At 42.2% G+C, this 57,671-nt stretch carries 47 protein-coding genes, 1 rRNA gene and 1 pseudogene (1 of these 49 running past the window's edge); 26 read left to right on the forward strand and 23 right to left on the reverse strand.

Features of this window, described 5'->3' with window-relative positions:
* A 5S ribosomal RNA gene (gene rrf / locus MHN30_RS06115) occupies positions 1-103 on the forward strand; the annotation flags it as partial.
* Between the two features lie 405 nt (positions 104-508).
* On the opposite strand, the gene rlmF is transcribed toward rrf, so the two are convergent.
* The gene (gene rlmF / locus MHN30_RS06120; protein WP_239358931.1) at positions 509-1,366 is read right to left on the reverse strand and encodes a 23S rRNA (adenine(1618)-N(6))-methyltransferase RlmF; all 858 of its coding nucleotides are present in this window, start codon (positions 1,364-1,366) and stop codon (positions 509-511) included.
* Positions 1,367-1,541: 175 nt separating this feature from the next.
* Here rlmF and MHN30_RS06125 point away from each other — a divergent pair, with 175 nt between their 5' ends.
* Positions 1,542-2,462, forward strand: coding sequence for an alpha/beta fold hydrolase (locus tag MHN30_RS06125; RefSeq protein WP_239358932.1), 921 nt, complete (start codon positions 1,542-1,544; stop codon positions 2,460-2,462).
* Here MHN30_RS06125 and MHN30_RS06130 read toward each other — a convergent pair.
* Positions 2,404-3,870, reverse strand: coding sequence for a sulfotransferase (locus tag MHN30_RS06130; protein ID WP_130165350.1), 1,467 nt, complete (start codon positions 3,868-3,870; stop codon positions 2,404-2,406). The two genes, MHN30_RS06125 and MHN30_RS06130, sit on opposite strands and share 59 nt — an antisense overlap.
* Positions 3,871-3,968: 98 nt before the next feature.
* Entirely contained in the window at positions 3,969-6,626 is a 2,658-nt protein-coding gene (locus MHN30_RS06135; RefSeq protein ID WP_239358933.1) for a TonB-dependent receptor, read from the reverse strand.
* Positions 6,627-7,158: 532 nt separating this feature from the next.
* On the opposite strand from MHN30_RS06135, the gene MHN30_RS06140 reads away from it, so the two are divergent.
* The 3 genes from MHN30_RS06140 to MHN30_RS23880 all read left to right on the forward strand — a co-directional run bounded on the left by MHN30_RS06140 (position 7,159) and on the right by MHN30_RS23880 (position 9,393).
* Positions 7,159-7,533 carry a hypothetical protein gene (locus MHN30_RS06140; protein ID WP_010379229.1) on the forward strand — a complete coding sequence of 125 codons (375 nt, stop codon included), beginning with the start codon at positions 7,159-7,161 and terminating at the stop codon, positions 7,531-7,533.
* A 55-nt stretch (positions 7,534-7,588) separates the two neighbouring features.
* Positions 7,589-8,950 carry a leucyl aminopeptidase family protein gene (locus MHN30_RS06145; protein WP_130165352.1) on the forward strand — a complete coding sequence of 454 codons (1,362 nt, stop codon included), beginning with the start codon at positions 7,589-7,591 and terminating at the stop codon, positions 8,948-8,950.
* Positions 8,951-9,162: 212 nt separating this feature from the next.
* Positions 9,163-9,393, forward strand: a complete 231-nt coding sequence (locus MHN30_RS23880) for a hypothetical protein (protein ID WP_343224331.1) — start codon at positions 9,163-9,165, stop codon at positions 9,391-9,393.
* 85 nt (positions 9,394-9,478) lie between these two features.
* On the opposite strand, the gene MHN30_RS06150 is transcribed toward MHN30_RS23880, so the two are convergent.
* Together MHN30_RS06150 and MHN30_RS06155 are read right to left on the reverse strand one after the other, a co-directional pair.
* A complete protein-coding gene (locus MHN30_RS06150; RefSeq protein ID WP_130165354.1) occupies positions 9,479-10,951 on the reverse strand; it encodes an aminoacyl-histidine dipeptidase in 1,473 nt (490 codons plus the stop codon).
* Between the two features lie 97 nt (positions 10,952-11,048).
* Complete coding sequence (locus tag MHN30_RS06155) at positions 11,049-12,119, reverse strand: ketoacyl-ACP synthase III (protein WP_130165355.1); 1,071 nt, start codon at positions 12,117-12,119, stop codon at positions 11,049-11,051.
* A 237-nt stretch (positions 12,120-12,356) separates the two neighbouring features.
* Between MHN30_RS06155 and MHN30_RS06160 the strand changes: the two genes are divergently transcribed.
* The 6 genes from MHN30_RS06160 to MHN30_RS06185 all read left to right on the forward strand — a co-directional run bounded on the left by MHN30_RS06160 (position 12,357) and on the right by MHN30_RS06185 (position 17,335).
* Positions 12,357-13,541: an ATP-binding protein gene (locus tag MHN30_RS06160; protein WP_239358935.1), complete on the forward strand. Its 1,185-nt coding sequence runs from the start codon at positions 12,357-12,359 to the stop codon at positions 13,539-13,541.
* The gene (locus MHN30_RS06165) at positions 13,522-14,037 is read left to right on the forward strand and encodes a response regulator (protein WP_130165357.1); all 516 of its coding nucleotides are present in this window, start codon (positions 13,522-13,524) and stop codon (positions 14,035-14,037) included. The genes MHN30_RS06160 and MHN30_RS06165 overlap by 20 nt, the downstream gene beginning before the upstream one ends.
* Before the next feature lie 51 nt (positions 14,038-14,088).
* Positions 14,089-14,499: a DUF1761 domain-containing protein gene (locus tag MHN30_RS06170; RefSeq protein ID WP_045987898.1), complete on the forward strand. Its 411-nt coding sequence runs from the start codon at positions 14,089-14,091 to the stop codon at positions 14,497-14,499.
* A gap of 6 nt (positions 14,500-14,505) precedes the next feature.
* Entirely contained in the window at positions 14,506-14,757 is a 252-nt protein-coding gene (locus tag MHN30_RS06175; RefSeq protein ID WP_130165358.1) for a hypothetical protein, read from the forward strand.
* Between the two features lie 171 nt (positions 14,758-14,928).
* On the forward strand, positions 14,929-15,189 hold the full coding sequence (locus tag MHN30_RS06180) for a hypothetical protein (RefSeq protein ID WP_010379248.1): 261 nt from the start codon (positions 14,929-14,931) through the stop codon (positions 15,187-15,189).
* Between the two features lie 136 nt (positions 15,190-15,325).
* Positions 15,326-17,335, forward strand: a complete 2,010-nt coding sequence (locus MHN30_RS06185; protein WP_239358936.1) for a TonB-dependent receptor — start codon at positions 15,326-15,328, stop codon at positions 17,333-17,335.
* A 239-nt stretch (positions 17,336-17,574) separates the two neighbouring features.
* Here MHN30_RS06185 and MHN30_RS06190 read toward each other — a convergent pair whose 3' ends face one another.
* A complete protein-coding gene (locus tag MHN30_RS06190) occupies positions 17,575-18,156 on the reverse strand; it encodes a hypothetical protein (RefSeq protein WP_239358937.1) in 582 nt (193 codons plus the stop codon).
* Positions 18,157-18,393: 237 nt separating this feature from the next.
* Between MHN30_RS06190 and MHN30_RS06195 the strand changes: the two genes are divergently transcribed.
* Complete coding sequence (locus MHN30_RS06195) at positions 18,394-19,194, forward strand: kinase (protein WP_239358938.1); 801 nt, start codon at positions 18,394-18,396, stop codon at positions 19,192-19,194.
* Between the two features lie 35 nt (positions 19,195-19,229).
* Here the strand turns inward: MHN30_RS06195 and MHN30_RS06200 are convergent, their stop codons facing one another.
* The 9 genes from MHN30_RS06200 to MHN30_RS06240 form a co-directional block, all read right to left on the reverse strand.
* Positions 19,230-20,078 carry a Tim44-like domain-containing protein gene (locus MHN30_RS06200; protein ID WP_045987894.1) on the reverse strand — a complete coding sequence of 283 codons (849 nt, stop codon included), beginning with the start codon at positions 20,076-20,078 and terminating at the stop codon, positions 19,230-19,232.
* A 144-nt stretch (positions 20,079-20,222) separates the two neighbouring features.
* Positions 20,223-20,942 carry a DUF3379 family protein gene (locus MHN30_RS06205; protein WP_130165361.1) on the reverse strand — a complete coding sequence of 240 codons (720 nt, stop codon included), beginning with the start codon at positions 20,940-20,942 and terminating at the stop codon, positions 20,223-20,225.
* Positions 20,942-21,457, reverse strand: a complete 516-nt coding sequence (locus tag MHN30_RS06210) for a sigma-70 family RNA polymerase sigma factor (RefSeq protein ID WP_010605216.1) — start codon at positions 21,455-21,457, stop codon at positions 20,942-20,944. The genes MHN30_RS06205 and MHN30_RS06210 overlap by 1 nt, the downstream gene beginning before the upstream one ends.
* Positions 21,458-21,613: 156 nt before the next feature.
* Entirely contained in the window at positions 21,614-23,245 is a 1,632-nt protein-coding gene (locus MHN30_RS06215) for a BatD family protein (protein WP_130165362.1), read from the reverse strand.
* Complete coding sequence (locus MHN30_RS06220; RefSeq protein WP_239358939.1) at positions 23,239-25,275, reverse strand: VWA domain-containing protein; 2,037 nt, start codon at positions 25,273-25,275, stop codon at positions 23,239-23,241. Before MHN30_RS06220 ends, MHN30_RS06215 begins: the two co-directional genes overlap by 7 nt.
* A gap of 4 nt (positions 25,276-25,279) precedes the next feature.
* Entirely contained in the window at positions 25,280-26,263 is a 984-nt protein-coding gene (locus tag MHN30_RS06225; protein WP_239358940.1) for a VWA domain-containing protein, read from the reverse strand.
* A complete protein-coding gene (locus MHN30_RS06230; RefSeq protein ID WP_099028509.1) occupies positions 26,256-26,687 on the reverse strand; it encodes a DUF4381 domain-containing protein in 432 nt (143 codons plus the stop codon). Before MHN30_RS06230 ends, MHN30_RS06225 begins: the two co-directional genes overlap by 8 nt.
* A complete protein-coding gene (locus MHN30_RS06235) occupies positions 26,688-27,641 on the reverse strand; it encodes a DUF58 domain-containing protein (protein ID WP_130165366.1) in 954 nt (317 codons plus the stop codon).
* Positions 27,642-27,645: 4 nt separating this feature from the next.
* Entirely contained in the window at positions 27,646-28,602 is a 957-nt protein-coding gene (locus tag MHN30_RS06240) for a MoxR family ATPase (protein ID WP_010377722.1), read from the reverse strand.
* Between the two features lie 268 nt (positions 28,603-28,870).
* Between MHN30_RS06240 and fadI the strand changes: the two genes are divergently transcribed.
* A complete protein-coding gene (gene fadI / locus MHN30_RS06245; RefSeq protein WP_010605222.1) occupies positions 28,871-30,181 on the forward strand; it encodes an acetyl-CoA C-acyltransferase FadI in 1,311 nt (436 codons plus the stop codon).
* Complete coding sequence (fadJ, locus tag MHN30_RS06250; RefSeq protein WP_239358941.1) at positions 30,181-32,283, forward strand: fatty acid oxidation complex subunit alpha FadJ; 2,103 nt, start codon at positions 30,181-30,183, stop codon at positions 32,281-32,283. The genes fadI and fadJ overlap by 1 nt, the downstream gene beginning before the upstream one ends.
* Here the strand turns inward: fadJ and MHN30_RS23885 are convergent.
* Positions 32,242-32,451 (reverse strand): hypothetical protein, encoded by a 210-nt coding sequence (locus MHN30_RS23885; RefSeq protein WP_130165368.1) that lies wholly within the window; start codon positions 32,449-32,451, stop codon positions 32,242-32,244. The two genes, fadJ and MHN30_RS23885, sit on opposite strands and share 42 nt — an antisense overlap.
* 357 nt (positions 32,452-32,808) lie before the next feature.
* On the opposite strand from MHN30_RS23885, the gene MHN30_RS06255 reads away from it, so the two are divergent.
* From MHN30_RS06255 to MHN30_RS06270, 4 genes are all read left to right on the forward strand, one after another.
* Positions 32,809-34,341 (forward strand): sensor domain-containing diguanylate cyclase, encoded by a 1,533-nt coding sequence (locus tag MHN30_RS06255; protein ID WP_130165369.1) that lies wholly within the window; start codon positions 32,809-32,811, stop codon positions 34,339-34,341.
* A 76-nt stretch (positions 34,342-34,417) separates the two neighbouring features.
* On the forward strand, positions 34,418-34,984 hold the full coding sequence (locus MHN30_RS06260) for an elongation factor P hydroxylase (RefSeq protein ID WP_239358942.1): 567 nt from the start codon (positions 34,418-34,420) through the stop codon (positions 34,982-34,984).
* Positions 34,974-36,095, forward strand: coding sequence for an ATP-NAD kinase family protein (locus tag MHN30_RS06265; protein ID WP_130165371.1), 1,122 nt, complete (start codon positions 34,974-34,976; stop codon positions 36,093-36,095). The genes MHN30_RS06260 and MHN30_RS06265 overlap by 11 nt, the downstream gene beginning before the upstream one ends.
* Before the next feature lie 13 nt (positions 36,096-36,108).
* A complete protein-coding gene (locus MHN30_RS06270; protein ID WP_010377735.1) occupies positions 36,109-36,384 on the forward strand; it encodes a YfcL family protein in 276 nt (91 codons plus the stop codon).
* A gap of 329 nt (positions 36,385-36,713) precedes the next feature.
* Here the strand turns inward: MHN30_RS06270 and MHN30_RS06275 are convergent, their stop codons facing one another.
* Together MHN30_RS06275 and MHN30_RS06280 are read right to left on the reverse strand one after the other, a co-directional pair.
* Positions 36,714-37,946: a divalent metal cation transporter gene (locus MHN30_RS06275; protein ID WP_193522476.1), complete on the reverse strand. Its 1,233-nt coding sequence runs from the start codon at positions 37,944-37,946 to the stop codon at positions 36,714-36,716.
* A gap of 124 nt (positions 37,947-38,070) precedes the next feature.
* On the reverse strand, positions 38,071-38,925 hold the full coding sequence (locus MHN30_RS06280) for an HDOD domain-containing protein (RefSeq protein WP_039494886.1): 855 nt from the start codon (positions 38,923-38,925) through the stop codon (positions 38,071-38,073).
* Positions 38,926-39,111: 186 nt separating this feature from the next.
* On the opposite strand from MHN30_RS06280, the gene MHN30_RS06285 reads away from it, so the two are divergent.
* Positions 39,112-40,668, forward strand: coding sequence for an AbgT family transporter (locus MHN30_RS06285; protein WP_017216614.1), 1,557 nt, complete (start codon positions 39,112-39,114; stop codon positions 40,666-40,668).
* A gap of 129 nt (positions 40,669-40,797) precedes the next feature.
* Here MHN30_RS06285 and MHN30_RS06290 read toward each other — a convergent pair whose 3' ends face one another.
* Positions 40,798-41,508 (reverse strand): DUF4336 domain-containing protein, encoded by a 711-nt coding sequence (locus MHN30_RS06290; RefSeq protein ID WP_130165373.1) that lies wholly within the window; start codon positions 41,506-41,508, stop codon positions 40,798-40,800.
* A 120-nt stretch (positions 41,509-41,628) separates the two neighbouring features.
* Positions 41,629-42,240: a TetR/AcrR family transcriptional regulator gene (locus MHN30_RS06295; RefSeq protein WP_010377743.1), complete on the reverse strand. Its 612-nt coding sequence runs from the start codon at positions 42,238-42,240 to the stop codon at positions 41,629-41,631.
* A gap of 197 nt (positions 42,241-42,437) precedes the next feature.
* Between MHN30_RS06295 and MHN30_RS06300 the strand changes: the two genes are divergently transcribed.
* The 6 genes and pseudogenes from MHN30_RS06300 to MHN30_RS06325 all read left to right on the forward strand — a co-directional run.
* Positions 42,438-43,472, forward strand: a complete 1,035-nt coding sequence (locus tag MHN30_RS06300) for an MBL fold metallo-hydrolase (RefSeq protein ID WP_130165374.1) — start codon at positions 42,438-42,440, stop codon at positions 43,470-43,472.
* A 394-nt stretch (positions 43,473-43,866) separates the two neighbouring features.
* The gene (locus MHN30_RS06305) at positions 43,867-46,467 is read left to right on the forward strand and encodes a hypothetical protein (protein ID WP_239358944.1); all 2,601 of its coding nucleotides are present in this window, start codon (positions 43,867-43,869) and stop codon (positions 46,465-46,467) included.
* 130 nt (positions 46,468-46,597) lie between these two features.
* Complete coding sequence (locus tag MHN30_RS06310) at positions 46,598-51,070, forward strand: RHS repeat-associated core domain-containing protein (protein ID WP_130165376.1); 4,473 nt, start codon at positions 46,598-46,600, stop codon at positions 51,068-51,070.
* Positions 51,071-51,091: 21 nt separating this feature from the next.
* On the forward strand, positions 51,092-51,337 hold the full coding sequence (locus MHN30_RS06315; protein ID WP_130165377.1) for a MafI family immunity protein: 246 nt from the start codon (positions 51,092-51,094) through the stop codon (positions 51,335-51,337).
* Between the two features lie 721 nt (positions 51,338-52,058).
* Positions 52,059-53,030 carry a transposase gene (locus tag MHN30_RS06320; protein WP_239358945.1) on the forward strand — a complete coding sequence of 324 codons (972 nt, stop codon included), beginning with the start codon at positions 52,059-52,061 and terminating at the stop codon, positions 53,028-53,030.
* A 403-nt stretch (positions 53,031-53,433) separates the two neighbouring features.
* Positions 53,434-53,629 (forward strand): annotated as a pseudogene (locus tag MHN30_RS06325) (IS3 family transposase); the annotation flags it as partial.
* A 102-nt stretch (positions 53,630-53,731) separates the two neighbouring features.
* Here MHN30_RS06325 and MHN30_RS06330 read toward each other — a convergent pair.
* The 3 genes from MHN30_RS06330 to MHN30_RS06340 form a co-directional block, all read right to left on the reverse strand.
* Positions 53,732-55,201, reverse strand: coding sequence for a fibronectin type III domain-containing protein (locus MHN30_RS06330; RefSeq protein ID WP_239358946.1), 1,470 nt, complete (start codon positions 55,199-55,201; stop codon positions 53,732-53,734).
* A 211-nt stretch (positions 55,202-55,412) separates the two neighbouring features.
* Positions 55,413-56,279 carry a fibronectin type III domain-containing protein gene (locus tag MHN30_RS06335; RefSeq protein ID WP_239358947.1) on the reverse strand — a complete coding sequence of 289 codons (867 nt, stop codon included), beginning with the start codon at positions 56,277-56,279 and terminating at the stop codon, positions 55,413-55,415.
* Positions 56,280-56,448: 169 nt separating this feature from the next.
* A complete protein-coding gene (locus tag MHN30_RS06340; RefSeq protein ID WP_239358948.1) occupies positions 56,449-57,078 on the reverse strand; it encodes a LysE family transporter in 630 nt (209 codons plus the stop codon).
* Between the two features lie 116 nt (positions 57,079-57,194).
* Between MHN30_RS06340 and MHN30_RS06345 the strand changes: the two genes are divergently transcribed.
* On the forward strand, positions 57,195-57,671 hold the 5' portion of the coding sequence (locus tag MHN30_RS06345) for a LysR family transcriptional regulator (protein WP_130165383.1). Its footprint extends 441 nt past the window's final position; only the first 477 of its 918 coding nucleotides appear in the window; its start codon is at positions 57,195-57,197; the stop codon falls past the right edge of the window.

Genomic DNA, 57,671 nt, shown 5'->3' on the forward strand with positions numbered 1-57,671 from the left:
TAGCGTTTTGGACCCACCTGACCCCATGCCGAACTCAGAAGTGAAACAAAACAGCGTCGATGATAGTGTGGATTACCCATGTGAAAGTAGAACATCGCCAGGGCCAAATAAGAGAAACCCGTTGCAGTAATGCGACGGGTTTTTTGCTGTTTGGGGTAAAGTACTTCCATGTAGCATCTCCCTCTTCGCGCGTCCTTGCGCTCACTTCCTCGAACTGCGAAGCGGTGCTTCGGTTTCTCGTCACCCAAACTCAGAAGTGAAACAAAACAGCCGAAGGGTCGGCCCCGGTCAATGATAGTGTGGATTATTACCCATGTGAAAGTAGAACAGTATAAGCACTGTGCAACATGGTAGAAGGCGGTTTATCCGCCGATGGCTTGATTTCCTTTTGATGACAGTGAAGAACGTACATGTACATCAAAACCCGTTGCAGCAATGCGACGCTTTTTAGCTGTTTGGAGTATAGAACGTCTTGCAAGGTGAACTCGCGTCCACCATATACACATTGCTAAGGTTTGAAAAAACTCCAGGCGATAAAACGGCTTGTCTTATTACCTTGTTCCATCTCGATCACTTTCACTTGCTCGGCAGCGACCTGTTTAAGTTGTTGTTTAAGTGGTTTTACGTTGTCTTTATTCGAGATAAGGGAAGTAAACCAGTAAACTTGCTCTTTGAAAGTGACACTCTCAGTGATCATATCCAGTACAAAGCGCTTTTCTCCACCTTCACACCATAACTCTTGAGCTTGGCCGCCAAAGTTTAGCGAGGCTTGTGGTGCTCGGTTAAGGTTTTTCCACTTTCTTTGCGTGCCCTTGTTTGCATCTGCTTCACTGGCATGGAAGGGCGGGTTACACATTGAAAAATGATAAAACTGGTTTGCTTTTATTATCGTTTTAAAAAAGTGATTAGGCTGCTTTTGTTGCATCACTTTTACCGGCAACTTATTTAGTTCTGCAATGGTTTTGGCACACTTCACAGCAAGAGGATTGATATCAGAGGCCACAAAGCGCCAGTTATACTCTCTTGATCCTAAGATGGGATAGATCAAATTGGCACCAGTACCAATATCTACGCCTTGCACCTTATCGGGCAAGTTACTTTCATCTAACAGATCTTTCAGCGCATGGATATAATCTGCTCTGCCTGGAACCGGGGGGCATAAAAATTGTGCGGGGATATCCCAAACTTGTATATCGTAGTCTGACTTAAGCAGTGCTTTATTCAACAGTTTTACGGCATCTGGATTGGTGAAGTCGATGCTTTTTATGCCATCAGCTCGGTTGTAAGTAAAATTCTTTAAAGCGGGTTCAATCGCTATAAGCTTGTCTAGATCATAGCCTGAATTATGCTTGTTTCTTGGGTGCACAGGATTCTTCGAATAAATAAAAAGGATTATAACACTTTTAATCGAACGCTTAAGTCTTGAATACTGGCTTTATCTTAAAAGCATATCAACCCTTTATTTGCCCAGTTTAAAAGTTTACTTATCAATCAGTCAACTGGTACGATGAGGCTAGTGTTCAAAGAATAAAAACAAAGAAATGATAGCGCAAAAATCACTATTAGTAGATATAGCAGATGGACATAAACTCCACCTCAGATATATAGCGAAACCGGATAGTAGCGGCCCCGTTGTGTTTTTTATGCATGGTGCGGTTGAAAATGGCAAAATTTTTTATACTGAAAGCAATAAAGGGCTAGCGCCTTTTTTAGCTGAGCACGGCTATCGCTGTTTTGTTGGCGATCTTCGTGGGCGAGGAGAGAGTATACCTAAAATCGACGCTGAAGCGGATTATGGTCAAACTGAATCAATCTTGCACGAAATCCCTGAAATGCTGAATTCTATCGAACGATATACCGGATCTAGAGCACAATATTGGATTGCGCATTCTTGGGGAGGTGTATTGATGAATAGTGTTTTTGCACGCTTTCCTGAAGAAATCCAGCATGTTAATGCATGTGTCTATTTTGGTTCTAAGCGTAGTTTACATAACAATCACCCGAGCAAATTACTTAAAGCAAACCTAATATGGTTTAACGTTGCGCACTATTATTCGAAAAAGCATGGATACTTACCTGCAAAAAGACTTGGTTGGGGGAGTGATGATGAGTCTTTAAAATCACATGCTCAAAGCGCTGACTGGGTACAGAAGCATCCATGGGTTGACTCCGATGACGGTTTTAATTATGCCGCAGTATTAAAAGACATGACGTTACCTCCAATCTTGCACATTGCGGGTATTAAAGATAAAGCACTAGCACAACCTGTCGATATTCAAGCATTTATTCGTGAATCGGGAAAGGGGATACAAGAACTCAGAATTTATGGAAAAAAGCACGGCCATCGGCACAATTATGGGCACATAGACATGTTAACCCATAAACATGCACGTGATGATCAGTTTAAAGATTTGCTGGCGTGGTTTGATCGCTTTGCGGTTGAGCAATCATCTTCTCAATAAACGCTTCATAGCGCTGCCACTTTTCAAGTGGCTGCGTGCTGATTGGTTTTCTGACCTGCGCCTTACTTAAGGTATGCACCGGCTTTTTAGATTTGTGAAACTCCAAGCATTCTGGTTCGTATTTCTGATATAAAAAGCTCAAGCATTGTTTGAGGGACTTTTCAGGCTCTGCGATAAGTTGTTCGTAACTGAGCGTAAAAATATCTCTTTTCATAAATTGGTTAAAATGTGACATCAAGTCGCTTTGCGCTTGCGCATACAAGGCAAATTCACTTAAAGAGCAAAAGTAGGGCTCGCTTTCGGCGAAATGATTACTATAGACCGACCAGGCTGTAGCATTGAGGTTACGAGTTAAATGAATAATTCGTGCCTCAGGAAAGAGCTTGTGGATTAAGCCCAGATTTTGAAAATTAGCTGGAAGTTTATTGATCACCACTTCTTCCGGCACTCGATGCCGCTTGATCTCGTCGACATAGAGTATGCGGCAATGATCTAACATAGAGTTACTTAGTTGGTCTAAACAAGCAGGGAACTCTGCATTATTGCGCTTACTGAGGTAAGGGACAATTTTATCGCTGATCACGGTATTCTCGCCTAGTGTACCAACATGTGAATGTTGCACTAGCATTTGTTCTAGGAGAGTCGAACCAGTTCTTGGCAAACCAACAATAAAAACAGGCGTAAATGTTGTCTTAACCCTATCACTAGGTTTATCAAAAAACGTTTTGTCGCAATGCTGTTTGATTGATTCAAAAAATGGCAGCATGTCTACAGTACGAAACTCGCTCATCAGCAGCTGTGTATCATTCGCTAAAGCATAGTTATCTTGAGCTGCATTAAAGTTACCTAATTGTTCATGACACTTAGCAAGAGCATAGTGGACCACGGTTTTTAGTCTCGGTGCTTCAAACTCATTTTCCAACTTTTCTAAAATCGTTAAGTATGCAGGTAATTCTTTGGCTGAGGACAGCTGTACCAGTTCGTACAGCATAAAGGCAGTTACTGTACTATGAGGACAATCTAACCCCGCTTTAAAGACATTTTTAGCTTGTTCAATAAAGCCATAGTCCAGATAAAATTGACCAAGTTGGTAATGGGCTTGGGCATTATGTTTTGCCACGCTTAAGGTGTATTCAAGTACGGTTTTTGCGTCAACCGGTGAACCAACGGCTAAAAACGCATCGGCCAATGCGAAAAGCGGCTCGAGCATTTTTGGTAAATGTTCGCAGGCTCTTTTTAAATAGTAGATTGCGTTATCATACTGCTCTAAACGCATGCAAATGCGGCCTAAACCAAATAGAGCAGGACCGTTGTTAGGTGACTGTTTAAGTACAGACTTGTACATAAACTCAGCTTCTCTAAGCTTATTTTCGGCCAATAATTCGTTGGCTCGCTTTAATAACAGCATTTTTTTATTCAGAGTTAACTACTTTGCTATATAGGATAAAAATAAAAAGGCGAAATAGCTAATGCTAGTTCGCCTTTGTTTCTGGGTTACAGTAAAAGTTAGAACGTATAGGTTGCTTTCACATAGTAGAAACCACCATTAATACCATATGGTGAAGTTTCATAGTATTTGCCACCCCAGTTGTTATTTGGGATACCTGTAGCGTCAAAGAAGTCTAGTTCTTCAGCATCTTGGTCAAAGATATTATTTGCACCAACAGATAGACTGATTGAATCTGTTGCAAAGTAGGTAAGCTCTGCATCAAATGTGATTGTCGAGTCCGCTGTTTTTGCCGTTGCATCATAATCTACGTGAACGCCTTGGTATTCGCCAAAGTAGTTCATACGAACAAAACCTGAGAAGTTATCCCATTGCTGAGCCCAAGTTAACGTGCCTCTGTGTTTCGGTAAGTCGTTTTCTAAACGAGATACCTTGAAGTCACCTGTGATAGCAGAGAAGCGGTCTACTTCGGTTTCATTCCAGTTGTATGCTGCACTGAATGTTGCATAGCCACCCAGCATATCCATAGAATAGTTACCAACTAAGTCGATACCTTGAGTCGTGGTATCGAAGTCGTTAGTGAAGAAGCTCACCTGCGCTAAGTTATCAACGTTAGGAACACCCGCCGCTTTAAGGGCTTCTTTGTCATCTTGGTCCAACTCTATCTTTTCTGACTGACTTAAGCGATCTGTTACCTCAATATTGTAGTAATCAAGGGTGATGAACAAATCACCAGAGCGATAAACTGCGCCTAATGTGTAACTTTCGGATTCCTCTGGCTGAAGCTCAGAGCCACCTAGTTGTAATGAAATTGGGTTTGTTGGTGGGAGTAGCGCAGAGTCTACCAATACACCACTACTTAGGTTTGTTTGTACGTTAGATACGTTAGCTTGACCTACCGTTGGCGCGCGGAAACCGGTACTGATTGAACCACGTACCGAGAAGTCTTCAGTTACATGATATTGACCGGTGATCTTAAAGTTTGTAGTCGAGCCAAAAGTATCGTAATCTTCGAAACGAAGGGCCCAGCCCATCATAAAGTCTTCAGTAAACGGCGTTTCAATATCAACATAGGCAGCATAGTTACGTCGAGTGTATTCTCCTGCTGCAGAGGGTTTAAATCCAGGGAAACCGTTTGAACCAATACCGAAGTCCTGTTCTGTAAGTGGGCCTGCAATGAATGATGCCTCGTCACCAGCAAGAACTTCGAATGTTTCTTCATGCCACTCAAGACCTGCAGCAACATTTACATCATACGCTAAATCAAAATCATAGCCCTTTGATACATCAAAGTTAAAGTTCTTTTCTAGCTGAATATATTTACCTGGACTGAAGTCCATTGGAGTATCTGGGCCTAACGATGCATTCACGGTATTAGTAATAAAATATCTAGATTCGTTGCGACCAACAGAGCCACTCAAATCCCAATAGGCTCCCTCTAATAAGCCATCTTTAAATTCACCTCTCACACCCATGGTTAACGACGTATCCGTTATATTACCACCGAAGTTTGGTGTAAACCCTGCTGGGAGTATTTGGTTGAAGGCAAAGCAGTTGGCTGCATCTAACTGACCCAATGCTGCTTCATCTGGCAATCCATTCGCTTGAAGTTCAACTACAGGACAGTCTAATTGTGCATCGCGGCCACCATCCAACGCACCTACCAACACCGTTGGAGTTGCTGCATCCCACAATTTTTGCTGTGCCTCGTCTGTTGGACTTCTTCTCATCGGCACGCCATTAACGAGCCTGATTGTACCGCCATAAACACCTGGGCGAGTGGTTGGGTTACGATAATAAAACCCACCTTTTACATCTCGTTCTGAGTAGTTACCAAACATGTAAAAGTGGGCATTATCTGTAACGTCTACACCAACATTACCAAAAATACTGATATCGTCTTTGATTTCGGGTGCACCCCAAATTTGTGCTGGATCTGCAACACCTTCTAAGCCAGCCCCTGCAAATGCTGCTGCGTCAGGACGTTGAACACTGCGGCTGGTCGCATCCGCTTCTTTGTACTGAAAGCTTAGGTTAGCAAATCCATCGTCCGTAAATGGCAGACCTACGTTACCTTCGATCACCGTCGTATCACCGTCACCTTCGTAATATTCACCTTGACGAATAGAGAAAGATCCCCCTTCGCTTGCGTCTTTGAGCACAAAGTTCATTACACCAGCGATTGCATCTGAACCGTACTGTGCTGCTGCACCATCACGAAGTACTTCAACTTGTTTCAGTGCGATACTAGGGATCACTGAAATATCAGGACCTTGAGCACCATCGTTAATACCACCACCTAAAAAGGCAATAACCGATGAACGATGGCGACGCTTACCATTTAACAAAATCAGCGTACTGTCAGCAGGTAATCCGCGTAAGTTAGCTGGCCTTACTAAAGTCGCTGCATCGCTGATAGGGTTTGCGTGTACGTTCAAAGACGGTACTGATCCTTTCAGTAACTCGAGCATGTCAGAACCTGCCGCCTTTGACATATCTTCTGCACCGATGATGTCGATAGGTACCGGTGACTCGCCCACAGAGCGAGGCGCCGCCCGAGAACCTACAACGGCGATTTTTTCGACTTTCTCATCTGCTTTAGCTTTTGTTTGACTGGCTTCTTCAGCCATTACGGTAGTGGTAAGAAGTGAAGTAGTTGCTGCTGAAGCGAGCGCGAAGCGAATTGCACGGCGCAGCGTGTTACTTTTTAGTTTCATCCTGTTTCCCCAGTTGATTGTTGTTGTCATACCAATAAAAAAGGTCATTTATAATATTTTTACCTTTAATACACATATAATTTAATTTGCTATGTGTTGGCAAGCGCTTTTTTAAAATTAGCAGTGATTTCTGAAACTGCAACTTTCTTAATAACTTTTTGTTTAGGCTAAGAAGAATTACAAAATCCGCATGGTAAGTTATTGTTGAAAATGAACTTTTGAGTACTTTAGCTGCTTTTCTAGATAAACACCCAGCAGCTTAAAATTTGTTGTTACAAAATTTGACGAGTTTACTGAAATTTCATTATTCAGTTTTTGTAGATTAATTGAACAGTGCTAAACGCTAGTCTTTGTGTGAGTGATTATTGTACAGTTTTGTGTGGTAATTGAGGTTGATTTTGTTCTAGTTCGTTGTTTTGCACACTTTACGTATAACTTTACTCGCTAGAATAGGTAATTTGTACCAATGGCTAATAGCTAAAGTGCTAAAAATTTTGATAGACTCTGGACAACACTATCTTTGAGTTTATTAATGAAACTGATCAAAGTTGTCCATAAAGCACCGATGCGCGTTGCTCGGATCAGTAAACGCAGACAGCAAATAAGATTGCGCAGAGCAATGATTGCGCTCAAATGCGCACTAGAACAAGAGAAACAAGAAACGAAAGAAATGCTTGAGATATACAAGCGATATACTTTGGGGCGAGCGCATAAGGCTGAACTAAAAACAGCAAACGCCCAACTTGTAGATATTCTCAAAGGGTTAGGACTGGGTGTGTTTGCCGTTTTACCTTTTGCCCCCATTACCATTCCGATAATCGTAAAGGTTGGTCAATTAGTGGGCGTGGATGTTTTGCCTAGTTCATTCAATTTGAAAAAAAAGCCAACAAAAACCAAGGAACAGTGAATTTTCTTTTTAGCCTTGGTAATCTAAGTACGAACATAATAAATTTGAGGCCTACATGAACAACCTACTCGTTCACTCTGCTATGGGTACACCCATTTCTATCTTCTCCGCTGCAGAATTAGCGTCATGGCAAGCGCAGCAGTCAAGTACGACACAGCTTTTCGTAAAAACCGCACAACTTCAGTTGCAAAAAACCATTCTTATTCCGAATGCTGATTCTGGAGAAGTGGAGCGAGTTATTGTTATTGCTGAAGACAATGATTTTTGGCTATTGGGCGATCTTGCAAAGCAGTTACCAAAAGGCACTTACTTTATTGATATCGCTTCTGAGCAAGTTGAGAGTCATGCTATTGCGTTTTTACTGGGGGCGTATCAATTTTCTGCTTATAAAGAATTGCCTGCGATTGTCGCAAAGCTTGCTATCGAAGATGCCAATATACATGCCAAAGTAAAAGCGGCTGTCGAGTCTATTTATCTTGCAAGAGATCTTGTAAACACACCAGCGGCCGACATGATGCCTCAGCACATGGCTGAAGTAATGGAAGAACTCGCCGAGCAATATGGTGCATCATTTGAACAAATCATTGGTGATGAGTTGTTAGAGCAAAACTACCCAACGATCCACATGGTGGGCCGTGCGAGTGATAATGCTCCGCGTTTGCTTGATTTACGTTGGGGTGATGAAGACCATGCAAAACTTACTTTAGTTGGTAAAGGCGTATGTTTTGACTCCGGTGGTCTGGACTTAAAACCAGCGTCTGGAATGCGTAATATGAAAAAAGACATGGGCGGAGCGGCTCATGTTATCGCGTTGGCCAATATGATTATGGCGGCAAAACTGCCTGTTAGATTACGCGTACTTATCCCTGCGGTAGAAAATGCAGTGTCTCGCAACGCCTTTAGGCCAGGTGATGTGATCAAAACACGTAAAGGTATTACGGTTGAAATTGATAATACCGATGCCGAAGGACGCTTGGTTTTATGTGACGCATTGGCTGAAGCGCAAACAGAAGCGCCAGCGCTATTGATAGATTTTGCCACCTTGACTGGTGCGTGTCGCATCGCTCTTGGCACTGAACTGCCTGGTTTTTATTCTACAGATCAAGCGATTGCTTCTGAGCTAATGGAAATTGGTCTGGGTAATGCGGATCCTATCTGGCAACTGCCTTTGTTTGATCAATATAAGGCGCTGTTCAAGAGTGATATTGCAGACATTGCTAACTGTGGTTCGACACCGTTTGGTGGTTCAATTACAGCTGCACTGTATCTAAAAGAATTTGTTGAGCCAGCCACGACACCTTGGCTACATTTTGATGTGATGGCATGGAACGTAAGAGCGTTGCCGGGTAGACCTGTTGGTGGTGAAGCATTGGGTCTTAGAACTATGTTTAGTTATCTTGAGAAAAAGTTTAGCTAATAGTAGAGATTTGAAATCTACAAAAAGCCCAGCTATGTCAGCTGGGCTTTTTGTTTAATTAAAACAACATGATTTCAGGGTAATCATACCAATTTACTTAGGGCCTGTTGATCTTTCAAGTTTGTTTTTGCAGCAGTTTGATTGGTATTTATACAAGGCAGAGCCAGCGTAGCATAGTCATTCTATGTAAGTCTGGCGATAACACAGTAGAAATGCTAATCAAGCGCTGCCCTTTGGGTTCATCTGAGTGCGCTTTGTTCATTGTTGCTCAACTTTTGCCTAGATTACTAGGCGGCAAGTCGAGCGTCGCGACCAAAACACACTCAGAAGAACAAAAATCAAACAGCAAAGGTCAACAGGCCCTAGTTAAGTGGTTTATTTTGAGGCAAGAAAATCTTGTCGATAGCCCGGCAAAAATTTTGCTATTTAGTTGTTCTAAATGATAAATTTTTAACACAGCTAGCGTCAGATTTACTCCCTCAAATTGAGCAAGTATTAAGTCAAATTGGTATTAGTTTTGGATTAATTTTACTGTTTTTCAGGAATGTTTTCTAAAATCCCTTTCATTTGCTGCCAATATAGACCAACGCTTGAAATTTCTACCTTTTCCTCAGGAGAGTGTGGAAATTTGATGGTTGGACCAAAAGAAATCATATCCATGTTCGGGTAAGGCTCTTTGAACAAACCACATTCAAGACCAGCATGAATAACCATTATATGTGGCTTTTCACCGTAGATTGATTCATACATATCACGGAAAATAGCTAATACTTCTGAGCTTGGATCAGGTTTCCAGCCTGGGTAAGCACCACTAAATTCAATATCAGCTTGTGTCAGCTCAGCCAGTGAACGCAACATACCCTCGACATCACTGCGACCAGAATCAATTAATGAACGGATCAAACATAGGACTTCTAGACTGTTATCTGTAGTAGAAATTACGCCCATATTAAGTGAGGTTTCAACAACACCTGGAATATCGTCGCTCATGCGTATAACACCATTAGGGCAAGCATTGAGAAGCGCTAGTACTTTGCTTTTAGAAGCTTCGCTCATTGGCAATGAGTTACTCGTTGAAGTGCTGAGCGCAAATGTGATCCCGGTTTCTATGGCACATAATTCTTGCTTAATGATGGTTTCATAAGCTTCAATCAGCGCTTGGAACTCGCTTATTTTCGCTTCATCAAAACTAATGACAGCGTATGCTTCGCGCGGAATTGCATTGCGTAGGGAGCCACCTCTGACTTCGATAAGTCTTAGGTCAAAGTCTGCGATATGATGCTTTAAGAATCTTGCAAGCAATTTATTGGCGTTGGCACGGCCGGTGTGAATGTCGACACCAGAGTGTCCGCCGCGTAAGCCTTTTAGAGACAGCTCAAAGATTTGATGGTGTTTAGGTAACGCTTCTCGCGCGAGTTGTAGAGTTAAGGATGCATCTACACCACCTGCGCAACCCATGTAGATTTCACCTTCCTGCTCTGAATCGGTGTTAAGTAGGATTTCACCTTCTAACCAGCCAGATTGCAAACCAAACGCGCCGCTCATGCCAGCTTCTTCATCAACGGTTAGTAAGACTTCAAGTGGGCCATGTTTGATATCGTCAGCGTCTAATACGGCTAAACATGAGGCCATACCGATACCATTGTCTGCACCTAGCGTCGTGCCAGTTGCAGTTACCCAGCCATTATCAACATATGGCTTGATTGGATCGGTAACGAAGTCGTGTGCTGTATCGTCATTTTTTTGTGGCACCATATCAATGTGCGCTTGCAATACAACAGGCTTACGATTTTCCATGCCACTTGTCGCAGGCTTTTTGATGAATACATTACCAGTTTCATCACGACGTACGTCTAAATTTTTGCTTTGAGCCCAGTCAACAATAAAGCTTGCTAGTGCTTCTTCGTGTTTTGAAGGATGGGGAATGGCACAAATTTGGTCAAAAAACTTCCAAATTGCTTGTGGTTCTAATTGACTGATCTCGGTATGCGCTTTGAGCACAGTAAACTCCTTGGATGAGAGGTAATAATATTTCAATATTACCACCCACCCAAGGGCAAGATCGAGCAATTAACCCTAACTCGGGAGAATAGGTTAGTTATTGAGCTTGACTTGCGGCTACTGCTGGTGCGATCAATTCAAGGCCTGTTTTATCGCAATCAGGTAAACGTGCATCCGACAACGCAATTGGGGTCGTTCTTTCTCCCCATTTCAAATAGCTAGCAGCCCAGGTTAATCCTGCGCCAAATGCCGCAGACATAATATTAGCCTGTGGTTTAATAAGGCCATTTTCCACGGCTTCACACAGTGCAATTGCAATTGTTGCAGCTGAGGTATTACCATACTTGTCGATATTAACCATGACTTTATCATCTGCAATTTCCAAGCGATTTTGGATAGCTTGAATGATACGAAGGTTAGCTTGATGCGGGATAAGCACATCTATATCGTCTAATGAGAGTTGTGCTTGGTTGAGTACATCGTCACATGCTTCACTCATACCTTTTACAGCCCGCTTGAAGATTTCACGTCCCTCAAAAGAGAGATCAGAAGGTCCGGTGCCTGCACAGCGATCCATATCCGTACCATAGTTTGGAATGTGTAATATACTTCTATCTGTGCTATCACAGCCAGTCTTGGTGCCTAATAGCCCGGTTGGTTCGTCACTTGCTTCAAGCACGACAGCACCTGCACCGTCGCCAAATAATACTGCGCTGTCACGCTTTGCCCAGTTTACATACCAAGTCATACGCTCAGCTGCAACAACGACTGCTCTTTTAATCATACCGGCTTGGATCTGTGCGGTGGCATTTTGTAATGCATACAAAAAGCCCGAACAGGCAGCATTGGTATCACATGCTGCAGCACCAACAGCGCCAATATTTTTTTGTACTAAAGAAGCTGTATTTGCCACCATAGTTGACGGTGTGCAGGTAGCAAGTAGCACAAGATCGATATCTTTACCTTCAAGCCCTGCACATGCCAAAGCGTGTTGACTGGCCACCGTTGCAAGTTCAGCAGTGCTAACATGGCTAACGCGTCTGGATTTGATACCTGTTCTCGTACTTATCCATTCATCATTGGTGTCAACGATAGTGCTAATTTCATCATTACTGATGCTAGCTGGTGGAATACACTTTCCCCAGCCCGTGATTTTTGCATAAACCATAGTGTCTCTTAATCTAATCCGACCAGTTGGCCAATTTTTTATTTATACCAAATCCTTCACGGTATTGCCATAAAAGCGTCGCAGAGGTTCGTATTAGCGCGATATAACTGACCTCGATCACACCTATTTTTGTTAGATTAGGTATAATTCTTTTATCTTAGCTTAGCTTCTTACATTTTCATGAAAATTGCGTTTTCGCCCAACTCTGCATTGGGCCAACTGTTGCTGTTGCGGTCAGTGGCAATCGTTATCCAAATTGTGATGCTAGCGATAGCGGCTGTCGTTTTTGGTAAACAATTTGATTTTGTTTCTGTGGCTGCGGTGGTGGCTGCGGAGTCGGTATTTCAGCTATTAAGTATTTACGCCTACCGTAACACAAAAGAAGCAGCGCCCATTGGCATGACAATGCAATTGTTGGCGGATATCTTGTTTCTTACTATTTTGTTGGATCTGACCGGCGGAGCAACCAATGCATTCGTGTCCTTGTTGGTACTGCCAACGGTTATTGCAGCAGTAACGATCCCAACTATCAATATGTTGATGGTGTCGGCTGGGGCGATTGGTGCTTATCTCTATCTTTATATAAAAATGTCTCATGAACATGTCCACCATATGGATATGAGCACTCACTTGCTTGGGATGTTAGTTAACTTTACTTTCACTATCATAGTCGTTGTTACCGTGGTGAGCATATTGGTAAAGCAAAATCGAAAAAAAGAGCGGGCTATTGCTTTGTTACGGGAGCAGCAGCTACAGCAAGAGCAATTAATCGCATTAGGTAGTGCGGCCGCACAAGCGACCCATCAACTCGCCACGCCAATCGCACATTTGGCGCTATTACACGAAGAGCTGGAGGAGTCGTATCCAAAAGAGGCATGTGTTCAAGAAATGTCAGAACCTCTTGGGAAATGTAAGGAGCAGCTTAATGTCTTTAGAGAATTCACTGAGTATTTAAAGTCAGCGTCTAAACAAATGATAACTGTAGAGCATCTTGCTGAGCAGTTAAAAGAATTAACGAATTTACAATATCCACAGCAGCATTTTCGATTCGATATCACTAATGTTCAGGGGACACTGTGCGATGATCCTATGTTGATGCCTTCGATTTTAAATCTTATTAGTAACAGCGTGCGAGCAAATGAACAAGCAAAACAGACTGACATCGACGTGATATTTACCTCAGAGTCGACTGAACATGTGATCACCATACTTGATAGAGGTGAGGGAATTGCAGAAGAAAGGCTAGCGCAGTTAGGACACTATGTAGTGAATAGTGAATCAGGACTTGGCATGGCAGTACTACTTAGTCATGCGACAATTGAACGGCTTGGTGGACGTCTGCTGATTGAAAGCGACCTTACTTATGGCACAAAATGTACAGTTAAACTACCAAGGGTGAGTGATGAAGTTACTGCTTGTTGAAGATGATGTGCCTTATGCGCAGACATTAATACGGCGCTTGGAAAAACAAGGTTTTAGTGTTGAACATGTTACTTCCATTGAAGATATGCAGGTGGCTTGTAAACAAGAGGTTTTCGGCTACATATTATTGGATATGAAACTTGGTGAGGCCAACTCGATAAATTTCATAACACAAATAAAGCAGCTCAATGCAAATGCTCGCATTGTCTTACTAACGGGTTATGCCAGCATTGCGACAGCGGTTGAGGCGATAAAATTGGGCGCTGACGACTACTTAACTAAACCTGCAAGTACCAGCTTGATAGTACAAACGCTATTGGGAGAGAAAGGCCAAGAAATTGTGGAAGAAGTCATGTCTCCAGAACGACTAGAGTGGGAACATATTCAGCAAGTTTTAAAGGCAAATGAAGGTAATATCTCTGAAACTGCGCGGCAACTTAACATGCACAGAAGAACGCTGCAGAGGAAATTACAAAAGAAACCTGTTTATAAGTAGGTTTTCACTTATACTCATTATTAAATAAAATGAAATATGCTGAGTTAGTCGATGATACTCTCATTTGAAGCATTAAACCTTTGGGCAATTATTCTCGCCGCTTTGTCTTCCTTTATGTTAGGTGGTATTTGGTATTCGCCTATGCTGTTTCAAAAAGCTTGGATGGAGGGGTGTGGACTGACAGAGCTTGATTTACAAACGAGCGATCCCAAGATGACTTTTGGCGTCGCATTTTTGTTGTCTTTGTTATCTGCTGTGTTTATGGCAGTAATGCTTGATCTATCGCTCTCTTTGCTAGCGGCTACTGGAGTTGGGCTTGGTGTGGGAGTCTTTTTCGTCGCCTGTTCACTAGGAATAAGCTATATATTTGAGCAGCGCCCGATGAAACTGTTTTTAGTCAACGGTGGCTATCATGTGTTACAGTTTACGCTCATTGCATTTGTACTCAGGATTATGAGTTAATTCGGTATGGCAAAACCCAATAAAAAAGGCCCTGTTAGAACTGTCGATATTTATTGTGCTGGATGCCGTCAGCAGCTATTTAAGTATCGTAAGGGAGGCAAGGGCAGCCTAGTTAAATGTTTTAAAGAACGGATCACCCAAGATTTTACCGCCAACCAAATAAACTGCCCTCATTGTGAGCAAGAGTTTGCCCGCGATACATTAGTGAGAGGTGCGCCAGCACTGAAAATAATTGGTGGCAAGGTCACCTTCAAGTAGTCATTACTTCAATTTTCATTGCTCACTTTTTGTTGTTATCAGACAAATGTCCTGTCTTGAGTTTTCCAATTTGTTACTATCTCGCCGTTTGGCTTTGCTGTTTCAATGAATGAAAATGACCCTTCCCATGGAACTGGGCCAGCCTCTTGGGTCTTGCTAAATGGAAAAAACATGATCGATTTAATGTTCGATATCATCGGTATGACAGGCACTTTCTTGGTTGTTGGTGCATTCTTTATGCTACAGCTGGAAAAGGCATCTCCCGATAGTTTAACGTATAACTTAATGAATTTAAGTGGTGCGATCCTACTACTGATTAGTCTTTGTTATAACTTTAACCTTGCAAGCTTTGTGATTGAGCTATTTTGGATTGCAGCCTCTCTAATTGGTTTATTTAAATATTTCAAAGCGAGAAAGTTGGCATCTGCTTAGAGTCTAAAAGAAAAGGCTAATCAAAAACTTGCGTAGTGGCTAGGAGCAAGTATTATTAAGTTAATCATATGCTGCTACGTAGGTTAGAGTAATCTAACACTACGAGTGAAGTGTGGGAACATAGAGCTCGTATAATATGAAAAACTTAAGCGCTTTAATTAAAGTCACACCATTATTACTTCCTTTTGCGGTAGTCGCTGAACCAGAAGCTACGGACTCCGACCTTTATCAGCTTTCATTTGAAGAGCTGTTGAATGTAAATGTGTCTATCGCAACCAAAACCGACGAAACGAGAGCATCGGTTCCCTCTAGTATTACTGTTTTTAATTCAGAACAAATAAATAGCCTAGGTGTCGACAGTGTTTATGATTTGATGAACTTTGTACCTGGCTTTCAATCTACTCGAGGTGATTGGGTAGGGGCTGTGCCCAAAGAGCATACCCGCGGTGTGTACTTGGATACTGGACATGTGTTAGTGATGATTGACGGCCAAAGGCTCAATGAGTCCTCATTTGGTAAAGCATCAGTCTACACACCTTACATTCCGATTGAGATTATCAATAAAGTTGAATTTATCCGAGGTCCCGGTTCCGCCCTATATGGTAGTAACGCCTTTCTTGGCGTGATGAATATTATTACCAAAAAACGTAATAATCAGCTTTCTGTTGGTTATGGTGAACACGGCAGTGCGCAAGCAGCGTTGAATTTTTCGAGGCAAGTGTCGGATGAAACACGGCTCTATGCCAATTTAGCATTTAATAAACGCTCAGGGGATAGCTATTTTGGAGGTGCTGTAAAAGACCCGTTAGAATCACTTTTTGTTGTATTTGGAGGTAGCCATCAAGCGTTAACATGGCAAGTAAGGTTTAACCGTACTCAACTTGATGAGTTTTTAAATCTTTCCCGTTATTCCCCTGAAAACGAGCATAAAAGTGAGAACTATGCAGCAACATTTGAGTATCATTGGCAAGCTACTGAGCAACTTGAGTTAACGCATAAGCTGAGCTTTATTAAGCATAATATAGAAAGTGCAGGACTCATCGTTACAGCAGCAGAAATTGGTATCACGCAAGGAGGGGACTTCTTAGTTGGTCCAGCTTGGCAATCCAGAGACTTAACTTATAACCTAGATGGTGGTTATAAACAAAACGACCGGTTACAGTGGAATTTTGGCGTTGAGCTATCAAAAGAAGAACAAAGTAAAGCTGGCGTTAGAACCTCATATTACGATCAAAGTGCCGGTGATATCATCATCTATAACCACACTTATTTAGGTGGTATTCAAACCATATCTGATTACGCCCCTTTTTATCCGTTGCGACAAGACTTTGATTCATATGCTGGATACGTTCAAGCAAAGTATCGGTTTAGCGAGCAACTGAGTATGTTCGCGGGTGCACGATATGACGAAGTGAAAGACATAGATGATAAATTATCGCCTAGGCTCGCGTTCGTTTATGGTTACGATGAGGCAAACACTTTTAAGTTGCAATATGGTGAGTCTTTTCGTACCCCTGTGAGCAACGAACTTAATTCAAACGATGATGTTACATCAGGTAATTCGGAGTTAACTTCAGAATATGTAAAAACCACAGAGCTTGTTTGGCACTATCAAGATGAGTCTAAACAGTTTGATGTTGTGTTATTTGATAATGAGCTGGAGGATTTCATTAATCTAGTACCAATAGATGATGAACAAGCTGAGTTTACATTTGATAACGTCTTTGAGACGAGCATGCAGGGTATTGAAGTTAATGCTAATTTTAATCTGAGTGGCACAACTTGGATACAAGGTGCATACACCCAGTTATTTGACGAGCCATTAAATGGCAGTTTTAAAAAGTTTGCTGCACTTGCCTTTACTCATAAAAGAGAGGCGGTAGAAGTAACTTTAAATGCAATTTGGCGAGACACAACATTTATACCTGCTCCCCCTGAGTCAATTGTCGACGATTTCGAGCAGTCAAGTTACTACCTCATCGGCGGCACCGTTTCTTTCAATTTGGATAATAACGCTAAAATTCAGCTGAAAGCTGAAAATCTTTTTGATAAAAAATACACCGTATTTGATCCACGATTGATTGATGGCCATGTGCCACAACAGGGCAGAAATTTATTGATTCAGTATATTAAGATATTTAATTGAGAAGCTAGGCTATATAATTAAGACTTTTTTATAAACTCACTTGATATCACTAATGGAAATAGCCATTAACACTAGCTGTTTTGTATTTTAATCTTTTTTTGATTTTGAACAGCGAAGCCTTTTCTCAAAAACGAAGATATTTCAGCATTGAAAATTTTCTAATTAATGGGGGATTTTTGAATAGGCTTGTTTATTATTTGTATGAAAGGCTGATAGTTATTCAGCCTTTCAGCTGCAAATTAGTCACATATTGGACGTTTTGTGCCATCGTCGCAAGGTACAAATGGTTCAACTCGTATTACAGCAGAGCGCTCAGTGACATAGCCATCATCGTCTTTAACTCGCATTTTTAAGTTATGAATTTTTACTTCATAGCCACTGCGTAATGTTAGAGATCCAAATGTAACAGGTGCGCCATCCAGCCAAGCTTGTGTGCTGACTATGTGACCATCACGGTCTGATGCAGACATGTTAACGTAGGTTTCTCTACTTTGTTTGTCTACGTAAAGAGAAGCTTTTGGCGTATAATCACAAACTGTTTTTTGAACAGACTCATAATGACTAAACGGTACTTGTGCGTTGCAGGAGCGCCACAGCCCTCCAAGATACTCTGTGATTGTTGTTATTCCGAGGGTAGTTGGCAATATATATCTATCTAGTGTGTAACCATCCACGTTACAGCTTGCAATGCCAGAATATATTGCTTGTTTACCTACTGTTTCTGTTCTGCAGTTCACAGCTTCATCACCAGAAGCTGAAGCTGAAGCATAAAAAGGTCCAATGGATAAAGTGGAAAGGGCAAGTAATAATTTGATATTCATAATATTTCCTTTTATAATTTTTTATTGGAGATAACAAAGTAAGTTATTATTTTTAATTTGTAAATGTTTTTGTTGTTATGTTTTTCCTATTTCTTCTGTGGTGTAGAGAAAAATATTTTACCTTAGTAGTCTATCTCTGCGTCAGATTCTAAATAGACTATTTACGAGCGTCATCGAATGATTGAAAGTGAAATTACAGGATACGACAGTTTCTTACTTGAATAGTATATTGTTGAAATGAAAAAGAAGTGGTTATCTTTATTATTGAAATTAATGAATGGAGTGCCTAATCGCTTAGGTCTTCTGGGAGTTTCTGGCGTTCAGGGCTCTGGTAAATCAACACTAAGCTATTCTCTTTGTAAACAACTTAGAGAAGTTGGCATTACCTGTAAGTGTGTGTCGCTTGATGATTTTTATTTAGACCCAGAAGAGCGGGGAGTGCTTGCTTCAAAGTTTCATCCGCTGTTTCAACAAAGAGGCTTGCCTGGTACTCATGATCTGCAACTATTACAAGATGTTATAGACAGGTTTAAACGCGGCGAAGCATTAACTTTACCTGTATTTGATAAATCAATAGATAGGAAGTTGCCAAAATCAAAATGGCGAAAAGTTGATGCGGGTTTACAGGTACTTATTATCGAGGGATGGTGTATGGGAGTGGCGCCGCAGCCTAGCGATGCGTTAGCATCTCCCGTTAATCAATTTGAGCAAGAGTTTGATAAAGACGGTTCGTTTCGCTTACAAGTGAATCAAATTTTATGTGAAGAGTATCAAGCTATTTTTTCACAATTAGATAGTCTCATTTATTTAAATGGAATGAGCTTCGACAGAGTATATCAGTGGCGCCTGCAACAAGAGCATATGCTCAAAGCATCGACTGGAAAGGGGATGAGTGATGAGCAAGTTAGACAATTCATCCAGCCATTTCAACGCCTTTCGGTATGGGGGATGCAAAGCTTACCAAACATCGCAGATATTGAAGTGTGTTTGGGTGAGGATAGAGCAGTGCTGCAAATAAACACTCAACTTGGTGAATAAACAAGTTGAGTGTAATTTTTACTAAAGTTGATGAATTAGGCCGCTAGCTCTTCAACACCAACGATTAACCAAGGGGCATCCCCCGTCGTTTTACGCTCTAAGTGCCATATTTCGTGGATAGGTTCTTCTTGCATGTCGCCGAGGTCACGATATTTGCCAGTAAACTTAATGCTAACTTCCCAAACGTCAGGGCGTGTATCTGCACGGACTAACTCAGCATCAACAAACATCACTTCAGTGTTAACGTCGCCTTGCTGCTCTCGCTCACGTTTGAACTCTTCAACCAACTCTGGACTCAAGTATTCAGAAACCGTCGAAAAGTCGTTGTTATTCCAAGCGGTTTGAATGGTTTGATAATGCTGCCTTGCGCCTTGTAAAAAGCCGTTGATATCAAAATCTCTAGGCAGGTTCATAGGCACGCTACTTGCGCCAAAACCACCGCCAATTGGTCCTTGGTTTTGAAATTGTTGTGGTGGTGGCGTATTGTTGTAGCCACCCATATGCGGCGCACCGGCATAACTTGGCTGCTGTTTTTTTGCAAGCATGCCTTTAACCAATTTGAAGATTAAAAAGGCAGCAGCGGCAAGCAAAATCATTTCAAGGAATTGAAATCCTTCAAAATCATCGCCAAGCATTGCGGCAATTAGACCACCGGCTAGTAATCCGCCAAGTACACCGGCCATAATGCCTTTTTTACTCGACTTAGGTGTCGTAGTCGATTTTGCATTTAATGCTTGTGTATCAGTTTGCTGCTTTTGCTGGGTTGTTTGTGTTTGCTGGGTTTTTCCTGAGCTCTTACTACCAAACTTCTTTCTTGCTTCAGCATTAAAACTGGCTGTAAATAAAAAAGAAACAAGGGAAAGTAACACAATGAAATGTTTCATAAAGTTCCTATATACCAAAATAACTGCCGCCATTGTAAAGAACTAACATGGCTATTTAAATAGGTATGTACCTCAATTAAATTTGTATTTTGAGAGGTTTAGTAAGGATATTGAGACACCGCCCCAAAGAGTGGGGCGGTGGCGTTATAACCAGCGTAGTGAGCTTGTCACTTCTGATTGGAAGGTTTCAATCGGCGTACCTCGGTTTGCCACCAGTATGGTGTTGGCTTTACCATCATGAGCAATTAAGCCTTCAAAGCGGCTATCTCCAAAACTATCTTTGCCGTCAATCGTGCTTTGTTGACCAGCTGGCACGACAAAAACCGTGAGTGGACCAAACTCGGATTGCATAACCAAGTGAAGGCTTTTTTGGCCTTTAAAGTTACAAAATGTCGCGTAAACCACTTTACCCGGTAAGTTGTCGAACTTACCCCCAAACATCGCGAGCTTCTCGTTCACGGTTTGCAGTGACACTGTTTCTTGCTTTTGCAGTGCATTTTCTTCGTAATACACATGAGCAAGCGCATGTTCACCGGTATCGACAGGGTGTCCAAAACCGCCAAAGTAAAAGACCACGGCGGCAAAAAATACACTGGCGGCAATCGCAAATGGTGCAGTAGCGCGTCTAAACCAAGACATTTTCACTACTTTGTATTCTTCCGTTTCAAGCTCCTTTTGCTTTGCAATTATCTTATCAGCCAACCCCTCAGGCACATCAATATCGAGTGATTTTCCCAAGAAATCGTCGAAAGCTTGCATTTCTTCGACCAGTGCTTGCAACTCAGGTTGCTGTTCGGCCTGTTTCTTGACCTCTTCATCATGAGGATCAGCAACGAGGCGGCGTCGAAATTCGAGTTCATCCATCAGTTTGATGCCCCCTTTATTGGTTCATATTCAGTCGTTAAAGCGTCTTTTAGCTGGTTGCGAGCACGGTATAACCTTGTCATCACCGTGTTTTTATTCAGCTCAAGTATATCGGCGATTTCATCCCCAGAGCATCCCATCACCACTTGCAGTAGCAGTGGTTCACGATATTCTGGTGCTAAGTTGGCTATTTGTCGTTGCACAACGGTTTGCTCCATTGCATCATCCAAAGCCGAACTGGTATCGTCGACCAGCGTATCTTGTTCAACCTCCGCATAGTCAAATTGCTTGCGCTCAAAACGACGTGCATTCTCTCGTCTTAAAATAGTTAATAACCAAGGCTTTGCTGCATTTTCATCTTGTAATGAATCGAGTGCGCGCCAAGCCCGCAAAAAAGTTTCTTGTACTAAGTCTTCTGCTATTGTCGGATCGCCAGACAACCAATAAGCGAACTTATATAGCTCTTTGTGGTACATCCGAACCAGTGACTCGTAGTGATGTTGTTTACTGGCCATATCTATGAGACCTATCTTTTTGCAGGTTTATTTCAACAAAAACTTATTTTATTTTAGTTGATTTTGGGAGTGTATCTCACACCAAGCATAATGGATCTGTTAATTATTTACTAACAAATCTAGTTCGTCTTGCAATAAAAAAGCGCCCTGAGGCGCTTATTGATATAGATTGCCTAAATTCTGACTTTTATTTGTGTGAACCGTGCTTTTTACACTGGTTTTAATTTCATCATATAGTTGAGACAAGTCTACTTTTGCGCTATTGCCTCCATACAGCGAGCTTTGTAGCGTTTGTACTTGTGCTCGCAATGAGCTGGGCTGAAGTGCTAGCCATTGTGTCATGGTGATATTTTGTTGTTTGGTGTAGCGCAGTAGCGCTTGATAAAAGCCCGCTGGGTTATCTTGCTTAACCGCTTTTTCAAACGAAATAAAAGGTGCTGGATTTTCATCAGTGACCGTATTGACTAGTGGGTTTGAGGCAGGTTTTGCTCTTAGGCGCCATATTAGTAATGTTATTAGCCATAATACGTATCCGAAAGCGGCGAGTCCCCACATCCATAGCGGGATAACTTGCTCTGTGATCACGTTGGTTTGCGTAGCCGTTGATGGATTTACGTTTGGACTTGAAAGCGGCTGCGGGATTGGAGCAGCCTGTGGTAAGGCAGGCTGATTTGGGTCATGAATCACGCTGACAGACTTACTTGGCAATGTCGCAAACTCTTCACGTTTAGTGATGGTGTTAAACCAAGGTAGTTTTACTTCGGGCAGAGTAAAATCACCGGCAAGTTGCGGTAGGTAAGCAAAAGAAATGGTTAACTGTGAGATGACTTTTCCATCTCGGGTAATTTGCTTACGCTCTGACGCGTCGGGATAAATTCTAAACCCATTAACGTCTTCGAGCTGAATGTCAGGAAGCTGCTCTTTAGTAACACCCACTGCAGTGAGTGTTAGTGTTCGCGTGATAGGCGTCCCAACCATAAACTCGGTATCTTTGGGCTGCCATTCTTCAGAAAAATTCAAATATTCACTGGGTAGCCAGTTATCAGCAGCGTTAGTTGGGATTGGAGATACCGAAAAGTCAATGGTATTGCCAACCGCAGAAGTCGCCATTCTACGATAGCCATCTCTGATCTGGCCGTTGAAGATCGGCGGCTCTATGCTGAAATCACCACTTTTTTGTGGTTGGATCATATATTCGCGAGTGAGCACCATGTAGCGTCGGCCGTCAATAACTTCGTATTCTTCATTGGCTTTGCCCAATTGTGTGAAATTAGCGCCATCTGAGATTGGGGCACTCAGTTGACCATCTAGTAGTTCTTTTCCTACATAGAGCTTAACGGTATAAAGCGCAGCCTGTTGAACATAGAGATTTTTTGTCTTGAGTTCGGTTTTTACGAATATATCTTCACTTTGCTGCTCATCATCACGAGCGACAACTTTTATTTCGATCGGCTGGGTCGTTTCACCATCTACTTCTAACGCAGGAATGGTGTAAGTACCCGGAGTGCGAGCAACGAGCTGCATTTGCCAGGTAGTGGAGCTTGAAACGCTACCATTAATGATACTGGTTCTTGAACTGGTATTCACCGGGCTGGTGATAAAGTCGTTACTAAGCACAGAAACATCAGGAATGGTGCCTTTGACTTTGCCCTCAGCGATAATCGACAACGTGAAATATTCACCTGCGAGCACTGGGTTTTTGTCTACGCTGGCTGTGAGATTTTCCAATGCCAACGTGGCGTGGCTTAATATCAACAAAGACAGACAAAATAGAATGCGTTTTACCATGATTTTTCAGCTCCTCTTGGTAGACGTCTTTGTTTACGTTGTTGTGCTTCTAGTTGCATTTTATTTCTCAATAATATGGCCGGATCATCAGGTACTTTTCTAAGCAGTTGATTAAGCTGTTGCGCTTTCTCAATTTCTTCAGGGGTAAGTGGCCGACTATCTTGCATCATTGCAGCCTGTGCCTTTTCTTCATCCTGCGGTGACTGCTTGGGATCGGGCGTAGGTGCGGCTTGTGCTTGCTGTTGTTTTTGCTCTTGAGTTTGTTCGTCAGCTGCTTGCTGGTCTTGGCGGGCAGCATCTAGCTCTGGCTCGTTGTTGTTTTGTTCTGACTCACTTCCTGCTTGTGAATTCTGTTGGTCTTGCTGACCTTGTTGGTCTTGCTGACCTTGTTGGTCTTGCTGACTTTGTTGGTCCTGCTGACCTTGTTGGTCCTGCTGACCTTGTTGGTTCTGCTGACCTTGTTGGTCTTGCTGACCTTGTTGGTCCTGCTGACCTTGTTGCTCTTGCTGACCTTGTTGGTCCTGCTGACCTTGTTGGTCCTGCTGACCTTGTTGGTCTTGCTGACCTTGTTGGTCTTGCTGACCTTGCTGACCTTGTTGGTCTTGCTGACCTTGTTGGTCTTGCTGACCTTGTTGGTCTTGCTGACCTTGTTGGTCCTGCTGATTTTGCTGCTCTTGCTGATCCTTTAACGCTTCGACTAACGCTTTATTATCCTTCGCTTGCGTAAAATCAGGATCTAGGGATAAGGCTTTTTCGTAGGCAGAAATTGCGTCGTCTAATTTACCAAGCCGTGCTAGCGCATTGCCCAAATTGTATTGGCCTTCTACTGAGCTTGTTTGTTCGAGTGTTTTTACCGCTCCTTCGTAATCTCCAGCTTTATATAGGGCTGCACCTTTTAGTACCGGATTATCGGCAAGAGCAGCTTCATCGAACGCTTCATTTTGGTAGGCCTGCAGCGCGTTTTGGTCGCTATTTTTAAACCACTGTGTCCATTCATTCGCCAGCGCTTTTTGCTGTGGCAACATCGCAAAAACAACCAAAGCACTTAGCATAACTGCGTGATTTCGAACCAATAGCAGTGCGAGTGGAATAAGTACAATCAGCAGATATATTCCCGCATCTACTCGCCACTTAGCACTTTCTTGGTCGCGTTTAAGCACCGATGTATTTGCACCCAAATTTGGCTTAAATGTCTCTATGTCACTGCTGTCAGCAGTATAGCTGGCAAATTTTCCACCCTTAACTCTAGCCAGTTTTTCAAGTCGAGTCGGGAATAACTTTGGTACGACTATCTGACCATATTGGTCTTTTAAAAAGCCGCCTTCAGGTAATTTGATTGGTGCGCCTTGCGCCGTACCTAAGGCATAGATACTTAACTTAAATGGGCTGTCAGAAAGAAGCTTTTGTACATCTTCTGCGTCTTCTTGTTCAAGTCCATCGGTTACCAAAATAATGTCACCATAGGTTGCACTTGCACCTGTTAACAAGCTAACGGCTTCTTCGATACCTGCATATACGTTAGAGCCTTTTGAGGGCATGATCTCTGGACGAAGGCTCGGGATCAAGTTCTCAAGAGTAGTGACATCAGTTGTGAGTGGCGACACGGTAAAAGCATCGCCTGCATAGGCAACTAAACCTGTTTCGCCTTCTTTAAATTGCTTTAGCATGTCTAAAGTTTTAAATCTCGCTTGGGTTAAGCGGTTTGGCGCGAGATCGGTTGAGTACATAGAATAAGACATATCCAGCACTAACACTCTAGGTGCTTGAGTTTTAAAAACCGGTACTTCTTGTTTTTCAATACTTGGTCCCGCAACCGCAATAATGGCTAACAAAAAGAACACAATACCAAGCCAAGAGTTACTTTGTTTTTGGTGTTTTTGACCATCGGCTCCCATCACCACCTTCATCAGGTGCGGTGCGATAAGTTGCGCTGATTTTTGATTGGACTTTTTAGACCATTGCAACGCACTGTATATCACCCAAGGGATCAGAAGCCAAAGCAGATGTGGGCGAATAAATTCAAATTCCATATATTTACCCTCTTAATTTTGTTCTTAATACGAGATTTAGCTGAGCCACAAAAAGCAAGCCGAGTATCGCGAGGAGAGGAATATAAAACAGTGAAATCTTAGGACGGAAAGTCTGTGTTTCATCACTTATCGGCTCTAGCTCATCGAGCATAGCGTAGATCTGTTGTAGGCCTTCCACATCTTTTGCGCGAAAATATTGCCCACCAGTTTCTTTGGCGATATGTTGCAACGTTTTCTCGTCTATACTACTACCAGCCATAGAATTAAAACCAAATAAACCAAAACCGCGTCTACCATCTGAGCCAACACCAACGGTATAAATCTTTATGCCTTCTTCTCGGGCTAAGATCAGTGCTTCTTCAGGTTGAAGGTTGCCCGCGGTGTTTTGACCGTCGGTCAGCAAAATCAAGATTTTGTTACTTTGTTCACGTTCACCAAAACGCTTTACCGACAAACCAATAGCATCGCCAATCGCTGTGGCGCGTCCAACTAAACCAATTTGTGCCTCACTAAGCATTTGGCTAACCGTCGCTAAATCTCGGGTGAGTGGCGTTTGCAAAAACGCGGTGTCACCAAAAAGAATAAGTCCCAGACGATCTCCTTGGCGCGCTTCGATAAAGTCGCTAACAACGGCTTTGACGACAGACAATCTGTCCACTAAGCGACCTTGGTATTCCATATCTTGCTCTGTCATTGAAGCCGACAAGTCAACGGCAAGCATAATATCGCGTCCCTCGTTTGGCACAACGATTGGGTCGTCAAGCCAAGTCGGGTTAGCCGCTGCGGTTATCAGTAGTAGCCAGATGAGTGTTTCTACTAGGCTTACTTTTGCGCGTTTATTGAGTTGAGTTGTGCTCGCGAGTTGTAACTTTGCGGCACTTGGCATACGAATATTGATGTTGGTCTGCGCGATACTCGGTTTAAACTTCGCAATTAGCCAAGGCAGAGGTAACAATAAAAAGGCAAAGGGCCAACTAAACTCAAACATCGAGACGCTCCTTCACTTTGAAGGTATTAATCGCACGACATAGTTTATCGCTGAGTGCGGGGTCTTGAGTCGGAGCATATAACGAGTCGAGCTCTTGCTGAGTGAGTTCAACGCGTGTGAGTCTTGCTTGCAGCGTTAACCATTCTTGGCCCGATCTACTCGCAGCGGTATCACCGTAATAATGTTTTACTAAACGTTTGAGTATGGTGTGTAATGCTTGGGCATTATCCTGCGAATGACTCAGTTTTACGGCTTCCTTTTTTGCCTTTAAAAATTGCTGGCGACGATATAATAGCCAACACGTAGCCCCAAATATTGTGAGTAGAACACAAATGGCTCCCCACATTGGATAAGAAAGTGGCCACCAGCTCACGCTTTGAGGGATGACCACATCATTAAGCTGGTCGAGTGGATTGACTTGCATTTAACCCCTCATGATTTGTAATTCGATTGGTAATGACGCGTCGTACTTTTGTAACGACATACCAGAGCGCTTAAGTAGCGCTAATCTTCGATTGAAAAAGTCAGACGCATTTTGCGAGAATTTGTCTCTAAATTGCTTGTCCATCAAGGGCAATGTCCAGTTTTGTTCACCAGCTGAGACCTCAATCGCTTGACTGTATTCAGGCAGATGATGCTCAAAAGGATCACTCACCATACAACCAATGACTTCGTTATGGCGAGTGGCACGCTCTAGTAATTTAAAGCTTTCATCATTCAACTCCGTAAAGTCCGAAATGAGATAAATCAGGCTGCCGGGCTTAGCCAGATGCACAAGTCGTTTTAAATTCTCATTGAAACGATCCCCCGAGGGGTGAGTCTCTTTTTGAATTAATGCTTGTTCGTGTAGGGCACAAAACTGATGAGCTAGCGCAAGCACTCCACGGTCGCGAGCAATCGGTTTTAGCTCGTGGTGATTGCTGTCATTAAATACCACACCACCAACACGGTCGCCGCGTTGGCATGCAGCCCAAGACACCAAAATGCCTAAGTGCGCCGCAAGCACCGACTTAAGTAACAGCTTTGAACCAAATAGCATGCTTGAGGAAAAGTCACAAAATACAAAAACGGGGCGTTCCTTCTCTTCTTGAAAGAGTTTCGTGTGTGCTTCACCGGTACGCGCGGTAACTCGCCAGTCAATCGCACGAATATCATCACCATATTGGTATTGTCTGACTTCAGCGAACTCCATACCCCGACCTTTATGCGGTGCAAGGTATTGCCCTGATTGAGCACTTTTCACTTTTCCTCTCGGTTTGAGCGAAAGTAAATGCGCTTTGGACTTATAAAAAAGTAGCTCTTTCAGGCCGAGTTCGACACCATTACTGTGGCTTTCATTAAACCAGCTGGCTGAATTAAACTGCTTGATGTCGTTCATAGTATTATGGAACAGCAACCAATTCTAAAATCTTACTGATCACCTGATCTTTGGTGATCCCATCCGCCTGTGCTTCATAACTCAGCACGATACGGTGGCGTAGCACGTTATGTACCACAGCTTGAATATCTTCTGGGGTGACAAAGTCTCTGCCTTGTAGCCACGCATGAGCACGAGAACATTTATCAAGCGCAATTGTAGCTCGAGGGCTCGCACCATAATCAATCCAACTTGCAAGCGTTGCATCAAAGCGTTGTGGCTGTCTGGTCGCAATAATTAATTGCACAAGATATTGCTCCAGAGGCTCAGCAAGATGCATGCTTAGTACGGTTTTACGGGCCTCAAATAGGGTTGCTTGACTAATAGGTGTGAAGGTCGCTTGGTACTCCTCCAACGCCTCGCCACGAGTGAGGCGCAAAATATCTACCTCGGTTTCTGCATCCGGATAATCGATATTCAGATGGAGTAAAAAGCGGTCAAGCTGCGCTTCCGGTAGCGGGTATGTACCTTCTTGTTCAAGCGGGTTTTGCGTTGCCATTACCATAAATAGCTCAGGTAACGGATACGTTGTTTTGCCAACGGTTATTTGGCGCTCGGCCATTGCTTCTAGTAGCGCTGATTGCACTTTGGCTGGCGCTCGGTTGATTTCGTCAGCCAAAATCAAATGATGAAAAAGCGGGCCTTTCTCAAATACAAATTCATTGGTTTGTTGGCGATAGATATCTGTACCAGTTACATCAGAAGGCAATAAGTCAGGGGTAAATTGGACGCGTTGAAAGCTCCCTTCAATGCCTTTAGCCAGCGCATTTACGGCACGGGTCTTAGCTAGACCAGGGGGGCCTTCAACCAATAAATGACCATCTGCTAAAAGCGCGATAAGCAAGGATTCGGTCAGTGCACTTTGCCCTAAAATTTGGGTATCTAAATATTCTTTTAGTTGAGAAAACTCGTTTACTGCCATGAGACTGCCTTTTAAGCCGACAAAAATAAAAATAGTTATATGGACGCGGAATGAATAATCAAGTTGATTAGACCCATAATTTTAGAAAAGTTCATAAATTTTAAATAACAATTTCAAATACTTTGAGATTGCTTGAAAAAGCATCTAAAGTTGGTTTTCACGGTTTAAAAAGCAGTCATTTCGTGCTTTGCTATTGGCAACTTCGATTTGGTTGTTTAGAATCGGAGGAAATTAACAGGTCAGACCTGTCAGCGGGAGAGCAAAATTCATGTCTGAACAAAACATACTAAAAACATCAAAAGGCGACCGAATCGCTATCGTGAGCGGCCTGCGTACGCCATTCGCAAAGCAAGCTACCGCTTTTCACCACGTTCCAGCCCTAGATTTAGGTAAAATCGTCGTCAACGAAATGCTTGAGCGTTTGAACTTCGATCGTAAAGAAATCGACCAACTGGTATTCGGCCAAGTTGTACAAATGCCGGAAGCACCAAACATTGCGCGTGAAATTGTGCTTGGCACTGGCATGCCAGTTTCTGTTGATGCTTACTCTGTATCACGTGCATGCGCAACCAGTTTCCAAGCGATTGCTAACGTTGCAGAGAGCATTATTTCAGGCCAAGTGAGTGTGGGTGTTGCTGGTGGTGCGGATTCTTCATCAGTGTTACCGATTGGCGTGAGCAAAAAGCTTGCAGGTAGCCTTGTTGACTTGAACAAAGCACGTACGCTTAAGCAGCGTTTACAGATTTTCTCAAAGCTAAGACTCAAAGACTTACTGCCAGTGCCACCGGCAGTTGCAGAATATTCGACTGGCTTATCAATGGGGCAAACCGCTGAGCAAATGGCTAAGACTCACGGGATCAGCCGTGCAGATCAAGATGCGATGGCGCACCGCTCACATACCTTAGCTGCAAAAGCGTGGTCGGAAGGCTTATTAAACAATGAAGTGATGGCTGCCCATGTTGAGCCATACAAAAGCTTTATTGATAAAGATAATAACATCCGTGAAAACTCTTCATTGGAAAGCTACGCCAAGTTAAAGCCTGTATTTGACAGACAGCACGGCTCAGTAACTGCAGCAAATGCAACACCTCTAACCGATGGTGCGGCGGCAGTATTAATGATGAGCGAAAGTAAAGCCAAAGCGCTTGGTTATGACATTTTAGGTTATGTGCGTAGTTTCGCCTTCTCTGCAATCGGCGTACACGAAGATATGTTGATGGGTCCTGCGCATTCAACGCCTGTCGCACTTGACCGTGCGGGCATTACACTTGCTGATCTTGACCTGATAGAAATGCATGAAGCTTTCGCAGCGCAAGCGCTGTCCAATATGAAAATGTTTGGCTCAGACAAATTCGCGCAAGAAAAACTTGGTCGCAGTAAAGCAATTGGCGAAATCGACATGGATAAGTTTAACGTGCTTGGTGGTTCACTTGCATATGGTCACCCATTCGCAGCAACCGGCGCACGCTTGATCACGCAAAGCCTACATGAGCTTAAGCGCCGCGGCGGTGGTCTTGCATTGACAACAGCCTGTGCTGCAGGTGGTCTTGGAGCAGCATTCGTATTGGAGAGCGCATAATGTCAGTATTTTCTTATGAATTAAACGACCATAAAGTCGCCATCGTCACCATCGACGTACCGGGCGAAAAAATGAACACCCTACGTGATACATTTGCTGATGAATTATTAGAGATCATCGCAAAGAGTAAGCAAGACGACGTAACAGGTATGGTTTTTATCAGTGGTAAAGACGATAACTTTATCGCTGGTGCAGACATTAAAATGCTAGACAGCGCTAAAACCCGTGAAGATGCGCTCGCGATTTCGGAAATGTGTCATAAAACCTTCTTTAAATTGGCTGATTTACCATTCCCGACCGTTGCCGCGATCCACGGGGTAGCACTGGGTGGCGGCTTGGAGTTTGCGCTGGCGTGTGATTACCGTGTATGTACTGAAGACAGCAAGACTAAACTGGGCCTTCCAGAAGTACAGCTTGGTCTATTGCCAGGCGGTGGCGGTACACAGCGTCTACCGAAATTAGTTGGTATTCAAAAAGCACTTGAATGGATGCTAACTGGTAAACAAGTTCGACCTAAGCAAGCGAAAAAAGCGGGCCTAGTTGACGATTCCGTACCGCACAGTATTTTACTCGACGTAGCGGTGAAGCTTGCTAGAAAAGGTAAGCCTAAGCCTCGCAAACCGAATTTAGACAAAATTAGCCAATTGCTAGAGTCTAACCCGTTCGGACGCAATATCATTTTCAAAAAAGCACAAGAAAATGTTGAGAAGAAAACGGCTGGTCACTATCCCGCGCCGCTCGCTATCATCAAAGCGGTACGTGCATCTGTAGAGCTGGACAAGCTTAAAGGTTATAAAACCGAAGCCGAGGGGTTTGCTGATTTAGTGATGTCTGAAGTATCGCGCTCGCTACGTGGGATTTTCTTTGCGACAACGGAAATGAAAAAGGATTTCCAAGGTCAAGATCTTGCTCCTGTGAAGCGTGTTGCAGTGCTAGGTGGTGGCTTAATGGGCGCAGGTATTACCCATGTTAGTGCGGTTAAAGCAGGCACTCCGGTACGTATTAAAGATGTTGCGCATCAGGGCATTAGCAACGCATTAAATTACAGCTATAAGATCCTAACTCAACGCCAAAAGCGTCGTATTATTTCAAAGGCAGAGATGCAGTCAACTTTGAATATGATAACGGGGACAACAGATTACTCTGGTTTTAAACACACAGACATGGTGATTGAAGCCGTATTTGAAGACTTAGACCTTAAACAGTCGATGGTGGCGGATATTGAACGCGAATGTAGTGAGAGTACGATATTTGCAAGTAATACGTCATCATTACCAATCGGCCAAATCGCGGCAAAAGCGACGCGTCCTGAAAACGTAATTGGTTTGCATTATTTCTCACCAGTAGAAAAAATGCCGCTGGTGGAGATCATTCCGCACGAGACCACCAGTGATGAGGTTATTGCGCGCACTGTGGCTTTTGCTCGTAAGCAAGGGAAAACCCCAATCGTCGTAAAAGACAAAGCTGGTTTTTACGTAAACCGTATTCTGGCACCTTATGTCAACGAAGCGGCAAATCTTTTGCTTGCCGGTGAGCCGATAGAGAAAATCGATCAAGCCTTGGTTGAGTTTGGTTTCCCAGTTGGTCCTCTTGCGCTTCTTGATGAAGTAGGTGTAGACATTGGCTCTAAGATTGCGCCAATCCTAGAAAAAGAATTAGGTGCTCGCTTTAAGGCGCCGGATGCTTTTGCACGTATGATAGATAGCAAACGTCTAGGTCGCAAATCTGGTCGTGGTTTCTACATCTATGAAGGTAAAAAAGGCAAGCAAGTGGACGAGTCGGTTTATGAGTTACTCGGTGTCACGCCTTCTCCTAAGTTGAATAAACAAGAAATTGCGAACCGCTGCGTTGCGCAGATGCTCAATGAGGCTGCGCGCTGTCTTGACGAAGGTATTATTCGTAATGCGAGAGATGGTGATATCGGCGCTATTTTCGGTATTGGTTTCCCTCCATTCTTGGGCGGTCCATTCAGCTATATGGACAAAAAAGGCGCCAATAAGGTGTGTTCAGAGCTATCAACATACGCTGCTGATAACCCTGTATTTACACCTGCGGAGCCGCTACTCGCAATGGCCGAAGAAGGCAAAGCTTATTACGAGTAACGATACCAATTTATCTAGGGCCTGTTGACCTTCGCTGTTTGATTTTTGTTCTTCTGAGTGTGTTTTGGTAGCGACGCTCGACTTGCCGCCTAGTAATCTAGGCAAAAGTTGAGCAACAATGAACAAAGCGCACTCAGGTGAACCCAAAGGGCAGCGCTTGACTGGCATTTTCTCTGTGTTGCCCCACAAGGATGTGGGGTAAGGTGACTTTGCAGGAGCACTAAGTCTTTATCGCCAGGCTTACATAGAATGACTATGCTACGCAGGCTTTGCCTTGTATAAATACCAGTCAAACTGCTGCAAAAACAAACTTGAAAGATCAACAGGCCCTAATACTCGCTTAAAAATATCCTATCTGTAAGCCGCTGTAATGCGGCTTTTTTCGTTCTCTGGTCTAGACTTAGTAGCTGTAATGGTATGTAACTTTTGTACCATCGACATGGATTCTACAGCACCTAGACGGCCTCTAATTTCTTCTTTTGCTTACTGCGTTCTAGGATTTGCTGAATTTGGACAGCAGAGTATATGAATAAACGTATCTTTTTGCAGATCAGCGGGTTAGTTATTTTTACTATTTTGGTGAGTGGTGGTCTATTTTATTGGTCCACTTTGTTAAACCACGCCATTTCTTCATTTCATCAGTCATGGCAATCAGAAACGGAAGTTGCAATTAAACGTGCTGAGCTGCTAGCTGAGCTGGAGCGTAGCTTTGGTTATAACGGCTTTATTCATCACTTCAAAAATTATGTACTACGCCAAGACGAGGTTTATTACGAACAGGCTTTAGCTGATGTTGAAGCGACCAAAGCGACAATCCTAAAATTGCAAAGTACGGCGCTAAGCAGCCAAGAGACAAAGGCATTAGCCGTTATTCAACACACCTTTGATGAATATACACAAATGCTTGCGCTTGCTAAGTCAAAATTCACATCGAGAAGGCTGAGCTCTGAGGCTGTGGATCGTTTAGTAAAAGTAGATGACACGGACGCAGAAGCTGCATTTAATTATTTGCGTAAGTCGATTGGAAAGAAATTTGAGTTTGCAAAGCAAAACCAATCGATAAAGCTTGCTCAAACCCAAGAGTTGAGTAACACCGGTGTATTGTTGCTGCTACCAATAGTCTTGTTGTTTGCTTGCTTAAACATTTTTACGCTTATTTTTGTGGTTAAACTTATCAACGAAAAGCGAAAGTTATTCAACTCTACTCCTGATGCCATTTTATATTGTGATAAAGACGGTAGGCTTACAGAGGTCAATAAGGCCTGTACAGATTTATTTGGATATCAGCCTCAAGAGCTATTAGGTATGCAGGTTGAAGACCTCATTCCAGAGCGGTATACCGGTAAACATGTCGTGGACAGAGAGAAGTTCCAGGGCACTTCTACCATGCGTAGGGTGACGCATGATGGTCTAAAAATTGTAGGGCGGCACCAATCAGGTGTAGAGATCCCAGTAGATATCGCGTTATCCACGGTGTCCGTCTCTAAAAATGATGTTTTTATTGCGGTGATCCGAGATTTACGTCAAGAACAAGAATTGAAGAACCGAGCTGAACTGGATTTCTTAACTCAGGTTATGAATCGCAGAAAGATTGAAGCGCTGCTGAAAGAAGAAGTGCAGCGGGCCATACGTTATCATCGAGCGCTATCGCTACTGGTAATCGACGTTGATCATTTTAAACAGCTTAATGACACCGCAGGACATCAAGATGGTGATAATGCATTGAAGGAAGTTGGGCAGTTTCTAAGGGAGCAAGCACGCCCAAGCGATCATATTGGACGATGGGGCGGTGATGAATTTGTGATTATATGCCCTGAAACTCGGCCTGATGCTGCGCTTAATTTTGCACAACGACTGGTGCATGAATTTACTCGCTTCACCAGTTTTGGACTGACATTCAGCATTGGCGTGGCAGGATATGAGCTTATTGGTGAAAGCTTTAATCACAAACGATGTTTTGAAGAAGCTGACTTAGCCCTCTATGAGTCGAAAAAGTCAGGTCGAGATCGTGCTTCGCTTTATATCGCGCCACGCAGCTCTTTGGACAAAAAGGCATAGTCTAAAACGAGATCTTTTACTTTAGCCGCTAAAAACCTTACAATTTGCGCCCAGTTTAGACTTGTGGCGGATGTTGATGCATAAAATAGAAGACCTCATTGCTGTTTTTAATGGGTTATTCCTGCACACGCTCAACACTGAGCTGGTAGTGGGCGACGACGAACCTATCTATTTACCTGCAAATGAATCACACCCTCATCACCGCATTATTTTTGCTCATGGCTTTTATGCTAGTGCTTTGCATGAAGTTGCGCACTGGCTTGTTGCGGGCGAAGAACGTCGGCAACTCGAAGATTACGGCTACTGGTATTGTCCCGATGGACGAGATAAAGCGCAGCAGCTCGAATTTGAAAAATTGGAAGTGAAACCACAAGCGATTGAGTGGGCGTTAAGCGTTGCAGCTGGTTTTTCATTTAATGTTTCCGTTGATAACCTCAACGGTGAACAAACTTGCCGTTTCAGCTTTCAACAACGGGTGCATCAGCAAGTGCTAGTTTTATTAGAAAGCGGATTTAATACCAGAACGACTCAACTACTCAACGCATTAAGCAATTTTTATAATACACCTTGGCCTTTACGCCAGCAGCAATTTAACTGGGATATCCCGACAGAGCTAAGCATGGAGTTTGACGATGCAATTTAAGCTTGGACTTATCATCAATCCTTTAGCTGGGCTTGGTGGGAGCGTTGCACTAAAAGGTAGCGATGGTGCAGAAACAGCTCAACAAGCATTGGCGTTAGGTGCAGAGCCTCGCGCTAATCAGCGAGCAAAAACGGCTTTAACACAATTACTTCCACATCAACAAAACATCGAAATATTTACTGTTAACGGTGAGATGGGGGAGCGTACGGCAAAAGAGCTAGGTTTTAACACCCAAGTGATTTATCAAACTCAAAGCACGGTAACTCGTCCTGAAGATACCGAGACCGCAGCGCAAATGATGCAACAGCTCGGTGTCGATTTGATTTTGTTTGCTGGTGGCGATGGCACTGCTCGCAACATTTGCCACGCGGTGGGTGATTCATGTCCTGTACTTGGGATCCCAGCTGGGTGCAAAATTCATAGCGGCGTATACGCGATAACGCCAAAAGCAGCTGGTAGAGTTGTTGAACTTTTGGTTACCGGAGAGCTTGTCTCTATTGGCGAAGCCGATGTGATGGACATTGATGAAGCTGCATTTCGTGAAGGGACTGTGCGTGCTAAACGATTTGGTGAAATGCAAGTGCCGACCGAGTTGAGATATGTGCAAGCGGTGAAAAACGGTGGCAAAGAAAGCGATGAATTAGTGTTAGCAGATATCGCCGCCTATGTGGTTGCCGAAATGGAAGAAGACGAAACCTATATCATGGGATCTGGTTCTACCGTTGCAGCAGTGATGGAAGAGATGGGACTTGATAATACACTTCTTGGTGTTGATGTTGTAAAGGACCAAGCGCTGATCGCGCAAGACCAAACCGCGCAGCAATTGTTGTCGCTTGCTGATGACAAAACAAAGCTAGTGATCACATTAATTGGTGGGCAAGGACACATTTTTGGCCGCGGTAATCAGCAGCTAAGCCCTAACCTCATCAAAAAAATCGGTAAAGATAATATTATCCTTATCGCTACAAAATCGAAATTAAAGGCCTTAAATGGTCGTCCTTTAATTGCTGATACCGGTGATGAACAACTTGATGAGTCCTTAGCTGGATTTATTAAAGTGATCACTGGATTCAATGACCATGTAATGTACGCCATAGGCCATCAAGAATAATTTAGGAATAAATATGTCTTTAGTAGAATATGTAGAGAAAGCGCAGCAGTTTTTTGATGAGCTTGTTGATAGAGCGAGTGATGATGAGCTATTTGCTGGTGGCTATTTACGCGGTCACTTTGACTTAGCGGTAGGCTATGCACAAGTAGAGGAAGCAGATCTTTCGATTGATGAGTTAAATGCCAAAGTTGAGAGCAGCTTAGTAAAAGCATATCGAAATGGAGAGCTAAATGACGATGACAAAGCGCACGTAGTTTCTATTTGGGAGCAGGTGCAAAATCTAAAATAAATGCACCTCACCTGAGAGTAGCAGGTGCTAGGGCCTGTTGACCTTTGCTGTTTGATTTTTGTTCGCCTGAGTGTGCTTTGATCGCGACGCTCGACTTGCCGCCTAGTAATCTAGGCAAAAGTTGGGCAACAATGAACAGAGCGCACTCAGGTGAACCCAAAGGGCAGCGCTTGATTGGCATTTCTACTGTGTTATCGCCAGACTTACATAGAGCAACTATGCTACGCAGGCTCTGCCTTGTATAAACACCAATCAAGCTGCTGCAAAAACAAACTTGAAAGATAAACAGGCCCTAGAAGTGTAATTTGCATCTGCTACTCAGCCTCGCTTTACATCAAAAATCGCCAATAGATGAATAACAGTGCAAAGCCCACTAAATAAATCAGCCCCAGTCCCGTTAGAACCTTGGTATAAATTGGTTGACGGCGATAGATCTCACCTTTCACTAATCCTAAATTCATCCAAGCAAAGATAGGAGTAGTGACAAACGCTGAGCTCATGGCAAACATTAGCATGCTCTTTAAGTCGGCTTTAAAAAACAGCACTACGGCCATACCAAGCGCTGCTTGTAGCAATAGAATGAGCGTGTAACTCTTTTTCGTTGTGTTAGGTCGTAACAACTGAAGCGATTCACTAAGCACTCGGGAGTAGCCATCTAACACCGTGATGGTTGTTCCAAACATACATAAAAATGCGACGCCAGCAATTAGCCATCTGGCCCATTCGCCAATCGTATTAGCATACATATCAATGAGCTGCTGTGAGAACGCAACACCAGCGAGTTCCACAGGCTTATCTTGACCGTATTGCATTAGCATACCGAGTAAACAAAAAACGACCGCCAGACCCAGCGTTACAAAATATCCCACCTTGAAATCCAGTAGGATCTGGCTACTTGTTAGCGGTTGTTTAGCCATCTTCGTTTTTAGCCAAGACGAATTAATCGCTGAAATCTCGATTGGTGCGGGCATCCAACCCATCAAGGCAACTAAAAAGCCCAGTAGTGCGATGTCGTAGGGGGAAACCGGATCAATAGGGGCCGGATGGGCCGGACCATTATTAGCCGCAATGGCAAGGGCCATAACCGTGGAAATGGTCAAAATTATCATTACCCATTTGCTAGTCACATCGAGTATTTTGTAATGCCCAACCAATAAGATTGCCAAGCAGCTAGCCAAAAGTATAAAGCTTAACAATTCAATATTTATTGGAAATGGCAGCGAGTAGCTCAAGAGACTTGCGGTAAGTAATAGCACGCCTGCGGTATTTACAATGGCTGCGAAAATATTGAGTAGCACAAAAACCTTAAATCCGAAGCGGTAATGTGCGTGATAACCTTCGACGACACTATGCTTAGAGTGGCTTGTGTACTCTACTGCATATTTAAAAAAGGGATATTTGAGCAAGTTAACGGCAACAATTAGCCAGATCAATTGACTACCAAATAGTGCCCCAGCCTGAGTTGACGAAACGAGATGTGAACCACCGATAGCAGCAGTTGCCATTAATATTCCAGGCCCAAAGATGGCAAATTTGCCTTTAAGAGATAGCAGCGCTGGCAATGTAAATTCCTTAAGTCTTTGTTATTTTAATTTTGCTGCCAGTCTACGAAGTTTTAAGAATTGCCGCAACACTGTCGTTGAGTCGCATTTCACAGACGGTGTTGAATGTGAGATAACTAGTCGCTTACTCATCCTGCTCTAAAAAGTATTCATCTAGGTCTTCTTTGATGTCCTGATAATCATCTTCATCTAAATTTAAAACTTTCAATACATCTGCTTTCATTAAGTGCCAATCAGGTGCGGCAACAAAACGTTTATTGATATGTACAAAATTTTCAGCCATTTTTAGAGCAGCGAAAGCTAATTTCTGCTCTTCGTCTTTACAGTTTCCCAAAAACTCAGGGTCATGGTGGCATAAAATCATCTGACAAATACTTTGTGGCAAATTCCAGGAAGCCGCGAGGAAGTAGCCTATAATAGCATGATTGGTCTCGTACTTTTCTTCTTCGTGCTCGACTAACAGCTTGTCATAATCTTTGTTCGCGGCAATGAGCGTTTCCATATAATCGGGGTAATTTACCGCCATAGCGGCAATCCCTGCGTCATGAAATAAGCCTAGTAAGTGCAAGTTTTCGATAGGAACACGCGATTTAAGTTTATTACCAATCACCATAATGCTATCTGCGATGTCTGAAGCGTTATCCCAAAATCGCTCCAAACTGATACAACATTTACGTTGGTCAAAGGTTTGTTTGAGCAAAAAGCCGGTCACAAGCTTACTAATAGAGTCTAGACCTAGAAAGACGACAGCCTGTTTTACATCCGTTACCGTTCTTGCCAAACCGTACAGTGGGGAATTGATGATTTTTAGCACCGCGGCTGAGGTGCTGACATCATGAGCGATGATAGAAGCGATGTCGTTCAGGTCTGGATCCGGTGCAGCAAGTGCTGCTTGCAACTCGCTTATCAGCGCGGGCTTCGGTGGTAAATTAAAACCATGTTTGACGTCAGCTAACACTTTGTCGTCTAGATCTATCATCTAAAAATCCTTAATTTCAGACATATAAAAAGCATAGCGTAAATTCTTTATTGAACACTGACTTGAGACAAAAAAATACCAAGTCGACTACTAATTCGGCAAAGTGTCTCGTCAATAGGCACGTTTTCTTGCTTAGCATGTAAATATTAAGTTATGGTTAAGCAATTTTTTTCTTAGGGCAATGGTATGCACGAAACACAACAAGCGAACTCGCAAAATTCTGCGATCACCCGTTTTCTAAACGGGATAGAGCGGGTGGGGAATAAACTTCCTGATCCTGCAATCATTTTCTTATCAGCAATGTTGCTGATTTGGCTACTTTCTTGGCTATTTTCAGGCGTAGAATTTAGCGCTATTGATCCAAGAACCAATCAGGCGATTGTCGTTCACAATTTATTAGACCCAAATGCGCTTGCCGGATTTATGGCAACGATGGTAAAAACCTTCACGGGATTTGCGCCATTAGGCGTGGTGCTAGTTGCTATGCTAGGTGTGGGCGTTGCTGAACATTCTGGCTATATTAATACTGGCCTTAAAATCATGCTCAAACGCACGCCTCAGGCACTACTAACTCCTTCTATTATTCTTATTGCAATTGTAAGCCACACGGCGACAGATGCCGGATACGTGTTAGTTATTCCGCTTGCCGGTGTTATTTTCTATGCGATGGGAAGACATCCTCTTGCGGGTATTGCTGCGGCATTTGCTGGCGTAAGCGGCGGATTTAGCGCGAACTTTATTCCTTCAGGTATCGATCCGTTGCTACAAAGCTTTACCCAAAGTGCAGCGCAGATCATCGATCCAGAAATCGCGATTAACCCACTAAACAACTGGTTTTTCACCTCAGCATCGAGCTTATTCATTATCTTATTAGGTTGGTATATCACTGATAAAATCATAGAGCCAAGGCTAAAAGCGACAGAAATTGACGGCGATACAGAGAGCTTGCCTTCGTTTGATGAGATCACAAGCAAAGAAAAAAAGGGCTTTGTGGTGGCGTCTATGGTGATGTTAGCAGGTATTGCATTATTGGTTTATGCATCAAGCGGTGAAGATTCAGCACTACGCAGCCCGTCGGGCGCTTTAACTGATTTTAGTGCGCCGTTAATGCAATCAATTGTACCACTTATCTTCCTACTGTTTTGGATCCCTGGTGCGGTTTACGGTTTCGTTGTCGGTACGTTTAAAACCTCAAAAGACATGATTGATGCCATGACTAAAGCCATGAATAGCATGTCTTACTATATTGTTATGGCGTTTTTCTGTGCACTTTTCATTAGTGCCTTCAGCCATTCAAATTTGGGTGCTCTGCTTGCCATTGAAGGGGCTCAAGTATTAAAAGCATTGGCGCTGCCAAGCTATGTTACTGTAGTTGGTATTATCTTCTTGACCGCATTTGTAAACTTATTTGTAGGGTCAAGCTCTGCGAAGTGGGCGTTGCTGGGGCCGATTTTTGTTCCGATGTTAATGCAATTGGGCATTTCACCTGATTTAACACAAGCAGCTTATCGTGTTGGTGATTCTGGCTCAAATATAATCACTCCACTTATGCCTTACTTCCCGCTGGTTGTGGTTTATTGCCAGAAATACGTTAAGTCGACAGGAATAGGTACATTGATAGCGATGATGTTGCCTTACTCAATTGCCTTTTTGATTGGTTGGAGCATCTTCTTATTGATCTACTGGATGCTTGGTATTCCACTAGGTCTACAAGCAAGTTATGCATATCCAGCTGGAATGTAATTTGGGGAATGTAACTTCAGGGGATCCTTAAAACAATGCACTCCTGATCTAAATCTTAGATTAAGTAACAAAAAGCGCTGTTCATTGACATGACAGCGCTTTTTATATTCTGTTATTTTGCACTGCATCTTACGCGGATTTATTGATACCCAGCCAAGAAAATGAGCGGTTTAAAAATGCTCCAGCGCCTGTTTCAATGCATTCACCATGGGCAATCACGATATATTGAGGTTGCCAAGCAGCCATCTTTGAAAAACAGGCTCGGGCCTGCTGCTTCCCAAACACAAACGAAGTTCGCCAGTCTATGGGCGTTTTACCGTTAGGGCTAATGATCCCAGTGATTTTCGCTAATACTTTTTTAAAACCGGAGAAGTGGTTAGGGTGAAAGTTCTCGATAAGATCTGTCAAAATTAATGTACTGCTCTCTTTGTGGAAGAATACGACTTCTTCCATCACCGCGCTGCCTTTAAAAATGAGTTGCTCAATATCTCCTTGCCACTCGGGTTCTGCCATGTCGCCCAGTTGGCGGTGAAAAGTAAGATCAGACCGTTTTTTGTCGACACCTGGAGAAGCAAACATAATCGCATGTGGGAACTTTTCCTGCCAATCTCCCATAAATAGGTGATGAAGTTTATTTGGAGAAATTAGATAGTGGACTTGCCCAAGTTGCGTCAATTCACTCAGTAATCCTTCCGTTAATTTTCCAGGAGAGTGCACCCATAATGCGCCAGAGGAAAGCTTTACTATGGTGCTTCTGGTAGTGTATGGCATGCCAAAGAATGGTACTGCGGGGCCGTTGTGGATCCAAATGTTTTTACCAATTGCAATTAATTCGCTCATCTGATTTCCTTACTCTTGTTAGCGTGGATGACTATATCAAGGAACTTTTTTGTTTGAAATATAGTCTTATGCAAGTTGGTATGAAATTTATTTAAATCCTTGTATTAGCATACCTTATCATTAATCTTGGGCGCGTTGTTCAGTCCCATATCTCGCCATAAAAAGCGCAACGCTTTGCTCTACAATAAAGTCCGTTTCCTCCGTATTTGTGAGATCAAATCCATAAAGCCGTGGGTAAAAGATAAAAGACTTGAGTTGATATAAGAACTGTTGTGCTGCGAATGCCTGATGTTCGATATACAGTGCATTGTTAGCGACAGCATCAGCTAAAAACGTTTCTAAATAACGCATACAACCTACTTTACTGTTATTGAAATGCGCAGCCAATGTAGAGTCTTGCAATAACTCGATAAATGCCACGCGAGCCACTTTGATAAATGATTCAGAAGTGAGCAGATTGACTTCTCGTAAAGCGATTTCTTGAAGTTGTTTTGCAATCGAGACATCGGGTCGATATTGATAAATATCACCTTGGTCAACTTGAAGCATCATGTGTTCAAGTACGTTATACAGTAGTAGCTCTTTAGTCTCAAAGTGATTATAAATCGTTCGTTTAGACACTTCAGCGTGCTTTGCGATGAGATCCATACTGGTATTTTGAGCACCGTGCTGAGCAAATAACTGTTGGGCAGCCTCTAGAATTTGCAGTCGCTTTCTTTCTGATTGTTTCATTTTATCTATTACAGGCAAGGGAATATCAACAAATGGATACTCCGTATTTTAGCAAAACTAAAATAAATTACACTGCTTAGTTTACTTTCTATTCTTGATGTGTAAACTACACTGTGTAGTTTACTTTTGGTGGTTATATGAAAAAGCGAACATGGTTTGGCTTGATGGTGGTCTTGCTGATAGGAGTAGGAGGAGTTATGGCTTCTAATTTAAATGCTGCGGTAAATCAAAGTGGGTATTCATCAACTCAATATGGTGATGGTAAATTTCATAATACTCATGAAACGAATAAAACGAGCCTAGGTAAGACGCTGGAAATTTTCTGGCGCTTTTTTACCGAGCAAAAAGTCAATGCGGTGCCGAAGGTTGATATGCCAGTAAAAGTGCTCACCGAGGCGAATTTAAAGGCACTTTCTGATACGCAAACTCACGTTATCAAACTGGGTCATTCATCAGTACTTATTAAAGCGCAAGGGCAATATCTTCTGATTGACCCCGTTTTTGCTGAACGAGCATCACCATTTTCATTTATTGGTCCAAAGCGTTTTCATCAACCACCTATTACTATTGAATCATTGCCTCAAATTGATAAGGTGTTGATTTCACATAACCATTACGACCACCTAGACAAGGAAAGCGTAAAGCGATTAGCAGACAGAGTGGGGGCATTTTATGTACCTTTGGGCGTAGAAGGTGATTTGCAAAAGTGGGGAGTTCCCGCCGAGAAAATAAAGCAGTTTGACTGGTGGCAGTTTGAAGAAACCGCTGAGTTAACACTCACCTTTACACCTACTCAGCATTTTTCTGGACGTGGACTTGGAGATGCAAATAAAACCCTTTGGGGAGCGTGGGCTATTCGCACAGCAGACAAAAATATCTTTTTTAGTGGAGACTCTGGTTATTTTGCTGGATTTAAGGAAGTAGGTGAAAGGCTTGGCCCGTTTGACCTAACCTTAGTAGAGACTGGCGCGTATGATAAAGATTGGTCTGATATTCACATGACGCCAGAGCAAAGCGTACAAGCTCATATAGATCTGCGAGGAACGCATATGATCCCCATTCATAATGGTACTTTTGACTTGGCTTTTCACTCTTGGTTTGATCCGCTCGCAAGAGTGAAAATCGCAGCAGAGCAAAATCAAGTGGCACTGGTAACACCTGTTGTAGGTGAAGTGTTGACGCTATCAGAAACGCTATCAAGTAGCAGCTGGTGGGAAGCGTTGATGCCCTGAAATCTTTAGCAAAACAGGAGTTAACGTTGTGAGACGATAGCTCCAAGTCTTGTTCCGCATCTTCAGGGAGCAAGTTGTTACAAACTCTTTGTTTTTCTGTACAGTTGAATATAGTGCGAACTAAACGTTGGCTGTTTCGAGTGATGGCTTAAACAAAGAGAACTAATCACACCTTTTCTTATATCAGCCAAAACCTGTCTACAGATATTGTAAATAATGTTAATATCCTGCTTGATTTTTGTACCTAAAAAATATATATTCCCTACCTTTTTTAATAATACAACGATTGGATTACTTTAATCGCAAAATGGACGAGTTTGTTTATGGTTTCAATTTATCAAACCACAATGTATTTCTACCAATATAGCTGTATTACAAGGGCAGGGAGTTACTAATGTTAAAGAAGTTAGTATTTTTTACTTCACTGTTTTTCAGCATTAGTGCTCTGGCAATCAGTACACCTTCTTACGTGTCGGTTTCAATGAATGGCACTACAGTAACGCTTGACTGGGGGACGGTTTCTGGGGCCAGTTACTACCAGTTACAGTATCGAGACGGTTATGGTAGTTGGGGAACTTCTGGGGGCTCTTATTATGGTGGAACTCACAATTGGACCGGATTTACCGGTACTTTACAAAATAGAAATTATCGAATGCGAGCATGTGATAGTAACAACGTATGCTCGTCTTGGTCTAGTGCGTCAAATTGGATAAGTACGCCTTTACCTATTCCAGATACACCGTCTTATGTCTCAGTTTCCATGAATAACGATGGCAGCAGTGCTTATCTTTCATGGGGCACTGTTTCTGGTGCTAGCTACTATGAGCTGCAATATCGAGATGGCTATGGTAGTTGGGGGACATCTGGAGGAAGTTATTACAATGGTTCTCATACGTGGAATAACGTAACAGAAACACTTTCCAATCGTAACTACAGAATGCGTGCGTGTAACAGTGAACACGGCTGTTCATCTTGGTCCAGTGCCTCAAACTGGATAAGTACGCCCTTACCAGTGCCAGCCTCCCCATCTTATGTGTCAGTGTCCATAAATCCAACAAAAGTTTCTCTTTCTTGGCAGGAGGTATCTGGAGCAAGTTATTATCAGCTACAGTATCGAGATGGAAGCGGCAGCTGGGGAACATCGAACTTGAGCTACTATGATGGTTTGCACGTTTGGCATAATCCAACAGAGATACTCAATGAACGTAATTACAGAATGCGTTCATGTAATAGTGAAAATAGTTGTTCTTCATGGTCCAGTGCATCTAATAGAATTAGTACACCAACGCCAAACACACCCAACAAACCAGTCGCGGTTGTTAATGGAAAAGATATTGCGGTTGAATGGAATGAAGTGGAATGGGCTACAAAGTATAAGATTCAAGTGCAATGGTCTCACGCTGAGTTCGCCGGTATAGAAGATTATGAAAGTATAACTAATTCTATATCATGGCAAGATACGTACCCAGGTTCACGTATATATAAAATACAAGCTTGTAACGCGGTGGGATGTTCTAGTTTGTCGGCACCATCAGAACAGGTCCATTTAGCCAGTGTGCCAGCTCGCCCAGCAAAGCCTCAAGCGTCAGCGACGGGTAATAAGATTCAAGTAAATTGGAATGCGGTATATGGTGCTACTTATTATGATTTAAGCATCAAGTATGGCTTAAACGACTGGACTGTTCCTGGCCGTTATGAATATCAAGGCACAAGTATTAGCTGGCCTGATCTGGAAGTTGGTACAAGACTTTACAGAGTAAAAGCGTGTAACAGTGCAGGTTGTTCTGATTATTCTGATACTTCATTACCACTCAAAAACTTTGTAGATACCCCTCGTGCAAACAGGGTTGGTGAGCATGGAATTGAACTACTTTGGGATACTTCTCTGAAAGGAAAGTTTGATATTCAAATTAAGTTTAACCATAACGAATGGACTGAACCAGGTAGGTTTACCAGTAACGAAAAAGGCATCAACTGGGATAACGTACCATCGGGTGAACGCAGTTATCGGATCCGCTCATGTGACGACAGTCTAACGAATTGTAGTGAATGGTCTGCGGAGTCGAATAAAGTTTCGATACCGCTTTGGATACATGATGTGCAGGTTGATGGGAGTTCAACAAGGTTAGAGTGGGGGCCAATAATAGGCGCTAACTACTACGATATCTCAATTAAGTACAATAATAATGATTGGACAGTACCTGGTCGGTTTACTTCGAGTGCTCACTATATCGCTTGGGATAATGTCGAAGCTGGTGTTCGCTCGTATAAAATTCGCTCTTGTACAGGAGTGATCGGTAATGCTGTTTGTTCTGGTTGGTCCGAACCTACGAAAGACTATACCACGGTTGGCTTGCCAAGTAGCACCCCGGCTCTCAAAGTCACTGCAATTGAAAGAACTTTTATTAATGAATCTGAACGCATAACTTGGCAATTTGCCAGCCCACCAAGTACTTCTCTAACTACGACTCTATTTGTGATAAAACCGGGAAGTTCGGACATGATAGAACTAGCTAGCGTTAGTAACAGTGGCGTAGGAGTTCATGATTTTGTCTTTGATCAATCAGGTAGATATCGCTTCTTTGCACAAGCTTGTGGAACATTTAATAGCACACAAGTAATGTGCAGCGAAAGGTGGAGTACTGAAAAACAAGTTGAGGTATTGAGCAGTGAATTTACGCCAGAGCAAACTAAAACAGAGCTTACATGGCAACAAATAGCTGGTGCAAAAAACTATATTATTGAGACTGCAAGCTGCGCTAACCACTGCGATATGTCAGCACTAGATTGGTCAACACTGAAAACACTAAATAGCAGTCAATTACAGTTTGCAATCCCAGGTGAAGACGGCAGGTACTATCGTATAAAAGTATGTTTTAGCGACGGGGTCTGTACATCAGGGAGTTATGTAGCAAAGGGAAAACCTAAAAAGCAGATTATCTATATTCATACAGATCTGTTGGGAAGCCCTGTAGCCGAGAGTCAAAATCAGTAGTGAGTTCGGCTTATATATGGCGAGTTCAGAGTTCGGTTATTTTTCCAGTTCATTTGGCTCTCCTTTACAGGCGGTAGCATGTTCCGCCTTTTTCTTTAAATAAGTGTGATTTTATCAAATTAGGCTACTTATGAATTTAAATAAAAAATACTTACTAACTTTAGCGTTGTCGCTTTTTTCTGGTAGCAGCTTGGCTGACGACCCTGGTCCTCTACCGGTTCCCGGTGGTGAAATTTTCGACTTCCACGAATCGTTGGTTAACTCTGATTTTCCAGGAGAGAAGGAATTAGCCTATGGGTTTAGAATAAAGCATACAAACACAGATTTTTATATAGCAGGACCAAGCAATTTAGATATTGCAATTCGTCGCGAAACCAATGGTAATGGCAGTATATTTAATGAAGTCTCTTTGGAAGTGGCAAAAGCAAGCAGTTTAACAGAAGGGAGTTCAATCGCTTGTTTAGGATTGGTTAAGTCGGTTAGTTTTAATAATGGGTTTGATGAGAAAAATAAAAATATCGGCTTTGATAACTCAATCGATGTACCTGATGGTACAGTTTTAGCCTTTTCTGATAATTCGTTGCTAGCTTGTGATGGTAATAGTCCTGTTGTATATAAAAGTAATGGGAATAAATATACTTTTACCAAATATTTAGTTCTCGGTAAGTACCAATATAAAGTTAATAAGATAATTAATAGATTTGGTGACTACATACAGTATCACTACGAGGATTTTGAAGAAAACTATACAAATGATTCTTATAGGATAGATAAGATAACCAGAAGTGATGGTGTTGTGGTTAACTACACATATAGCCGACCAACCGCAGATAAAGAAGGAAAAAACCCTCACTTAGCCGATGTTTTATCTGAAATCTCTTTTGGAGATAGAAAAGTTTCATATGCTTATAATTATGCAGGTCGATATTTAACGACTTTCACTGATGAGGAAGGTAAAACAACTACTTATAAGTATGCACAATATACGGGTTTGCATGCACTTGAACGGGTAACTTTATATGAAGGTGCATATATAGAATATAAGTATGAACCTATATCTGAAGCTTTAGTGGTACGTTTACCTAATAAGGTTACAGGACAAAAGACTTCATTCGGCTTGAGTGATTATGGTTATAGTGGAGGCGGACTGCTAACAAAAAAAATACATGTTCCAGGTAAGACTGACAGAACTTTTTTGTATAAAAGTGCAGGGGGAGAGATAGGCACAACTGTTGGCTATAAAATGGAGCTCAATGTCATCGGAGAAGCAGACCTAACGTATAAATATGTCTTTAAAAAGTTAGATTTAGACCTTTTGAGTAAAACTACATACGTTGGTGAACTTCCAGAACATCCATTTTCTCTTGGTAGGGATGATGTCTCAAATCATGAAAAACTTGTTACTGAAAATTTTAATTGGCAACAAGTTGCTCTCGGTACTCGTTTTTGTATTCCGCAATTAACTACTCGCGACCGCTATGACAATTTTCATGCTTCACCTCGTGATTGTAAGATAGCCAAACTGGTCAAACATACAAAAGTATTCGACTACGAGGACGGATCAGATACCTTTAAAACAGAATATTTAGCCTATGACAGTTTTCAGAAACCAATCAAGGTAAAGCAGTCTTACAACAACAATATTAAATATAGTCACCTTGAGTACTTTAACCAGGCAACACCTTGGGTTTTAGGAAGCTTTAAGAAGTTCTCAATATCTGAAAACGGTAGTGATGTTACTGAAGTTTCAAGACAGGAGTATAATAATTTTTCACTGACTGGTGTGGGGGTAATGAGTTTACCATCGAAACAATATAGATACGGTGAACTAATTTCTGAAATAAAATCTTACAATAGTGACGGTCACGTTAATACTTTGGAATACAACTCGCCTCTCTTAGGTGATAAGTCTAAGAAACGGTATAAAAGAACAGAAAACTTTAAAAGTGGAATTGCACAAAACATTTATTATCCTGGCCGATATAACGCAGTACAGAAAATAGAGAAAGCGTTTAAAGTTGATAGCAACGGTTGGATAGTTAAAGAAACTGATGAAAATAGTAATGTAGTGAACTTGTATTACGATGATCTTGGAAGGCTAAAGGGACGAGATATAACAAGTGATGAGCATTACGAATGGAAAGACGAATCTATAGGTTACTCGAGAACTCAAAATAACATTGCAAGTTGTGTGATCGATGAAAGAGCTGTGTGTATTGGTAATTCATTGAATACCATAAAGATAGAAAAATTAGATGGATTAGGAAGAGTTGTACAGAGGATTGTATACGATCATACTGACAATGCTGAGTCAGGTGCAAACACTAGATATAAAAATCTTGCATATGACCAAAGAGGTAATCTAGTTTTTGAGTCGAGATGGAGCGTAAATGAATTTGAAGATAAAGGTGCAACCAAATCGTATGATGGGTTAGGGAGACTGACTTCAGTTAGCGTCACTGGGCAGGGAAGTATCAAATATAAATACTTGTCAGGCAACAAGATAGAAGTTACTGATGCTGAGGGCAATGTTACAGTAACATCATACCGTTCATATGGTCGTCCAGAATATAAGATTGCTACGAACATTGCATCCCCAGAAAATGTAACAACAAGCATTGAAATTGACGTATTTGGCCTAGTGAAAAGTGTAACCCAATCCGGTGGGGGAAAGATATTTAAAGAAATCCGTAAATATGACAGCAGTAAACAACTGTGCTTAATCAAGCGTGCAGATGTTGGAAGTACAGTTTTAAAGTATAACATCTTAGGTGAATTAATATGGCAAAAGAAAGGGGTGGAAAATAACGAATGTGTTGCTTCACCACCTGCCGGTAGTACAAAGTTTGAATACGATAATATGGGTAGTATATATAAAATAGACTACCCAGATGATGATTTGGATGTTGTTTATTTTCATGACAATAAAGGCAATATACTTAATTTAACCGCTGGTGATATTACGCACCTTTATAATTACAATAATCTTGATTTACTTGAAGACGAAACGCTGACTATCGGTAGTGAAGGCACGTTGCAACTTGATTACGAATACGACAGTTTAGGCAACTACAAGGCAATCACTTATCCTGATGGTACATACATTGAATATGCTCCGAATGGTTTTGGGGAGCCGACAAAGGTTTTCTCTAAAGAGCATTCCTTCGCTAGCAACGCCACTTATTATGCCAGTGGCATGTTACATACCTTTACATATGGTAATGGAGTTAAGCATATAACGACACTTGATTTGAACACATTGCGGCCAATTCAAATTCAAGATGTAAGGGGGTCGAGTAACATTGTAAAATTAGGATATAGCTATGATAATAATAATAATGTTAAGTCAATCACTGATTATCTGAATGGCGGTGAATTTAGTCTCACTAATTTAGAATATGATGGGTTAGATCGTTTGACAGGTGTCACTGGCAGAGGAAGTATTGGTAATAGTAGTATTAGCTACGACAGCTTAGGTAATATTGAAAGTTATAGCAGTAAGAATAGAAATCTTACATATAGTTACAATGTTGAAAATAACCGTTTAACAAGTGTAACGGGAGAAGGCACCGATGGTAAATACAGTCGTATTCAATACGATACTCGAGGCAACATCACACATAATGGAAAGTACGGCTTAACATTTAATGTTGCTAATCAGCTACAAACAGCTAAAGGTAATACTTACTTTTATGATGGTCATAATCGCCGCGTCAAACAGATTGATGGTAATGGTGTTAGCTACACTATGTACAGTCAGAGTGGAGTGCTACTTTATCGTGAAAAAGGCGGTTTGACTGGTGACGGAGTTAATTATATTTATCTCGGTAAGAAACTGATTGCTAAACACGGAGCATTAGAAGCTCAAAATTCCGAAGTAAGTCGCCAACATTACCGTCCGTACGGAGAAACAATCGAAACTCCCAAGGACGATGTCGGTTTTACTGGCCACAAGTTTGACACCGACTTAGGCCTAAGCTATATGCAGGCACGATACTATGATCCAGTTATCGGGCGTTTCTACTCAAATGATCCGTTAGGGTTCCGCGATGTACATAGTTTTAATCGGTATGCATATGCGAATAATAATCCGTATAAATATGTTGATCCCGATGGAATGGCTGCTGAGAGTTACCTCAATCGACCTATGGGGGTTTCTATAAAGCAACACCAGCAAGCAATGGCTAAAGCTGGGCGAATGGCTATCACCAGAAGTCCGGCAGGTATGGTCATCGGTGCCAGTATTGGTGTCATTACAATGCTTAATGAATCGACAAATTTAGCGGATGATGCTGCTACTGATCATATATTGGATGGTGATAAAAACGGTGGTGGGCATGGACCAGGAAGGGGTAAGCCTGGCAAATCTGAATTCCCTTCAAGTTGGACGGACGATGAGGTTATGGATGCTATATCTGATGTAGCAACAGATCCTGAATCTACCGTAACGCCAGCGAGAGAGGGAAGATCGAAAGTTAGAGGAAAAAGAAGAGGGATAAAAATTGAGGTTATCACTGGAAATGAGCAAGAAAATGGTAAGATTATTACAGGTTATCCAAATGATAAAAAAATACCTAGAAACCCTCCAGAGCAACAAGACTAAACAATTTACTTGGAATGTATAATGAAAGAAGAATTAACATTACTGCTTAATAGCTTCCAATCTACTTTTACTGAGGAAGAGTTAGACGAAGTTTGGGATTTTATTCAAGTGAATGAATACAAGTTAGCATTAGAAACTATATGTGCAATTTTCTTTGAAGAGAGTAAGCCTATTACTCGGAAACAATTAGATTCTATTAAAACAGTAGCCCAAAATATGACAATAGATCCCGAAAAGTGGGAGCGTTTGGAAGCACAGGTTAGCTAGGTTAACTTAAAGGCGAACATTTGAATCAAAAGCCTCGCACTAGCGAGGCTTCAGATTGATGATAAACCCCGCTTTTTTAAGCTTTTCCCAGTTGTTGGAGCAGTTTTCTCTGCCGTCAGTTTCAGCGTTGGTTTTTTTGTGTTGGCTAGGCTAATTAACCTGAGCTGCGCATAAGAAAATGAACTAAAAGCCCTTGTGGTGATCAGATCTTTCGACCAAGAAACATAAGATTACCAAGGACAAGGGCATGAATAACTTAGACGCAATTTTCGTAGATGTCGATAACGATTTAAACCTGACATATATGGACGCTCTGCTGCTGTCAAGTAATACTCATCCAACAAGGTTGTTTTAACAGCCTTGTTGCTTCTTTTATTTATCTCTCATTTACTATTTGTATGTATTGATAAACAGTCACTTTGAGTCATCCTAAATAAGGTGCTGCTCTGACATATATTCGGGCTTAACTGACTTTCAGCGCCCCTAATGAGTTTCGAACCTAGTCACCCAAAAAGTAGAATACACCCACGCGGCATTGAATGCCTTGCCTATAACGGGTTTAACTAGGTAGGTTTGACCTTTTGTTCATCGTTATATTTACAGCAATGAGAATATGGCTATCAAGGGCACTTAAATCGCTGACACCCACCACTAATTTGCACCTTCCTAAGATTCCGCCTAAGCTTAAATTCTGCACTCAAAGGATTGAGGTAACCAAACTATGGCAACTGCCCGTAAAAGACAAATCAGTTTAACCGACACCAAATACTACCACTGTATCTTCCGTTGCGTAAGGCGCGCGTTTCTGTGCGGCGAAGATAAATTTACTGGCAAATCATACGAACATCGCCGGGATTGGGTTGAAGAAAAGCTCCTGATGTTGGGCTCCGTGTTTTGTATTGATATCTGTGCTTATGCGGTGATGTGTAATCACACCCACATTGTTTTATATGTTGATGATAAAAAGGCTAAGCGTCTGTCGGATAAAGCGATTGTGATACGGTGGCACAAGTTGTTTAAGGGTAATTGGATAAGCCAAAAGTATATTGAAAATGAGCCACTCAGTGAGTCGGAGCAATTAATACTCAATGAGCATGTCGCCAAGTACAGAGAAAGGCCCGCAGATATTAGCTGGTTTATGCGGGTACTTAACGAAGATATCGCCCGCCGAGCAAATAAAGAAGATAATTGTACAGGCCGTTTTTGGGAGGGACGGTTTAAATCCCAAGCATTACTGGATGAAGCAGCACTGGCCGCTTGTCTAGCTTACGTAGATTTAAACCCCATTAGAGCTAAAATCGCCGCAATGCCTGAAACCTCAGACTACACCAGCATCAAAAAACGCATTGACCACGCTAAGCTGGGCAAACAACCAAAAAGTCTATTACGCTTCGCTGGCAGCCCACGAAAACATATGCCAAAAGGCCTGCCTTTTGAAATCAAATCCTATATTGAATTAGTTGAACTCACCGGCCAATGTATTCGAGCCGACAAGCGAGGCTATATCTTTGAGTCTCAACCCATTCTTACTCGATTAAATATAGAGCCTGAGAACTGGATAAAACTCACTACGCAATTTTCTCGGGTATTCCACGGTGCAGTGGGCCGAGAGCGAACAATAACCGCTTACTGTGAAACACTGCAAAAACGACGACGGACAAACCTAACAAACTGCGAGCGCTTGTTGGCTTGATAAAGCAAACTTTTCAACTCTAGAATTGCTTACAGTTGTATTTGCAGTGCATTATCGTGCGCGATAACCCTGTTTTAGTGTAGAGATATGCTTAGGCGCTAAAAATTGGCCTATCGAAAAACGTTTTTGACCAAAGTGGTTGAAGTATTTTTATACTTCACTTCTTCAGCTTTGATGTGTAAGCGTCGCCTGAACCCCCACCTAGCTACTGAACATACCTAAACACAAGATTGCAGAGCAATGGCTGCAACTTATCGAACAACTTATCGAACAACAGGAGCTCAGTGGTTTGTCTGTCAGTGACTTCTGCACGCAGCACAATCTCAGTACCAAGTATTTTTATAATCACCAAAGTAAGCTTCGCAATAAAAAACCACCTGAGTCATCTTTTATTGCCGCTAAACTAGACAATGCCGTTGCAGAAAACTTCTTCGGCATACTGAAGACGGAAATCTATCACGTTTATGAATACAAAAGTGTTATCGAACTGATAAATGCAATTAAAGAATATCTAGAATATTACAATCACAAACGAATTAAGCGGCTACCAAGGCCTGAGTCCGATAGCGTATCGAAATCAGGCCTTGGTAGCCGCTTAGAAATGAGTCCAACTTTATGGGGTCACTTCATAACCTAAGCTAGCGAGGCTTTAATATTACAATTTTACGAACTAAGCCTGTCTCAGCAGGCGATATTTTTAACTATTGGTTACTTTCAGCAACCGGACTACCGAGTAGATCAGTATGAATAAAAACAGTTTTCTTCAATTGAAGAGGTTTGTCTTCTACTTTTACCTGATTTGAGTGACTCCAACCGGAGCAGCCATCGTTATTACAGGCCTTAACTCGGTAACTATATAATTGTGGCTTAAGCGCACTCTCTGTTATCGTATTAACCGTATACACTTCTCGGTTAAGCCACTTTCCATTATCTACTTTTACTTCAAAAACATAGTTTAGTGCTCGACGTACTACCGACCAAGTAATCTCAATATCATAGTTGTTCTTGAGCGTTGCTGTCACCACCTCTGGACCTTGTGGTAAATTGATGATAGTAATGGCCTCTGAATAACTCCAAGGTGAGCAATCTCGACGAGTATCCCCGCAAGCCTGAACGCGATATTGATACGTATTTGGATAAAGATCCTTGAATATGTCTGAAGTGCCAGAATATACTTTAGAGTTGAACCAAGAGCCATTGTTAACTTTCACTTCTCGAACGTAGTGTTCAGCTCCGGCTACACTAGACCATGACAGATTAATATCATCACCAGCTTGGATTGCAGCAGACACTTTTGTTGGAGCATTTAAGGTCTTAATAGTGACGGAATTTGAGTATGTCCATTCAGAACAATCTTGGGAGTTACAAGCTTTAACCCTGTAGCGATATTGATTTGGCGTAAGATTGTCAAAAGATACTGAGGTACTTGTATATTCTTTTGGGTGGATCCAAGAGCCAGTGCCAATGCGTGCTTCTCGAACATAGTAACTTGCACCACTAACAGTCGACCATGAAATTGTAACATCGTTGTTGTTTTGAATTACAGCAGTTACTTGACTTGGAGCGTCGGGAGCCCCTGTTACATTAATTGTATTAGAATAAGTCCAAGTAGAACAGCCACGGTAGTTGCACGCTTTTACCCGGTATTGATATTGATTCGGTGCAATATCATTAAAAGAGGCGGTATTACCTGAATATTTTACTGGATTGATCCATGCTCCAGAACCAATACGAGCTTCGCGAATATAATAGTCCGCGCCAAGAGCACTTGACCAATTTATTTCTACATCATCTAAGTTTTTAATTACCGCCGACACATTTGAGGGAGCAGGTGGGGTATCATAAATGGTTATTGTGTTTGAATACTTCCAGCCTGAACAGCCACTAGCATCACAAGCTTTAACTCGGTATCGATATTGATTAGGCGCGACATTAGTAAATGAAACCGAAGTACTCAAATATTCTTTTGAATGCATCCATGAACCCGAGCCGATTCTAGCCTCTCGGATATACTTAGTTGCTCCACTAACACTACCCCAACTAATTGTAATATTGCTGTTACTGGTTACATTCGCACTCACATTATTTGGCATTGTAGGTGCTGCGCTAGTAGATATAGAGAATAAGGCGGTGAAAAGCGCTATTCCCCATGTTAATACACTTTTTTTCATTTAATTATATCCTTTGGGATATTTTTGCCTTTCAGTCCGAACTTTTGTAACTGAAGCATCTTTATTTAAGGCTTTTTGTATCTTTTGAGTACGGGTGTAATAAAGATACATAAAAAATCTAGCCCAAGAGGTGCTTTACAATATAAATATCTTTTGGGCTATACAATGAAGAGATAACTCGTATGTACTTTAATCCTGATATTAACCGTTTTTAATTTGGTTTAGGATAAGTCGCGATAATATTCGAGTAGGTCCAAGTAGAGCACCCAATTTTATTACATGCTCGCACACGATATTGGTATTGGTTTGGCCCGACGTTATAAAAAGCGATTGCATTCCCTGTATACTCGACAGGGTGTATCCATGGTCCTGATCCCACTTTAGCTTCTCTTACATAGTAATCTGCGCCAGTCACAGACGACCATGAGATATATACACTATTACCATTTTTAACATTGGCTATTACTTTTAATGGTGCTACTGGCTCAAGTGATATAGAAACCGAGTTAGAAACTGTCCAAGCAGAGCATCCTACTAGGTTGCAAGCTTTGACTCTGTATTGATAACGATTTTCCGACAAACTACTGAAAGAGACAGAAGTACTTTCATAAACTTTAGGGTTAAACCAATTACCATCACCAATTTTGACTTCGCGAATATATCTCTCTGCGTTACTCACTTCAGACCATGAAATATTGAGGTTATTTTGACCTTGAACATTAGCGGATACATACAAGGGGGCCGTAGGCAAACCAACAGCAGTTACTTTATTCGAGTAGCTCCAATCTGAACAAGTTGCTGAATTACAAGATTTAACGCGATATTGGTATTGATTTGGTGCGACATTTTCAAATGAAACCGACGTGCTTATATATTCTTTAGGGTGGATCCAGTCTCCTGCACCTATGCGCGCTTCACGAACATAAAAAGAAGCTTCTGATACACTTGACCATTGAATGTCAATACTATTACCACCTCGAACTGAAGCAGTTACGCTATTAGGTTTAGACAAATAAGCACTTGCTGAATTAGAAAAGAAAGAAACACTAAAAAGCATTACTGCAAAGATTTTTTGCATTTTAAATCCTCGGACTGTTAAAAGGCTAATAAGCCAAGAATGTTCTCCCTCGGGGAGGTTACGCTGAATCTGATAAGTATACATAATAGGTATAAATGTAACAATAATTAGCATTGATATTGGAAGCCCTAAGGTGGAAAAACGGAAACCCTTATTCGGCTTTCTTGTGTTAAGCAATCAACAGCCTTAATGAGAAGGCCATAAGCAAAACAGCAAGTGCTTTTTCAACCAGATTCATCTTGTTCAAGAACCAAGCACGGGAAGATGAGGCTGAGAATAATAAGCTGACACAGATAAACCACAAGGCGTTAACACTGCACATCCAAGCGCCGTAAAAAAGTTGAATATGTAACGGAGTTCCTTGGCTGACGACATTGGTTACCACGGCTAAGAAAAACAGGGTTGCTTTTGGGTTGGTTGCATTAGTTAAAAAACCAAGACTAAAGGCTTTTTTGAGCGACTGTGAGCTTACATCAGCTTGGGCATTTTCTGCATCCAGTTGAATCGCTCCTGCACTTTTGAGCAGTTGAATAGCAATGTAGATAAGATACGCAGCGCCGATTAATTTAGCTACTTGTAAAACCCAAGGTGAGGCCTGCATCAGTGCGCCGACACCAAGTAAGGTATATAAGATATGAACACTAAGTCCAGTGCCAATCCCCAAGGCGGTCATTGCGCCATGTAGTCTGCCGTATTTTAAGCTTTGTCTGACTGTAATAACAAAGTCAGGGCCTGGCAAGATGACTGCAACAAAATGAATGATGGCTAATGATACAAACTCTGGCCAATACTGCACCATAATAAGCTCCTAATATAATATTGAATAATTGAGAACATTGTATTTTCATTCTCATGAGAAGATAATAATCTAAAAATAGAAATAACTTTTGCGTAGAGCGCACAAATAGGAGAGCTATGACGACCAGTAAACATATTGAACTACTGCAAGAAATGTCGATTTTTGTTTCGGTAGTGAATACTGGAAGCTTCTCCAAAAGCGCTCGGCAATTAGGTGTCTCGCCGTCATCAGTGAGTCGTGCCATAAAACTACTTGAACAGCAATTGGGGGTGTGTTTACTTCAACGTACCACACGTAGCTTAAGATTGAGTGAAACAGGAAGGGCTGTGTATGAGCACTGTACTCAATTGGAACAAGCCGCCAAAGACGTCATCTCGCTTTGTGAAAGCTATCATCAAACGGCACAAGGAACAGTAAAAATCGCAGCGCCAAAAGCGGTCGCACATTCACTAATTCACCCAAATGTGATGGCGTTTCTAGGCGAATTTCCAAATATTGACGTTCATTTGGTGCTAGACGACAACGCGTTGGATTTGATCCGGGATGAAATAGACATTCTATTTAAAATTACCAACGAGCCTCCACAAGGCTTA

The organism is Pseudoalteromonas sp. OF7H-1, from assembly GCF_022347825.1.
In the GTDB taxonomy this organism is placed as follows: Bacteria; Pseudomonadota; Gammaproteobacteria; order Enterobacterales; family Alteromonadaceae; genus Pseudoalteromonas; species Pseudoalteromonas maricaloris.

Coding starts and splice junctions, on each gene's coding strand:
- MHN30_RS06125 (WP_239358932.1), top strand. CDS start 1,542: ATGATAGCGCAAAAATCACTATTAGTAGATATAGCAGATGGACATAAA.
- MHN30_RS06130 (WP_130165350.1), bottom strand. CDS start 3,870: ATGCTGTTATTAAAGCGAGCCAACGAATTATTGGCCGAAAATAAGCTT.
- MHN30_RS06135 (WP_239358933.1), bottom strand. CDS start 6,626: ATGAAACTAAAAAGTAACACGCTGCGCCGTGCAATTCGCTTCGCGCTC.
- MHN30_RS06140 (WP_010379229.1), top strand. CDS start 7,159: ATGAAACTGATCAAAGTTGTCCATAAAGCACCGATGCGCGTTGCTCGG.
- MHN30_RS06145 (WP_130165352.1), top strand. CDS start 7,589: ATGAACAACCTACTCGTTCACTCTGCTATGGGTACACCCATTTCTATC.
- MHN30_RS23880 (WP_343224331.1), top strand. CDS start 9,163: ATGCTAATCAAGCGCTGCCCTTTGGGTTCATCTGAGTGCGCTTTGTTC.
- MHN30_RS06155 (WP_130165355.1), bottom strand. CDS start 12,119: ATGGTTTATGCAAAAATCACGGGCTGGGGAAAGTGTATTCCACCAGCT.
- MHN30_RS06165 (WP_130165357.1), top strand. CDS start 13,522: ATGAAGTTACTGCTTGTTGAAGATGATGTGCCTTATGCGCAGACATTA.
- MHN30_RS06170 (WP_045987898.1), top strand. CDS start 14,089: ATGATACTCTCATTTGAAGCATTAAACCTTTGGGCAATTATTCTCGCC.
- MHN30_RS06175 (WP_130165358.1), top strand. CDS start 14,506: ATGGCAAAACCCAATAAAAAAGGCCCTGTTAGAACTGTCGATATTTAT.
- MHN30_RS06180 (WP_010379248.1), top strand. CDS start 14,929: ATGATCGATTTAATGTTCGATATCATCGGTATGACAGGCACTTTCTTG.
- MHN30_RS06185 (WP_239358936.1), top strand. CDS start 15,326: ATGAAAAACTTAAGCGCTTTAATTAAAGTCACACCATTATTACTTCCT.
- MHN30_RS06190 (WP_239358937.1), bottom strand. CDS start 18,156: ATGAATATCAAATTATTACTTGCCCTTTCCACTTTATCCATTGGACCT.
- MHN30_RS06195 (WP_239358938.1), top strand. CDS start 18,394: ATGAAAAAGAAGTGGTTATCTTTATTATTGAAATTAATGAATGGAGTG.
- MHN30_RS06200 (WP_045987894.1), bottom strand. CDS start 20,078: ATGAAACATTTCATTGTGTTACTTTCCCTTGTTTCTTTTTTATTTACA.
- MHN30_RS06205 (WP_130165361.1), bottom strand. CDS start 20,942: ATGGATGAACTCGAATTTCGACGCCGCCTCGTTGCTGATCCTCATGAT.
- MHN30_RS06210 (WP_010605216.1), bottom strand. CDS start 21,457: ATGGCCAGTAAACAACATCACTACGAGTCACTGGTTCGGATGTACCAC.
- MHN30_RS06215 (WP_130165362.1), bottom strand. CDS start 23,245: ATGGTAAAACGCATTCTATTTTGTCTGTCTTTGTTGATATTAAGCCAC.
- MHN30_RS06220 (WP_239358939.1), bottom strand. CDS start 25,275: ATGGAATTTGAATTTATTCGCCCACATCTGCTTTGGCTTCTGATCCCT.
- MHN30_RS06225 (WP_239358940.1), bottom strand. CDS start 26,263: ATGTTTGAGTTTAGTTGGCCCTTTGCCTTTTTATTGTTACCTCTGCCT.
- MHN30_RS06230 (WP_099028509.1), bottom strand. CDS start 26,687: ATGCAAGTCAATCCACTCGACCAGCTTAATGATGTGGTCATCCCTCAA.
- MHN30_RS06235 (WP_130165366.1), bottom strand. CDS start 27,641: ATGAACGACATCAAGCAGTTTAATTCAGCCAGCTGGTTTAATGAAAGC.
- MHN30_RS06240 (WP_010377722.1), bottom strand. CDS start 28,602: ATGGCAGTAAACGAGTTTTCTCAACTAAAAGAATATTTAGATACCCAA.
- fadI (WP_010605222.1), top strand. CDS start 28,871: ATGTCTGAACAAAACATACTAAAAACATCAAAAGGCGACCGAATCGCT.
- fadJ (WP_239358941.1), top strand. CDS start 30,181: ATGTCAGTATTTTCTTATGAATTAAACGACCATAAAGTCGCCATCGTC.
- MHN30_RS23885 (WP_130165368.1), bottom strand. CDS start 32,451: ATGCCAGTCAAGCGCTGCCCTTTGGGTTCACCTGAGTGCGCTTTGTTC.
- MHN30_RS06255 (WP_130165369.1), top strand. CDS start 32,809: ATGAATAAACGTATCTTTTTGCAGATCAGCGGGTTAGTTATTTTTACT.
- MHN30_RS06260 (WP_239358942.1), top strand. CDS start 34,418: ATGCATAAAATAGAAGACCTCATTGCTGTTTTTAATGGGTTATTCCTG.
- MHN30_RS06265 (WP_130165371.1), top strand. CDS start 34,974: ATGCAATTTAAGCTTGGACTTATCATCAATCCTTTAGCTGGGCTTGGT.
- MHN30_RS06270 (WP_010377735.1), top strand. CDS start 36,109: ATGTCTTTAGTAGAATATGTAGAGAAAGCGCAGCAGTTTTTTGATGAG.
- MHN30_RS06280 (WP_039494886.1), bottom strand. CDS start 38,925: ATGATAGATCTAGACGACAAAGTGTTAGCTGACGTCAAACATGGTTTT.
- MHN30_RS06285 (WP_017216614.1), top strand. CDS start 39,112: ATGCACGAAACACAACAAGCGAACTCGCAAAATTCTGCGATCACCCGT.
- MHN30_RS06290 (WP_130165373.1), bottom strand. CDS start 41,508: ATGAGCGAATTAATTGCAATTGGTAAAAACATTTGGATCCACAACGGC.
- MHN30_RS06295 (WP_010377743.1), bottom strand. CDS start 42,240: ATGAAACAATCAGAAAGAAAGCGACTGCAAATTCTAGAGGCTGCCCAA.
- MHN30_RS06300 (WP_130165374.1), top strand. CDS start 42,438: ATGGCTTCTAATTTAAATGCTGCGGTAAATCAAAGTGGGTATTCATCA.
- MHN30_RS06305 (WP_239358944.1), top strand. CDS start 43,867: ATGTTAAAGAAGTTAGTATTTTTTACTTCACTGTTTTTCAGCATTAGT.
- MHN30_RS06310 (WP_130165376.1), top strand. CDS start 46,598: ATGAATTTAAATAAAAAATACTTACTAACTTTAGCGTTGTCGCTTTTT.
- MHN30_RS06315 (WP_130165377.1), top strand. CDS start 51,092: ATGAAAGAAGAATTAACATTACTGCTTAATAGCTTCCAATCTACTTTT.
- MHN30_RS06320 (WP_239358945.1), top strand. CDS start 52,059: ATGGCAACTGCCCGTAAAAGACAAATCAGTTTAACCGACACCAAATAC.
- MHN30_RS06330 (WP_239358946.1), bottom strand. CDS start 55,201: ATGAAAAAAAGTGTATTAACATGGGGAATAGCGCTTTTCACCGCCTTA.
- MHN30_RS06335 (WP_239358947.1), bottom strand. CDS start 56,279: ATGCAAAAAATCTTTGCAGTAATGCTTTTTAGTGTTTCTTTCTTTTCT.
- MHN30_RS06340 (WP_239358948.1), bottom strand. CDS start 57,078: ATGGTGCAGTATTGGCCAGAGTTTGTATCATTAGCCATCATTCATTTT.